Source organism: Amycolatopsis sp. w19, from assembly GCF_051373225.1.
Taxonomy (GTDB): domain Bacteria; phylum Actinomycetota; class Actinomycetes; order Mycobacteriales; family Pseudonocardiaceae; genus Amycolatopsis; species Amycolatopsis japonica.
In genome coordinates, this window is record NZ_JBPQFM010000017.1 from 113305 (window position 1) to 170975 (window position 57671).

Annotated in this window: 48 protein-coding genes and 1 riboswitch (2 of these 49 only partly in view); of the genes, 31 read left to right on the plus strand and 17 right to left on the minus strand. The window is 70.3% G+C overall.

Annotated elements, in window-relative coordinates; translation table 11 throughout:
- A protein-coding gene (locus tag ACSMFO_RS28765; protein WP_436461194.1) for an FAD-binding and (Fe-S)-binding domain-containing protein crosses the window boundary here: on the minus strand, positions 1–1888 show its 5' portion. 878 nt of this gene lie to the left of the window's left edge; the window shows 1888 of its 2766 coding nt (coding positions 1–1888); the start codon lies at positions 1886–1888; its stop codon lies beyond the left edge, outside the window.
- Between the two features lie 94 nt (positions 1889–1982).
- Here ACSMFO_RS28765 and ACSMFO_RS28770 point away from each other — a divergent pair, with 94 nt between their 5' ends.
- From ACSMFO_RS28770 to ACSMFO_RS28800, 7 genes are all read left to right on the plus strand, one after another.
- Positions 1983–3161: a GAF domain-containing protein gene (locus tag ACSMFO_RS28770; RefSeq protein WP_436461195.1), complete on the plus strand. Its 1179-nt coding sequence runs from the start codon at positions 1983–1985 to the stop codon at positions 3159–3161.
- Positions 3146–3772, plus strand: coding sequence for a response regulator (locus ACSMFO_RS28775; protein ID WP_436461196.1), 627 nt, complete (start codon positions 3146–3148; stop codon positions 3770–3772). The genes ACSMFO_RS28770 and ACSMFO_RS28775 overlap by 16 nt, the downstream gene beginning before the upstream one ends.
- A 664-nt stretch (positions 3773–4436) precedes the next feature.
- On the plus strand, positions 4437–5246 hold the full coding sequence (locus tag ACSMFO_RS28780) for an ABC transporter ATP-binding protein (RefSeq protein ID WP_038524164.1): 810 nt from the start codon (positions 4437–4439) through the stop codon (positions 5244–5246).
- A complete protein-coding gene (locus ACSMFO_RS28785) occupies positions 5243–6019 on the plus strand; it encodes an ABC transporter ATP-binding protein (RefSeq protein ID WP_360082229.1) in 777 nt (258 codons plus the stop codon). Before ACSMFO_RS28780 ends, ACSMFO_RS28785 begins: the two co-directional genes overlap by 4 nt.
- Entirely contained in the window at positions 6016–6894 is an 879-nt protein-coding gene (locus ACSMFO_RS28790) for a branched-chain amino acid ABC transporter permease (protein WP_125735477.1), read from the plus strand. Before ACSMFO_RS28785 ends, ACSMFO_RS28790 begins: the two co-directional genes overlap by 4 nt.
- Complete coding sequence (locus ACSMFO_RS28795) at positions 6887–8044, plus strand: branched-chain amino acid ABC transporter permease (protein WP_073847694.1); 1158 nt, start codon at positions 6887–6889, stop codon at positions 8042–8044. The genes ACSMFO_RS28790 and ACSMFO_RS28795 overlap by 8 nt, the downstream gene beginning before the upstream one ends.
- Complete coding sequence (locus ACSMFO_RS28800; protein WP_038517772.1) at positions 8041–9291, plus strand: ABC transporter substrate-binding protein; 1251 nt, start codon at positions 8041–8043, stop codon at positions 9289–9291. The genes ACSMFO_RS28795 and ACSMFO_RS28800 overlap by 4 nt, the downstream gene beginning before the upstream one ends.
- On the opposite strand, the gene ACSMFO_RS28805 is transcribed toward ACSMFO_RS28800, so the two are convergent.
- A complete protein-coding gene (locus tag ACSMFO_RS28805) occupies positions 9233–10291 on the minus strand; it encodes a Glu/Leu/Phe/Val dehydrogenase dimerization domain-containing protein (RefSeq protein ID WP_436461197.1) in 1059 nt (352 codons plus the stop codon). The two genes, ACSMFO_RS28800 and ACSMFO_RS28805, sit on opposite strands and share 59 nt — an antisense overlap.
- 112 nt (positions 10292–10403) lie before the next feature.
- On the opposite strand from ACSMFO_RS28805, the gene ACSMFO_RS28810 reads away from it, so the two are divergent.
- From ACSMFO_RS28810 to ACSMFO_RS28820, 3 genes are all read left to right on the plus strand, one after another.
- A complete protein-coding gene (locus ACSMFO_RS28810; RefSeq protein WP_016332097.1) occupies positions 10404–10883 on the plus strand; it encodes an Lrp/AsnC family transcriptional regulator in 480 nt (159 codons plus the stop codon).
- A gap of 132 nt (positions 10884–11015) precedes the next feature.
- Positions 11016–11282: a hypothetical protein gene (locus ACSMFO_RS28815; RefSeq protein ID WP_038517778.1), complete on the plus strand. Its 267-nt coding sequence runs from the start codon at positions 11016–11018 to the stop codon at positions 11280–11282.
- Between the two features lie 41 nt (positions 11283–11323).
- Complete coding sequence (locus ACSMFO_RS28820; protein WP_073847696.1) at positions 11324–11902, plus strand: GNAT family N-acetyltransferase; 579 nt, start codon at positions 11324–11326, stop codon at positions 11900–11902.
- Here the strand turns inward: ACSMFO_RS28820 and ACSMFO_RS28825 are convergent.
- Positions 11899–12534 carry a YigZ family protein gene (locus ACSMFO_RS28825; protein ID WP_378417289.1) on the minus strand — a complete coding sequence of 212 codons (636 nt, stop codon included), beginning with the start codon at positions 12532–12534 and terminating at the stop codon, positions 11899–11901. The genes ACSMFO_RS28820 and ACSMFO_RS28825 overlap by 4 nt on opposite strands.
- A 551-nt stretch (positions 12535–13085) precedes the next feature.
- Here ACSMFO_RS28825 and gltB point away from each other — a divergent pair.
- From gltB to ACSMFO_RS28845, 4 genes are all read left to right on the plus strand, one after another.
- Complete coding sequence (gene gltB / locus ACSMFO_RS28830) at positions 13086–17624, plus strand: glutamate synthase large subunit (RefSeq protein ID WP_436461198.1); 4539 nt, start codon at positions 13086–13088, stop codon at positions 17622–17624.
- Positions 17617–19068, plus strand: coding sequence for a glutamate synthase subunit beta (locus tag ACSMFO_RS28835; protein ID WP_436461199.1), 1452 nt, complete (start codon positions 17617–17619; stop codon positions 19066–19068). The genes gltB and ACSMFO_RS28835 overlap by 8 nt, the downstream gene beginning before the upstream one ends.
- Before the next feature lie 748 nt (positions 19069–19816).
- Complete coding sequence (locus ACSMFO_RS28840) at positions 19817–21229, plus strand: Dyp-type peroxidase (RefSeq protein WP_436461200.1); 1413 nt, start codon at positions 19817–19819, stop codon at positions 21227–21229.
- A 128-nt stretch (positions 21230–21357) separates the two neighbouring features.
- Positions 21358–22143 carry a DeoR/GlpR family DNA-binding transcription regulator gene (locus ACSMFO_RS28845; protein ID WP_037346676.1) on the plus strand — a complete coding sequence of 262 codons (786 nt, stop codon included), beginning with the start codon at positions 21358–21360 and terminating at the stop codon, positions 22141–22143.
- On the opposite strand, the gene ACSMFO_RS28850 is transcribed toward ACSMFO_RS28845, so the two are convergent.
- Positions 22133–23026, minus strand: coding sequence for an ROK family protein (locus tag ACSMFO_RS28850; protein ID WP_083650049.1), 894 nt, complete (start codon positions 23024–23026; stop codon positions 22133–22135). The genes ACSMFO_RS28845 and ACSMFO_RS28850 overlap by 11 nt on opposite strands.
- Positions 23027–23228: 202 nt before the next feature.
- On the opposite strand from ACSMFO_RS28850, the gene ACSMFO_RS28855 reads away from it, so the two are divergent.
- The gene (locus ACSMFO_RS28855; RefSeq protein WP_034312940.1) at positions 23229–23435 is read left to right on the plus strand and encodes a CbtB domain-containing protein; all 207 of its coding nucleotides are present in this window, start codon (positions 23229–23231) and stop codon (positions 23433–23435) included.
- A gap of 15 nt (positions 23436–23450) precedes the next feature.
- Positions 23451–24215: a CbtA family protein gene (locus ACSMFO_RS28860; RefSeq protein WP_436461201.1), complete on the plus strand. Its 765-nt coding sequence runs from the start codon at positions 23451–23453 to the stop codon at positions 24213–24215.
- 62 nt (positions 24216–24277) lie between these two features.
- Here the strand turns inward: ACSMFO_RS28860 and ACSMFO_RS28865 are convergent, their stop codons facing one another.
- Positions 24278–25738, minus strand: coding sequence for a cobyric acid synthase (locus ACSMFO_RS28865; RefSeq protein ID WP_436461202.1), 1461 nt, complete (start codon positions 25736–25738; stop codon positions 24278–24280).
- The gene (locus ACSMFO_RS28870) at positions 25735–26667 is read right to left on the minus strand and encodes a cobalamin biosynthesis protein (RefSeq protein ID WP_436461203.1); all 933 of its coding nucleotides are present in this window, start codon (positions 26665–26667) and stop codon (positions 25735–25737) included. Before ACSMFO_RS28870 ends, ACSMFO_RS28865 begins: the two co-directional genes overlap by 4 nt.
- A gap of 36 nt (positions 26668–26703) precedes the next feature.
- On the opposite strand from ACSMFO_RS28870, the gene ACSMFO_RS28875 reads away from it, so the two are divergent.
- From ACSMFO_RS28875 to ACSMFO_RS28885, 3 genes are read left to right on the plus strand one after another with little or no spacing between them, the layout of a single operon-like run.
- Positions 26704–27309, plus strand: coding sequence for a bifunctional adenosylcobinamide kinase/adenosylcobinamide-phosphate guanylyltransferase (locus tag ACSMFO_RS28875; protein WP_037346667.1), 606 nt, complete (start codon positions 26704–26706; stop codon positions 27307–27309).
- An 8-nt stretch (positions 27310–27317) separates the two neighbouring features.
- Positions 27318–28331, plus strand: a complete 1014-nt coding sequence (gene cobT, locus ACSMFO_RS28880) for a nicotinate-nucleotide--dimethylbenzimidazole phosphoribosyltransferase (protein ID WP_436461204.1) — start codon at positions 27318–27320, stop codon at positions 28329–28331.
- The gene (locus ACSMFO_RS28885; protein ID WP_436461205.1) at positions 28328–29074 is read left to right on the plus strand and encodes an adenosylcobinamide-GDP ribazoletransferase; all 747 of its coding nucleotides are present in this window, start codon (positions 28328–28330) and stop codon (positions 29072–29074) included. The genes cobT and ACSMFO_RS28885 overlap by 4 nt, the downstream gene beginning before the upstream one ends.
- Here ACSMFO_RS28885 and ACSMFO_RS28890 read toward each other — a convergent pair.
- The 5 genes from ACSMFO_RS28890 to ACSMFO_RS28910 all read right to left on the minus strand — a co-directional run bounded on the left by ACSMFO_RS28890 (position 28987) and on the right by ACSMFO_RS28910 (position 34665).
- A complete protein-coding gene (locus tag ACSMFO_RS28890) occupies positions 28987–29682 on the minus strand; it encodes a hypothetical protein (RefSeq protein ID WP_436461206.1) in 696 nt (231 codons plus the stop codon). The genes ACSMFO_RS28885 and ACSMFO_RS28890 overlap by 88 nt on opposite strands.
- Positions 29683–29764: 82 nt before the next feature.
- Positions 29765–30772, minus strand: a complete 1008-nt coding sequence (gene cobC / locus ACSMFO_RS28895; RefSeq protein ID WP_436461207.1) for an Rv2231c family pyridoxal phosphate-dependent protein CobC — start codon at positions 30770–30772, stop codon at positions 29765–29767.
- The gene (locus tag ACSMFO_RS28900; protein ID WP_436461208.1) at positions 30765–32099 is read right to left on the minus strand and encodes a cobyrinate a,c-diamide synthase; all 1335 of its coding nucleotides are present in this window, start codon (positions 32097–32099) and stop codon (positions 30765–30767) included. Before ACSMFO_RS28900 ends, cobC begins: the two co-directional genes overlap by 8 nt.
- Entirely contained in the window at positions 32093–32707 is a 615-nt protein-coding gene (cobO, locus tag ACSMFO_RS28905) for a cob(I)yrinic acid a,c-diamide adenosyltransferase (RefSeq protein ID WP_360122041.1), read from the minus strand. The genes ACSMFO_RS28900 and cobO overlap by 7 nt, the downstream gene beginning before the upstream one ends.
- The gene (locus tag ACSMFO_RS28910; RefSeq protein WP_436461209.1) at positions 32707–34665 is read right to left on the minus strand and encodes a putative cobaltochelatase; all 1959 of its coding nucleotides are present in this window, start codon (positions 34663–34665) and stop codon (positions 32707–32709) included. Before ACSMFO_RS28910 ends, cobO begins: the two co-directional genes overlap by 1 nt.
- Positions 34666–34726: 61 nt before the next feature.
- On the opposite strand from ACSMFO_RS28910, the gene cbiE reads away from it, so the two are divergent.
- From cbiE to ACSMFO_RS28935, 5 genes are read left to right on the plus strand one after another with little or no spacing between them, the layout of a single operon-like run.
- A complete protein-coding gene (gene cbiE / locus ACSMFO_RS28915; protein ID WP_436461210.1) occupies positions 34727–35875 on the plus strand; it encodes a precorrin-6y C5,15-methyltransferase (decarboxylating) subunit CbiE in 1149 nt (382 codons plus the stop codon).
- A complete protein-coding gene (gene cobM / locus ACSMFO_RS28920) occupies positions 35872–36633 on the plus strand; it encodes a precorrin-4 C(11)-methyltransferase (protein WP_436461211.1) in 762 nt (253 codons plus the stop codon). Before cbiE ends, cobM begins: the two co-directional genes overlap by 4 nt.
- Entirely contained in the window at positions 36630–37625 is a 996-nt protein-coding gene (locus ACSMFO_RS28925; protein ID WP_436461212.1) for a Gfo/Idh/MocA family protein, read from the plus strand. Before cobM ends, ACSMFO_RS28925 begins: the two co-directional genes overlap by 4 nt.
- Positions 37622–38365 (plus strand): cobalt-precorrin-6A reductase, encoded by a 744-nt coding sequence (locus ACSMFO_RS28930; RefSeq protein ID WP_436461213.1) that lies wholly within the window; start codon positions 37622–37624, stop codon positions 38363–38365. The genes ACSMFO_RS28925 and ACSMFO_RS28930 overlap by 4 nt, the downstream gene beginning before the upstream one ends.
- A gap of 33 nt (positions 38366–38398) precedes the next feature.
- The gene (locus ACSMFO_RS28935) at positions 38399–41503 is read left to right on the plus strand and encodes an arabinosyltransferase domain-containing protein (RefSeq protein WP_073847709.1); all 3105 of its coding nucleotides are present in this window, start codon (positions 38399–38401) and stop codon (positions 41501–41503) included.
- Between the two features lie 98 nt (positions 41504–41601).
- Here the strand turns inward: ACSMFO_RS28935 and helR are convergent, their stop codons facing one another.
- Together helR and ACSMFO_RS28945 are read right to left on the minus strand one after the other, a co-directional pair.
- Complete coding sequence (gene helR / locus ACSMFO_RS28940) at positions 41602–43776, minus strand: RNA polymerase recycling motor ATPase HelR (RefSeq protein WP_436461214.1); 2175 nt, start codon at positions 43774–43776, stop codon at positions 41602–41604.
- Between the two features lie 253 nt (positions 43777–44029).
- A complete protein-coding gene (locus ACSMFO_RS28945; protein WP_436461215.1) occupies positions 44030–47698 on the minus strand; it encodes an nSTAND1 domain-containing NTPase in 3669 nt (1222 codons plus the stop codon).
- Positions 47699–47791: 93 nt separating this feature from the next.
- Here ACSMFO_RS28945 and ACSMFO_RS28950 point away from each other — a divergent pair, with 93 nt between their 5' ends.
- On the plus strand, positions 47792–48421 hold the full coding sequence (locus tag ACSMFO_RS28950; protein ID WP_436461216.1) for a response regulator: 630 nt from the start codon (positions 47792–47794) through the stop codon (positions 48419–48421).
- Here ACSMFO_RS28950 and ACSMFO_RS28955 read toward each other — a convergent pair.
- The 3 genes from ACSMFO_RS28955 to ACSMFO_RS28965 are packed head-to-tail and all read right to left on the minus strand — an operon-like array spanning position 48412 to position 51613.
- A complete protein-coding gene (locus tag ACSMFO_RS28955; protein WP_436461217.1) occupies positions 48412–49917 on the minus strand; it encodes a precorrin-2 C(20)-methyltransferase in 1506 nt (501 codons plus the stop codon). The two genes, ACSMFO_RS28950 and ACSMFO_RS28955, sit on opposite strands and share 10 nt — an antisense overlap.
- Positions 49914–50537 carry a precorrin-8X methylmutase gene (locus ACSMFO_RS28960; RefSeq protein WP_016332061.1) on the minus strand — a complete coding sequence of 208 codons (624 nt, stop codon included), beginning with the start codon at positions 50535–50537 and terminating at the stop codon, positions 49914–49916. Before ACSMFO_RS28960 ends, ACSMFO_RS28955 begins: the two co-directional genes overlap by 4 nt.
- Positions 50534–51613, minus strand: coding sequence for a precorrin-3B synthase (locus ACSMFO_RS28965; RefSeq protein WP_436461218.1), 1080 nt, complete (start codon positions 51611–51613; stop codon positions 50534–50536). Before ACSMFO_RS28965 ends, ACSMFO_RS28960 begins: the two co-directional genes overlap by 4 nt.
- A gap of 98 nt (positions 51614–51711) precedes the next feature.
- Between ACSMFO_RS28965 and ACSMFO_RS28970 the strand changes: the two genes are divergently transcribed.
- Genes ACSMFO_RS28970 through ACSMFO_RS28985 form a run of 4 tightly spaced genes read left to right on the plus strand, consistent with a single transcriptional unit; the run spans position 51712 to position 54373 of the window.
- Positions 51712–52617 (plus strand): ABC transporter ATP-binding protein, encoded by a 906-nt coding sequence (locus tag ACSMFO_RS28970; RefSeq protein WP_436461219.1) that lies wholly within the window; start codon positions 51712–51714, stop codon positions 52615–52617.
- Entirely contained in the window at positions 52614–53465 is an 852-nt protein-coding gene (locus tag ACSMFO_RS28975) for an ABC transporter permease (RefSeq protein ID WP_436461220.1), read from the plus strand. The genes ACSMFO_RS28970 and ACSMFO_RS28975 overlap by 4 nt, the downstream gene beginning before the upstream one ends.
- A 3-nt stretch (positions 53466–53468) precedes the next feature.
- The gene (locus tag ACSMFO_RS28980; protein WP_005162705.1) at positions 53469–53714 is read left to right on the plus strand and encodes a helix-turn-helix transcriptional regulator; all 246 of its coding nucleotides are present in this window, start codon (positions 53469–53471) and stop codon (positions 53712–53714) included.
- Positions 53711–54373 carry a Clp protease N-terminal domain-containing protein gene (locus ACSMFO_RS28985; protein WP_436461221.1) on the plus strand — a complete coding sequence of 221 codons (663 nt, stop codon included), beginning with the start codon at positions 53711–53713 and terminating at the stop codon, positions 54371–54373. The genes ACSMFO_RS28980 and ACSMFO_RS28985 overlap by 4 nt, the downstream gene beginning before the upstream one ends.
- A gap of 100 nt (positions 54374–54473) precedes the next feature.
- On the opposite strand, the gene ACSMFO_RS28990 is transcribed toward ACSMFO_RS28985, so the two are convergent.
- Positions 54474–55040, minus strand: a complete 567-nt coding sequence (locus tag ACSMFO_RS28990) for a TetR/AcrR family transcriptional regulator (RefSeq protein WP_436461222.1) — start codon at positions 55038–55040, stop codon at positions 54474–54476.
- A 120-nt stretch (positions 55041–55160) separates the two neighbouring features.
- On the opposite strand from ACSMFO_RS28990, the gene ACSMFO_RS28995 reads away from it, so the two are divergent.
- Together ACSMFO_RS28995 and cobN are read left to right on the plus strand one after the other, a co-directional pair.
- Positions 55161–56540 (plus strand): MFS transporter, encoded by a 1380-nt coding sequence (locus ACSMFO_RS28995; protein WP_436461223.1) that lies wholly within the window; start codon positions 55161–55163, stop codon positions 56538–56540.
- Positions 56531–56683, plus strand: a riboswitch (cobalamin riboswitch). It overlaps the preceding gene by 10 nt.
- Positions 56684–56718: 35 nt before the next feature.
- Positions 56719–57671, plus strand: the 5' end (the start) of a protein-coding gene (gene cobN, locus ACSMFO_RS29000; RefSeq protein ID WP_436461224.1) for a cobaltochelatase subunit CobN. It continues 2629 nt past the right edge of the window; the window shows 953 of its 3582 coding nt (coding positions 1–953); its start codon is at positions 56719–56721; its stop codon lies beyond the right edge, outside the window.

Below are 57671 nucleotides of genomic sequence, written 5' to 3' on the forward strand. Positions count from 1 at the left end.
GCAGCCAGCCCATCGAGTAGTGCGACGCCGGGCGGATCCGTCCTTTGTGGTGCTGGTGCAGGAATTCCGCCTTGTAGGTCGCCATGTCGACGTCGACCGGGCAATCGGACAGGCAGCCTTTGCACGACAGGCAGAGATCCAGCGCCTCGGCGACTTCCTCGGAGCGCCAGCCGTCGGTGATCAGTTCACCGTTCACCATCTCGGCGAGCAGATGCGCGCGGCCCCGCGTCGAATGTTTCTCCTCGCGCGTGGCGCGGTAACTCGGGCACATCACGCCCGCCCCGGTGGTGTTGCGGCATTTCCCGACGCCGACGCAGCGCCGCATCGCCTGCCCGAAACTCCCGCGGTCCTCCGGGTACGCGAGCGCGGTGACGTCTTCGAGCTCCAGCGGCGCGCGCCGCACGCGGAGATCGGCGTCGACCGGCCTGGGGTTCACCAGGATGCCGGGGTTCATCATGCCCGCCGGATCGAAGATCCCCTTGAACCGCGCGAAAAGCGCGAGGATCTCGGGACTGTACATCCGGGACAGCAGCTCCGAACGCGCCTGGCCGTCGCCGTGCTCCCCCGACAGCGAGCCGCCGTGCGCGGCGACCAGGTCCGCCGCCTCTTCCAGGAACGACCGGAATCCCGCGATCCCTCGCGGCGAAAGAAGATCGAAGTCCAGCCGCAGATGCAGGCAGCCCTCGCCATAGTGGCCGTAGACGACGCTCTTGCGCCCGTGCTCGCGCATGAGCTGCTTGAACTCCCGCAAGTAGGCGCCCAACCGCTCGGGCGGAACGGCCGCGTCCTCCCAGCCGGGCCAGGCCTCCTCTCCCCTGGCCAACCGGGTCGCGAGACCGGCGCCCTCCTCCCGGATCCGCCACAGCCGCTTCTGCGCGGCCGCGTCGTCCAGCAGCGCGGATCCGGTCAGCGCGCCGCGGAGCCCGTCGATCAGCCCGCGGGCCTGGTCCGGGTCGGCCATTTCGACGAACAGCCAGGCGCCACCGGGCGGCAGGCCGTCGGCACGACCGGGCTCCAGCAGGGCGACCAGGTCCGCGTCGACGCCTTCGACGGTCAGCGGCGACCACGGCAGGATCGCCGGGACGGCGTCGGCCGCGGCGATGTCGGATTCGAAGCCGAGCACCGCGAGCACCTTGCGTTCCGGCAGCTGGGCGAGCGAGACCGTCGCCTCCAGCACGGTGACACAGGTGCCCTCGCTGCCGACCAGTGCCTTGGCGACGTCGAAACCGTTCTCCGGCAACAGGTGTTCCAGACCGTACCCGGAGACCCGCCTGCTGAAGGAGGACAGTTCGGTGCGCAGCAAAGCCAGGTTGTCCCGGACCAGCGCGCGCAACTCGGAGAAGACCCGCCCTTCGGTGCCGGGCTCGGCCGCTCGGGCGTCCACTTCGGACGGTGAGGTCGGCCCGACGGTAAGCCGCGTGCCGTCGTAGAGCAGCACGTCCAGTTCGCGGACGACGTCGACCGTGCGGCCCCAGGCCACCGAATGCGAACCGCAGGCGTTGTTGCCGATCATCCCGCCGATCGTGCAGCGAGAATGCGTCGACGGGTCGGGGCCGAACCGGAGCCCGTGCGGCGCGGCGAGCCGCTGGAGGTCGTCGAGGACGGTGCCCGGGGCGACCCTCGCCGTGCGCGCCGCCGGGTCGAGGTCGAGCACCCCGCCGAGATGACGCGAAGTGTCGATCACGACGCCCGGCCCGCACGAGTTGCCCGCGACGCTGGTGCCGCCGCCGCGGGCGATCACCGGCAGCCCGGCCCGGCGGCACGCGGCGACGGCCTCGATCACCTCGTCGACGCTCCGCGGCAGCACCACACCCTTCGGCACGTGCCGGTAGTTGGAGGCATCGGTCGTGTACAGCGCCAGTGTCGCGGCGTCGGCCAGGATCTCCACGGGTCCATTCAAGACAACCGCGGCCGGAAACGCATCGGTGAACCTCTCCGGCCGGGTGTGTCGGAAACCACGTCCGGTGTGCGATCGTGAGCGCGTGACGGCGAGACGGCACGCCGCTGAAGAGCTCGCCGCCGAGCACAGCGCGGTGCTCGGCGGGCTTCTTCGCGAGCGCGAAGAGCTGCTCGCGACCCTCGACCGGGTCGCGGCCCTCAACGGCACCGCGCGGCTGATCCGCGAGTCGATCGGCACGCATTCCGGCTTCGTCGCCGAGCTGGCCGGGCCCGAACAGGCGGTGATCCGCTGGATGTCGGGCACCCGCACCGACGCCCTGCAGGATCTCGCCGTGCCGATCGGCCAGGGCATCGGCGGGCGGGTTCTCGCGCTGGGCAGACCCGTCCGGGTCAACGACTACGTCAGTTCGCCGAGCATCACCCACCAGTTCGACGCGCAGGTCCGCGGCGAGGGGCTCGCCGCGATGATCGCCGTCCCGATTGTCAGCGGGACCGAGACCGTCGCCATCGCGTACGCCGCCATGCGCGAGCGCCGCGACTTCGGCGACGACGCGGTCCAGTCCCTCGAGGACATCGCCACCGAGGCCGGCCGGGCGCTGAAACTGGCGTCGGTCGCCGAGGCCGACCGCGAGACCGCGCTGTCCGCCGAGCGGCTCCGCATGCAGAGCGCGCTGCACGATTCGGTCGGCGCGCTGCTGTTCTCCATCGGCGTCCAGGTGCGGAACCTGCACGAGGACATCAGCGACAACCCGGCGCTCGAATCGCGGTTGCGGCGCCTGGAGGGCGACGTGTCGGCCGCGTCCAGGGCGCTGCGCGAGTCGCTGCTCGCGCTGTCGGAGTCGAGCCCGGAACGCGCGCTGCCGGTGGAACTGGCCGAGCACTGCCGTTCGTTCCAGGCGCGCTGCGGTGTCCCGGCACGGTTCGTGCAACTCGCCCCCGTGCCGCGGCTGGACGCCGAACGCACCGGCGTGCTGGTCGCGGCCGTCCGGGAAGGCCTGCTCAACGTGGAGAAACACGCCGAAGCGCTGTCCGTCGTGGTCAGTCTCCTGCCCAGCGAGGACGGCGTGCAGGTGGTCGTCGCCGACGACGGCACCGGACGCCGCGCCGAAGACGCCGACGGGCCCGAACCCGGCACCGGCATGGGGCTGCGCGCGCTGGCCGAACGCGCCGCGCGGGTCGGCGGCCGGGTCAGCCTGGTCCGGGACGAAGACGACGGTTGCACGCTGCGCGCCTGGGTGCCGGAACCGTGCCGTCGCCGGTGACGGTCCTCGTCGTGGACGACCATCCGGTGGTCCGCGACGGGGTGAGCCTGCTGCTGCGCTACGACCCGGCGATGACCGTGGTCGGCTCGGCCGAGACCGGCCGGTCCGCGATCCGGCGGGCGGTTGAGCTGAAACCGGTGCTGATCCTGCTGGACCTGCGGCTGCCGGACATGCTCGCGCCCGAGGTCATCGCCGAACTCCGGCGCGTGCACCCGGCCGGGCGGATCGTGGTGTTCACCGCGCACGGCGACCACCAGGGCGTGCGGGCCGCGCTGGACTCCGGGGCGCACGGCTGCCTGCTCAAGGACGTCGCGGGGACGGATCTGGTGGCGGCGTTGCGGCAGGTGCTCAAGGGTGAGCGCGTGGTCGATCCGCGGATCTTCCCCGACGACGGCCAGCGGTCCGACGCGCTGGCCCGCAGCGGGCTGACGCGGCGCGAGTACGAGGTCCTGCGACTCGCCGCGCAGGGCCAGACGAATCCGGAGATCGCGGAATCGACCGGGCTGGCGCGGAACACCGTCAAGACCTATCTGCAGTCCGCGCTGCACAAACTCGGCGCCCGGAACCGCGTCGAGGCCATCGGCAAAGCCTCCGAAGCCGGCCTCCTCTGACGCGGGGCTGAAGGCTCCCTTCGCCGCGTCTGATGCGGCGAAAGGCGCCCTCGCCCCGGCCTCGGATATGGGATCGTGAGTGGCGATTCGGGTTCTAACCCGAATCGCCACTCACGACCACCGGTTTGTGTCCCTGAAGTACATGAAGGCCCCCTTCCTTGCGCCTGGCGCAAGGAAGGGGGCCTTCATGTACTTGGGGCAGGTGTGAAGGTCGAGTTTCCTCGGCTGAGCCGAGTGATGGGGGCCTTCACGCGCCGCCCGTGGTGCTTGCTGTGGTTGCTGGTGCAGGTGGGCTGCGGGGGGGATCTCTGAAGGTAGTGAAGGCCTCCTTCACTACCTTCAGGGTAGGCAAGGAGGCCTTCACGGACCCGACCCGCGATCAGCCATGGCCAAGTCCAGTAGGTACTCAAGGAACCCTTCGCCCTAACCCGAAACGCCACTCACGACCACCTGGACCGATCGGCCGCACTCGCGTGATTGACGCCGGAACACGCGAGTGACGCCTCTGCTCACGCCGCACCTGGGTGCCCGGTCCAGTAGGTACAGCCCCCGTGTCCGTTTTGTGTCCGGGTGGGTCTCCAGGTGGGGGTAACGCGGCGGAGGGTGCCCACGCAGGATGACCGCCACCGATCGTGACTCGCGTCACACGAACGGAGGAGGCGGCTTGCTCAGTGTTCGTGATCTCCAGGTGCGGTACGGCCGGTCGGTGGCCGCGCTGCACGGGGTCGACCTCGACGTTTCACCTGATGGCGTGCTTGCCGTCCTCGGCAGCAACGGGGCCGGGAAGTCGACCCTGCTGCGCACCGTCTCCGGCACGCTGCGGATGCACCGCGGCTCGGTTTCCGCCGGCGAGGTGCGCTACGACGGCAAACCACTGACCAAATTGGACCCGGCCCGCATCGTCGGTCTCGGCGTGGTCGGCGTCCCCGAAGGCCGCCAGGTCTTCGCGCGGATGACGGTCGAGGAGAACCTGCGCGCCGGCGGGATCGGCGCCCGCTCCCCCGAGCAGCGCGCCGCCGCCCGCAAACGCGTCGACGAGCTCTTCCCGGTCCTGTCCGAACGCGCCAAACAGCGCGCGGGCCTGCTTTCCGGCGGCGAGCAGCAGATGCTCGCGATCGGCCGTGCGCTGATGTCCGGCCCGCGGCTCCTGCTGCTCGACGAACCTTCGCTCGGTCTCGCGCCGAAGATCGTCGAGCGGATCGGCGACATCATCCGCGAGATCCACGAACAGGGCACCGCCGTGGTGCTGGTCGAGCAGAACGCCGTGATGGCGTTGCGCGTCGCCGATCACGCGATCGTCCTGGAAGTCGGCCGGGTCGCGCTGGCCGGGACGACGGCCGAGCTCGTGGCGAGCGAGGAGGTCCAGCGGCTCTACCTGGGCGGTCACGCCGAATCGCAGGCCACCGCCGAAGCCGAGGCCGCCGACGCCCGGAAGCATCTCGCGGGCCGGAGCCTGTCGAGGTGGGCCGGATGACGCCGCCCGAGTTGCGCGTCGAGAACGTGACCCTGCGCTTCGGCGGGATCCGGGCGCTGGACGACGTCTCGTTCACCGTCGGCTCCGGTTCGCTGCACGCGCTCATCGGCCCGAACGGCGCCGGGAAGTCCAGCTGTTTCAACGTGATCAGCGGCCTCTACCGGGCGAACACCGGAAGCGTCCGGCTCGGCGACACCGTCCTTTCCGGACTCCCGCCGCATCGGCTCGCCCGGCTCGGGGTCGGCCGGTCGTTCCAGAACGCCGCCCTCTCCCCCGGCTCGACCGTGCTCGACAACGTCATGCTCGGCCGCCACGCGCTGACCAAGGGCGGTTTCCTCGCCTGCGGCCTCCGTCTGCCGTGGACGGTCCGGGCCGAACGCCGCCATGCCGAACGGGTCCGGGAGATCTGCGACTTCCTCGGCATCGGCGCGCTGGTGGACCTCCCGGTCGGCGCGCTGCCCTACGGCGCGGTGAAACGCGTCGACCTCGCCCGTGCGCTCGCCGTCGAACCGGTCCTGCTCCTGCTCGACGAACCCGCGGCGGGCATGAACGCGACCGAGACCGCCGAACTGGCCGGGACGATCCGCGACGTCCGTGACGAACTCGGCATCTCGATCCTGCTGGTGGAACACGACATGGGGCTGGTGATGGGCATCGCGGACCGGGTCACCGTCCTGGACTTCGGCAAGCGCATCGCCGACGGCACACCGGCCGAGGTCCAGTCGGATCCGGACGTGATCAGGGCATATCTCGGCACGGAGGCCACGGCGTGAACACATTCCTGCAACTCGTGGTGAACGGACTCGGCAAGGGCGCGGTGTTCGCGTTGCTGGCGCTGGGGTTCGTGATCATCTTCAAGGCGACCGAGGTGGTCAACTTCGCGCACGGCTCGCTCGTGCTCTTCGGCGGCTACCTGGTCGTCGTGACCCGCGAAACGCTCGGCTGGGTGGGTGCCTCGCTGGTCGGCATCGTCTCGGCGGGTCTGCTCGCCCTCCTGCTGGAACGGTTCCTGCTGTCCCGTTCGCGGCACGCGGACGCGAACAGCCTGGCGTTGCTGACCATCGGCGTCGACGTGATCATCACCGAAGAGATCGTGCGGCGGCTCGGCGTCACGTTGCCGTTCCTCGGCGACGCCTGGGACGCGAAACCGTTCCAGCTCGGCGGGATCACGCTGTTCCGCACGCACCTGGTGGCGCTGCTCGTCGCGGCCGTGCTGATCACCGCGTTCACCCTGGCGTTCAAGTACTCGAACTGGGGCGTCGCGATGCGGGCACAGGCCGAGAACCGCGAGGCCGCCGCGCTGATGGGCATCCGCAGTTCCCGGGTGACGGCGACCGCCTGGGTGGTCGCGGGTGTACTCGCCGGGGTGGCGGTGCTCTTCATCGCCACGCAGGACTTCTCCGGCGCGGGGCTGTCCCGCGGCACGCACTCCATCGCGCTCGCCGCGTTCCCCGCGGCCATCCTCGGCGGGCTGGACTCGACGGCGGGCGCGGTGGTGGGCGGCCTCGTCGTCGGGCTGGTCGAGGCGCTTTCCGCGCAGTACGTGTCGTTCGACTTCTCCAAGAGCGCGGTCTTCCTGGTGATGCTCGTGGTCCTGGTGGTGCGGCCGTCGGGGTTGTTCGGGACGAGGGAGAGCACCCGTGTCTGACACCGCCGTGAAAACCCCCGCCGCCGCCCCGACGGCACCGCCCCCGAAACGCGATCGGGGACGCTTGCTCAAAGCGCTGGCCTGGGTCGCGCTGCTGGTGGTCCTGCTCGCGATCCCGCTGTACCTCGACGCCGCCTGGCTGAAGGCCGGGCAGTACATGATGATCGGCGGGGTCGGCGCGATCGGGCTGACGCTGCTGGTCGGGCAGGCCGGGCAGTTGTCGCTGGCGCACGCGTTCTTCCTGCTGGCGGGCGCGACCGGGTACACCGTCCTTTCCGGACCGTCCGACGACGAGCGCGTGATCGGGCTCGGGCTCGATCCCGGGCTGTCGCTGATCGGCGCGGTGGTCATCGCCGCGCTGCTGGGGCTGGCGTTCGCGCCGGTCTCCGGACGGTTGCGCGGGATCTACCTCGGTGTCGCGTCCCTTTCGCTGGTGTTCCTCGGGCTCTACTTCGGGCAGTCGGCCGAGACGCTGACCGGCGGGACGTCGACCGGGCGCACCCCGGAACCGTTCTCGCTGTTCGGCTTCCCGTTCACCAACGGCGGTCCCGAGATCGAGCTGATGGGCGTGCCGATCCGGCAGGCGGAACGGCTCTGGTACCTGTTCCTGCTGCTGACCGTGCTCGCGTTCGTGGTCGCCAAGGCGGCGGTGCGCAGCCGGGTCGGCCGGTCGTGGCGGGCGGTGCGGGACAACGAGGCCGCCGCGTCCGTGATGGGCGTCAGCGTCACGCGGGCCAAGGCCGGCGCGTTCGCGGTCTCCTCGGCGTACGCGGGGCTCGCTGGCGCGATGACCGTGCTGTGGTTCGACATCCTCAAACCCGACGAGAGCGAATTCGGCACGTACGGCATCAACATCTCCATCGCCTTCCTGGCCATGGTGATCATCGGGGGACTCGGCTCGGTACCCGGCGCGCTGGTGGGCGCGCTGATCGTCAACGGGCTGCCGCAGGTGCTTTCGCTGTACTCCGCCGATCTCGGCTGGTTCTCCGGAACCGGGGACGGCGCCTTGACCCCGATCCTGGTCAGTTCGTTCGTCTACGGCGCCGCGATCATCCTCGTGGTGCTCTTCGAACCGGGCGGGCTCGCCGCGATCGGACGACGGATCACACCCGCCAAGAAACCTCATCTCCCGGAGGAGCAAGACAAATGAAGCGCACATATCCGGCCGTCGCGCTGGCGGCGGTCCTCGCCCTTTCGGCGTGCAGCACGAAAGCGGGCGACTCGGGGTCCTCGGGGGCGGACGGTTCGGGCGTCAAAACCGACAAAGGGGCGACGGCCTCCGAGATCACCCTCGGCGTGATGACCGACAAGACCGGGGTGTTCAAGAACCTCGGGCTCGGCATCACGCAGGGGAACGAGTTGTGGGCCAAGGACTTCAACGCCGCGGGCGGGGTGTGCGGCCGTCAGGTCAAACTCGAGACCGTCGACCACGGCTACAAGGCGGACACGGCGAAGACGCTGTATCCGCAGATCGAGCCGAAGGTCCTCGGCTTCGTGCAGCTGCTCGGCTCGCCGGTGGTGGCCGCGCTGAAGCAGAACATCGCCTCGGACAAGACCGTCGCCGCGCCCGCGTCGTGGTCTTCGGAACTGCTCGACAACCAGTACGTGATGATCGTCGGGACGACCTACGACCTGGAGATCATCGACGGGCTGTCGTACTTCCAGGAAAAGGGCCTGGTGAAGGACGGCGACACGATCGGGCACGTCTACATCGACGGCGAGTACGGCAAGAACGGCCTGCGCGGCTCGCAGTACTACGCGAAGAAGCACAACCTGACGGTGAAGGAGGTCAAGATCACCTCCACCGACAACGACCTCACCAACATCGTCACCGGGCTCAAGGGCGACGGCGTCAAGGCCATCGTCCTGACCACGTCCCCGGCGCAGACGGGTTCCGCGCTCGCGGCGAACAAGGCGCTCGGACTGAACGTGCCCGTGCTCGGCAACAACCCGGTGTTCGATCCCGTGCTGCTGAAGAGCCCCGCGGCGAACGCGCTGGACAAACTGACGATCGTCGCCAGCAGCGTCCCGTTCTCCGCCGACATCCCGAAGGCCAAGGAAGTCGCCACGAAGTACAAGGCGGCGTACAAGGAGACCCCGAACGGCGGGATCCCCTATGGCTACGCGGTCGGTGAGGTGTGGGGCGCGGTGCTCAAGAAGGCGTGTGAGAACAAGGACCTCACCCGTGACGGCGTCGCGGCGGCACTGAAGCAGACGACGTCGGCGAGCACGGAGGATCTCGTGGCGGCGCTGGACTTCTCGAAGCCGGGCACCCCGGCGACACGTCAGGTGTACGCGGCGACACCGGACGCGTCGGCCGAGGGCGGCGTCCGCTACGTCAAGCCACTGTTCGAGGCTCCCGAGGCGAAGGAGTACGTGGCCCCGCACCAGAAGTGAGTCTCGCTTCGGCGAGCGCGTCCGCTTCGGCCAACGGCGTGGTGCCGTTGGCCGAAGCGGCGTCGAGGATCCCTTGCGTGGTCTTCTCCAGCGCCTCGACGCGGTTGAGTGCTTCGGCGTGCGTCAGGCTCTCCTTCTCGCGGCCGAGGGTGTAGACGACTCCCCCGGCGCTCGCGACGAAATCCGGGATCCACAGGACTCCCCGGGCGGCGAGGGCTTCGGCAACGGTGTCGTCGGTGAGCTGGTTGTTGGCCGGGCCGACGACGAGCGGCGCGGCGACCTCGGTTCCCGGGCCGAAGACCCCGCCCACGGCCGCGGGGATCAGGACGTCGGCCTCGATGCCGGGCACCTTCTCCGGCTGGACCAGGGCCAGTCCTTGTTCGCGGGCCGCGGCGAGACGTCGTTCGTCCACATCGGACACGACGACCTCCGCGCCCTGCTCGACCAGGTTCGCGGCGAGGTGGGCGCCGACCGAGCCGTAGCCGCTGATGACCACCTTGCGGCCCTTCATCCCGTCGTCACCGAAGACCGCCCGCGCACCCGCTCGCAGCGCGGCGAGCACGCCGACGGCGGTCGGCCCGCTCGAAGAACCGGTACCGCCGTGCTCCTCGGGCAGGCAGAAGACATGCGGGGTCCGCTCGCGCAGCACGAGCATGTCGTCCGGGCCGGTTCCGACGTCGGGCCCGGCGAGATACGCACCGTCGAGTGACGCGATGAGGTCGGCGTGGTCGAGCAGGATCTCGCGCCGCTGTTCGGCGGACGGCACGCCGTCGAGCGCGACGACGCTCTTGCCGCCGCCGAAGTCCAGACCCGCGACCGCGCATTTGCGGGTCATCGCCGCGGACAACCGCAGGACGTCGCCGATCGCGTCGTGGACACGCGGATAGATCTTGAACCGGCAGCCCCCGACGGCCGGCCCGAGCGTGCTCGAATGCACGGCCACCATCGTCGTCACCCCGGACCGGCGCCCCCGCCGGACGACCAGCTCCTGTACGGACATCTGGCTCCCCTTCTTCGCATTTAGTCGACTGAATGCGCCGAAGTTAGGCTGATGCGCAGGGCTACAGAGGCTCCACCGAACGATATTCGGCAAGGCCGGTGAAGGAGTGGACGTGGACGAACTTGATTCGGCGATCATCCGGGAACTCCAGGCGGATGCGCGGCAGTCGAACCGCGACATCGCCCGCAAGGTCGGCGTCGCGCCGTCGACCTGCCTGGAACGGACGCGGCTGCTGCGGGAGCGCGGCGTCATCCGCGGCTATCACGCCGACATCGACCTGCGCAGCCTCAACCGCGGCGTGCAGGCGATGGTCTCGGCGCAGGTGCGGCCGCTGAGCCGCGAGGTGATCGATTCCTTCCAGCGTTCGGTCGCGGAATTGCCGGAGGTCCTCTCCGTTTTCGTCACCGCCGGCAGCGACGATTTCCTGATCCACGTCGCCGCCCAGGACGTCGATCAGCTCCACGCATTCCTGGTGGATCGCTTGGCGAAGCGCAAAGAGATCATCGGCTTCCGGAGTTCGATCATTTTCCGGCATCTGCGCAAGACCGAGCTGGAACCCCTTCCGCGCCGAATACCGGGTGACACCCCCTAGGTCCTTACCCCGGAATACCCGACACACCACCCCTAAGTACGCCCGAAATCCGAGACTTCGCATCTTGGAAGACGGAAACTGTCGGTGGTGTGGGTTTGACTGGCCATAGCGGAAACGGAAAGGAGGCGCGCCATGGACGTTCGGACAGGCCTGAACCATCGTGAGCGGGCCACCCTGAGAGCCGTGGCCGAGGGCCACGCCGAGATCAGCTGCAGCTGCGAGCCGGACCTGTTCGTCGACGGTCTCGCCTGCTGCGACCAGCACACCGCGCATCGCCTCGCCCACCTCGGCCTGGTGATGCCCGCGCGGAGCGGCCGATGGGGCGAGCGTGTTCCCGCCCTGCTCACCGAGGCCGGAGCGGTGGCGCTGGAAGGCGCGTTCCCGCCGCTGGCCGCCTAAAAGCGTTTGCGGGGGCGCACGGGGAGCGCCACGATCTCGTGATGCGTGTCTTTCTGGAGACCGAGCGGCTCGTCCTGCGGCAGTTCACCGGCGCCGACGTCGACGATCTGTTCGCGCTCTACGACGATCCCGAAGTCATGCGGTACCTCAATGGGGGCGAACCCGCCGACCGGGCGGAGATCGAAAAGCTGGACCTTCCCGCCTTTCTCGGTTACTACGAGCGTTTCCCCGGTTACGGGTTCTGGGCGGCGATCGAGAAAGCGAGCGGGGATTTCCTGGGGTGGTTCCATTTCCGCCCGTTGAAGGGGCACCACACGGACGACCCCGAGCTGGGTTACCGGCTGAACCGGTCGTCCTGGGGCAAGGGGTACGCGACCGAAGGTTCGCTCGCGCTCTTGGAGAAGGGTTTCACCGAACTGGGGGTCCAGCGGATCTGGGCGGCGACCATGGCGGTGAACCTGGGGTCCCGGCGGGTCATGGAAAAGATCGGGATGCGGTACGTCCGGACCTTTCACGAGCACTTCGACCACCCGATCCCCGGCACGGAGGAGGGCGAGGTCGAGTACGCCATCACCCTGGACGAGTGGCGGTCGGCGCCCAAACCGCATTCAGAGGACTAAACGCGGCCGGTGGGCAGCCAGGTTTCGCCGATCTCCTCGGCCAGGGCCTCCCCGCCGGTGAGGTCGGCGAGCCAGGCGTGGAACGTCTCACCCTGGTCCGGCGCGAGCCCGACGTCGAAGTGCGCGACGTCCTCGAAGCGCGTCGCGTGCAGCAGATACGGCGACGAGCGGATGTCGTTCTCGAGTCGGCCGGCCCGGTCGTAGTCGACGACGACCTCCACCAGCCGCAGCCGCCGGTACTCCCGCACCCCGATGACGTCGACGGCCTCCGAAACGGCCTGCCCGTACGCCCGGATCAGCCCGCCGGCGCCGAGCAGCACTCCGCCGAAGTAACGGGTCACCACGGCGACCGTGTCGGTCAGCTCGCGGCGGCGAAGCACTTCGAGCATCGGGGTGCCCGCCGTGCCCGCGGGCTCGCCGTCATCACTCGATCGCTGGGTGCGTCCGTCGGCGCCCAACACGAACGCGTGACAGTGGTGCCGGGCGGCCGGATCGGCCTTCTTCCTGGCGGCGATCACCTCACGGGCGGCCTCTTCCGAGGTGACCGGCGCGAGCGCGCAGAGGAAGCGCGACCGCCGGATTTCGATCTCGTGGACCCCGGTACCCGCCACGGTGAGATAACGATCCGCCATCGGCCAAGCCTCTCAAACCGGGCAGGTCGCTCTGCCGTTCGGGCGATTCGACGGTCACCCGAGGTCACCGCGACGTGGGCGAAACCCACTCTTCCGCGCGACCCAGGTCACACTTTCGGACGAGCGGTGCGGCGATAACCGCAGGTCAGCGCGCTGATGCTCCACTCAGTGGACACGTCATTCCAGCCAGTGGGCAGATGATGTTTGAAGTCAACGCCCGCGTGGCATTTCCCACCCCGACCAAGCGACGTATGTCGATAACAGCGATTTCACACTATCGTCATAAGACCGGCGAACCCGGGAGTAACACGTGTACCCGTCAGCCACCCACCACAGCGGCCAGGCGGCACCCACGTGCACAGCAGTACCGATATGCGCATCGGCCGCCCAGTGCAGTGCGGCTCTACGAGGCCTGCCCCCGTTTCCACGGGCGGGATCGTTCCCTCTCGACTGACCATCGCGGTCCCGGACCACTCCGTTAACTGGTTCACGTCCGAACCACCCGAACGGAGTGTTACCGGTCGCGCCGACGCCTTGGGAGGCGGCCAGCCGTGACCCACCATGCCAGCTACAAGGGCAGCAAGGCCCCCGAAGGCCTGTACGACCCGGAGTTCGAACACGACGCCTGCGGTGTCGCGTTCGTCGCCGATCTCTCCGGTAAACGCGATCACGGCATCGTCGCCAAAGCGCTGATCGCGCTGCGGAACCTGGAACATCGCGGGGCCCGCGGCGCCGACCCGGAGACCGGCGACGGCGCCGGGATCCTCATCCAGGTCCCCGACGAGTTCTATCGCGAGGTCGTCGGCTTCGACCTCCCCGCGCCCGGCGCCTACGCCGTCGGCACGGCTTTCCTTCCGCAGGACGAAAAGGCCCGCGGCCGGGCGATGACGACCATCGAGCGCGTCGCCGCCGAAGAGGGCATGCGCGTGCTCGGCTGGCGTGACCTTCCCGTCGACACGGACCACGTCGGCACCGGCGCGGCCGAGACCATGCCGCATTTCAGCCAGTTGTTCCTTGCCGGGAACGACGCGCTGGAGGGCCTGCCGCTGGAGCGCGCCGCCTTCGTCGTGCGCAAACGCGCCGAGCACGAGCTCGTCGAGGACGACGTCTACTTCCCCAGCCTGTCCTCGCGCACGATCGTCTACAAAGGAATGCTCACCGAGCCGCAGGTCGAGCGGTTCTTCGCCGACCTCACCGACGAGCGCGTCACCAGCGCCATCGGCCTGGTGCACTCCCGCTTCTCCACCAACACCTTCCCGTCGTGGCCGCTGGCGCACCCGTACCGGTACGTCGCCCACAACGGCGAGATCAACACGTTGCGCGGCAACCGGAACTGGATGGACGCGCGTGAGGCGCTGCTGGAATCCGACCTGATCCCCGGCGACCTCAAGCGGATCCACCCGATCATCACCCGCGGCGCGAGCGACTCGGCGTCCTTCGACGAGGTGCTGGAGCTGCTCCACCTCGGCGGCCGTTCGCTGCCCCACGCGGTGCTGATGATGATCCCGGAGGCCTGGGAGAACCATCAGGAGATGGACCCCGCGCGCCGCGCGTTCTACGAGTTCCACTCGACGCTGATGGAGCCGTGGGACGGCCCCGCGCTGGTCTCCTTCACCGACGGCACCCAGATCGGCGCGGTCCTCGACCGCAACGGCCTGCGCCCCGCCCGGTACTGGGTCACCGAAGACGGCCTCGTCGTCCTCGCCAGCGAGGTCGGCGTGCTGGAGCTGGAGCAGTCCACGATCGTCCGCAAAGGACGGTTGGAGCCGGGCCGCATGTTCCTCGTGGACACGGCCGCCGGCCGGATCGTCGAGGACGAGGAGATCAAGAACGAGCTCGCCACCGAGCACCCGTACGACGAATGGGTCGAGGACGGCCTGCTCCCGCTCGACGGGCTTCCCGAGCGTGAGCGCGAGATCCCGCCGCACGCCGCGCTCGTGCGCCGTCAGCAGGCGTTCGGCTACACCGAGGAGGAACTCGACGTCCTGCTCGAACCGATGGCCCGCACCGGCGCGGAGCCGATCGGCTCGATGGGCAACGACTCCCCCATCGCCTCGCTGTCCAGCCGCCCGCGGCTGCTCTTCGACTACTTCATCCAGCTCTTCGCCCAGGTGACCAACCCGCCGCTGGACGCGATCCGCGAGGAACTGGTCACGTCGCTGGGCACCCAGCTGGGCGCGGAGCCGAATCTCCTGCAGGCCGACGCCAAGTCGTGCCGCCGGATCGTGCTGCCGTTCCCGGTGCTGGACAACGACGAGTTCGCGAAGCTGGTGCACGTCAACGACGACGGCGACCTGCCGGAGTTCCAGGCGGTCACCGTGCAGGGCACCTACGACGTCCACGGCGGCGGCGAGGCGCTCGTGCGGCGGCTCGACGAGATCCGCGCCGAGGTGTCCGCGGCCATCGCCGAGGGCGCGCGGCTGATCGTGCTGTCCGACCGCGGGATCGACGAGGACCACGCGGCCATCCCGTCGCTGCTGCTCACCGGCGCGGTGCACCACCACCTGGTGCGCGAGAAGACCCGTACGCAGGTCGGCCTCATCGTCGAGGCGGGCGACGCGCGCGAGGTGCACCACATCGCGCTGCTGATCGGCTACGGCGTCGCGGCGGTGAACCCGTACCTGGCGATGGCGACCGTCGAGGAGATGGCCGAGCAGGGCCTGATCGCCGGTGCCACCGCCAAGCAGGCGACCGCGAACCTGATCAAGGCGCTGGGCAAGGGCGTCCGCAAGACGATGTCGAAGATGGGTGTGTCCACAGTGGCCTCCTACACCGGCGCGCAGATCTTCGAAGCGGTCGGGCTCGGCGACGAGGTCATCCAGAACTGCTTCACCGGCACCACTTCCCGGCTCGGCGGCGTCGGCTTCGACACGCTCGCGCTGGAGGTCGCCGAACGGCACCGCCGCGCGTTCCCGCGCGACGGGTTCCGCGCGAACCACCGCGAGCTGGAGACCGGCGCGGACTACCAGTGGCGCCGCGAGGGCGAACCGCATCTGTTCAACCCGCAGACGGTGTTCAAGCTGCAGCATTCCACGCGTGCCGGGAAGTACGAGGTCTTCAAGGAGTACACGAAGGCCGTCGACGACCAGGCGCAGAAGCTTTACACGCTGCGCGGGCTGTTCGACTTCAAGGTCGGCCAGCGGCCCGCGGTGCCGATCGACGAGGTCGAGCCGATCTCCGAGATCGTCAAGCGGTTCGCCACCGGCGCGATCTCCTACGGGTCGATCTCGGCGGAGATGCACGAAACCCTGGCCATCGCGATGAACCGGCTCGGCGGCAAGTCGAACACCGGTGAGGGCGGCGAGGATCCCGATCGGCTCTACGACCCCGAGCGCCGCAGCGCGGTCAAGCAGGTCGCCAGCGGCCGGTTCGGCGTCACGAGCGAATACCTCGTCAACGCCGACGACATCCAGATCAAGATGGCGCAGGGCGCGAAGCCCGGCGAGGGCGGCCAGCTGCCCGGCGCGAAGGTGTACCCGTGGATCGCGAAGACGCGGCACTCCACGCCGGGGGTCGGGCTGATCTCCCCGCCGCCGCACCACGACATCTACTCGATCGAGGATCTGGCGCAGCTGATCCACGACCTCAAGAACGCCAACCCGGCCGCGCGCATCCACGTGAAGCTCGTGTCCGAGGTCGGCGTCGGCACGGTCGCGGCCGGTGTGTCCAAGGCGCACGCGGACGTCGTGCTCATCTCCGGGCACGACGGCGGCACGGGCGCTTCACCGCTGTCGTCGATCAAGCACGCGGGCGGTCCGTGGGAACTCGGGCTCGCCGAGACACAGCAGACGTTGCTGGCCAACCGGTTGCGCGACCGGATCGTCGTGCAGACCGACGGCCAGCTCAAGACCGGCCGCGACGTCGTCATCGCCGCGCTGCTCGGGGCCGAGGAGTTCGGTTTCGCGACCGCCCCGCTGGTGGTGTCCGGCTGCATCATGATGCGGGTGTGCCACCTCGACACCTGCCCGGTCGGCGTCGCGACGCAGAACCCGAAGCTGCGCGAGAAGTTCAGCGGCAAGGCCGAGTATGTGGTGAACTTCTTCGAGTTCATCGCCCAGGAGGTCCGGGAGTACCTGGCGGAGCTGGGTTTCCGGTCCATCGCCGAGGCCGTCGGCCACGCGGAGATGCTGGACAAGCGCAAGGCGATCGACCACTGGAAGGCCGCCGGTCTCGACCTGACGCCGATCTTCCACGTGCCCGACACTGCCCCGGCCGGCCTGCGTCACCAGCAGACCGTGCAGGACCACGGGCTGGAGAAGGCGCTCGACAACACGCTGATCCAGCTGGCCGAGGGCGCGCTGTCGTCCGGGGACAAGGTGCGGCTGGAACTGCCGGTGCGCAACGTGAACCGGACCGTCGGCACCATGCTCGGCCACGAGCTCACCAAGCGGTGGGGCGGCGAGGGCCTGCCGGACAACACGATCGACGTGACCTTCACCGGTACCGCCGGTCAGTCGTTCGGCGCGTTCGTGCCCAAGGGCATCACGCTACGGCTCTACGGCGACGGCAACGACTACGTCGGCAAGGGCCTGTCCGGCGGACGGCTCATCGTGCGGCCGCCGAAGGTGGCGCGGTACAACGCCGAAGAGCACATCATCGCGGGCAACGTGATCGGCTACGGCGCGACCAGCGGCGAGATCTTCATCCGCGGCAAGGTCGGCGAACGGTTCTGCGTGCGCAACTCGGGCGCGCTGGCCGTCGTCGAAGGCGTCGGCGACCACGGTTGCGAGTACATGACCGGTGGCCGTGTCGTCGTGCTCGGCGGTGTGGGCCGCAACTTCGCGGCCGGGATGTCGGGCGGCACCGCCTACGTGCTGGACCTGCCCGCGCACCGGATCAACCCGGAGATGGTCGACATCGACCCGCTGGATTCGTCCGATGTGGACTTCCTGCGTGAGGCGCTCGAAAAGCATTACGACGAAACGGAGTCCGCTGTCGCGCGTGCGCTGCTCGCCGACTGGGACGCCGCCGTCGACCGGTTCGGCAAGGTCATGCCGAAGGACTACAAGCGCGTGCTCGCGGCGCAGGCGAAGGCCGAGCGCGACGGGCGTGACGTGAACGAGGCGATCATGGAGGCCGCACATGGCTGACCCCAAGGGCTTTCTGACCACCACTCGCGAGACGCCCAAGAGCCGTCCCGTCGACCTGCGCCTGATGGACTGGCGCGAGGTGTACGAGGACTTCGCGACGTCGAAACTGCAGAAGCAGGCCGGGCGCTGCATGGACTGCGGTATCCCGTTCTGTCACCAGGGCTGCCCGCTCGGGAACCTCATCCCCGAGTGGAACACGCTGACCTGGCGCGACGATTGGCGCGACGCGGCCGAGCGGCTGCACGCGACCAACAATTTCCCGGAGTTCACCGGGACCCTTTGCCCGGCGCCGTGCGAGACGGCGTGTGTGCTCGGGATCAACGACGATCCCGTCACCATCAAGCGGGTCGAGATCTCGATCATCGACCGGGCCTTCGAAGAAGGCTGGGTCACGCCGCAGAAACCGGTGGCGCTCACCGGCAAGAAGGTGGCGGTGGTCGGATCCGGCCCGTCGGGACTCGCCGCGGCGCAGCAGCTCACGCGCGCGGGCCACAGTGTCGTGGTCTTCGAGCGGGCCGACAAGATCGGCGGGCTGCTGCGCTACGGCATCCCCGAATTCAAGATGGAGAAGCACCGGCTCGACCGCCGTCTGGACCAGATGCGCGCCGAGGGCACGGAATTCCGGACCTCGGTGAACGTCGGTGTCGACCTCACCGTCGAGGAACTGAAGTCGTCCTACGACGCCGTGGTCCTCGCCGGCGGCGCGACCGCGTGGCGGGATCTGCCGATCACCGGCCGCGAGCACGCCGGTATCCACCAGGCGATGGAGTTCCTGCCGCACGCCAACCGCGTCGCCGCCGGTGAGCTGGACGTCTCGCCGATCAGCGCCGAGGGCCTCGACGTCGTGGTCATCGGCGGCGGTGACACCGGCGCGGACTGCGTCGGGACCTCGCACCGCCAGGGCGCGAAATCGGTGACGCAGCTGGAGATCATGCCGAAGCCGCCGCTTTCGCGGTCCGACGCGCACCCGTGGCCGACGTACCCGATGATCTACCGCGTCTCGTCCGCGCACGAGGAGGGCGGCGAGCGGCTGTACTCGGTCAACACGCAGGAGTTCGCCGCCGACGCCGACGGCCGGGTGCGGGCGCTGAAGCTGGTCGAGGTGCGCAACGAGGGCGGCAAGTTCGTCCCGGTGCCCGGCACCGAACGCGAACTGCCCGCGCAGCTGGTGCTGCTCGCGATGGGCTTCGTCGGCCCGGAGCGGGAAGGCCTGCTGGAGTCGCTCGACGTCGAACTGGACCAGCGCGGCAACGTCGCCCGCGACAAGGCGTTCAAGACCAGCGTCGACAACGTGTTCGTGGCGGGTGACATGGGCCGCGGCCAGTCGCTCATCGTGTGGGCGATCGCCGAAGGCCGGTCCGCCGCGGCCGGCGTCGACGCGTTCCTCACCGGACGGGACGTGCTGCCCGCGCCGATCGCTCCGACCGACCGGCCGCTCACCTAGGCCGTTTAGCGCGTGAAGGCCCCCTTCCCTCAGCTCAGCCGAGGGAAGGGGGCCTTCACGCGTGTTGGGGGTGGGTTGGACGTCGTGAGTGGCGATTCGGCTCGGAGCCAACGGTGTCTTGGATACCTACCGGCGGTCTTGCGTGACTGGTTGGACGACACACGTGAGCGGAGGGACGACACGCGTGTCTGGATGGACGGCTCGCGGCGGGGAGGCGGCCGCGGGGTGTCGTCCATCTGGTCACGTGTGTCGTCCGCCGGATCACACGTGCCGTCCGATCGATCACGCGAAGCCACCGCTCGGTCCAGGTGATCGTGAGTGGCGATTCGGGTTATTGAGCGGTAAGGCATAGGTGTCGAGGGCGCGGGCGGGTCGATGGTGGGGTGAAGGCTCCCTTCGCCGCGTCTGATGCGGCGAGGGGAGCCTTCACCCCGCTCGCTCATCCGCGCCGACCACCGCGACCCACCGCGTTGCGGCGCGCGCTCGGCGTCTGGCGACCACCCTCCGCGTTTAGTCCTCTGAATGCGGTAGTTGCGCGGGCAACCACCGCAAGCAGAGGACTAAACGCGGGGCGTAATCGGTGCATTGGTTCTTTCGAGTGAAAGAACCGCCGGAAGAGTGTACTTGCGGGTGATGACAGCGAGGTTTCGGTATCGGTTGTATCAAGGGGTGAGTCCCGTGCGGCGGCGGGGACCGGCAAGACCTGCCGGGGCCGCCGGACGGGATCCCAAGGAGGGGGTTCCTTGATATGTCCGTCGATCTGACCGTGCCCTTGGAATGGAAGACCGCCACCGGCGATGCCGCGAAGATGCTCGAAGAACTACAGCCGAACATCCTGAAAGCGCACGCCCGAGACCATTTTTCCGCACTTTTCCTCCGTTTTTCGGAGCCCGCGAGCGCGATGAAGTTCCTCGCGTCGCTCGTCCCGCTGATGAAGTCCGCGAAGACCCACCTGACCGAGGTCGAGCGCTTCAAAACCGAAGGGGTGAAGGGGACGCCCTACGTCGGCACCGGACTGACCTCGGCAGGCTACCGGTTCCTGAAAATCGAGGCGCCACAAGACGAATCCTTCCGTCTGGGCATGCGAACGCAGGAGACCCGGGAGAAGCTGAACGACCCGCCTCGCTCCACCTTCGACAGCGGATACCACGACGAGATCCACGCCGTCGTCATCATCGGCGACGGCGCCGACGCTCCGATGACCGCGCGCCGGAACGCGGTTCTAGCGCTGATTCCGTCGACCGTTTCCGTCGTCGCCGAGGAAACCGGATTCGGCAGGGTGAACGCCAACGGCGAGGGTATCGAGCATTTCGGCTACGTCGACGGCCGGAGCCAGCCGCTCTTCCTGGTCGAGGACATCCACGCGGAAAAGACGGGAACGGACGGGATCAGTGTCTGGGATCCGAGCGCCCCGCTGAACCAGGTGCTCGTTCCGGATCACGCGGCTCCCGATCCCGAGGTGCATTTCGGCAGCTACTTCGTTTTCCGCAAATTGGAACAGAACGTGCGGCGGTTCAAGCAGTCGGAAGAGGCACTGGCGGATCAATTGGGTCTCGTCGGCGAAGACCGGGAACGGGCGGGCGCGATGATCGTCGGCCGGTTCGAGGACGGCACGCCGGTGACCGCGCAACGGGAAGAGGGCGCGGAAAGCCCGGTACCGAACAACTTCGACTACGGAAGCGACATCGCCGGCGCCAAATGCCCGTTCCAGGCGCATATCCGGAAGACGAATCCGCGCGGCAGCGGCGGCGCGGAACAACCGCCGCAGGAACGTCTGCACCTCATGGCGCGGCGGGGCGTGCCGTACGGCGAACGGGCCGACGATCCGAACGCCGATCTGCCGCCCTCCGCGCGGCCCAGCGGCGGGGTCGGTCTGCTGTTCATGGCGTTCAATTCGCTGCTGGGCAACCAGTTCGAGTTCACGCAGGCGACCTGGTCGAACAACCCCGGGTTCCCGATTCCCCCGGTCGGGGTCAAACCGCCGGGCCTCGATCCGGTCATCGGCCAGGGCCCGCGCCCGGAATCCGTCTACACCGCGGAATGGGCGGGCACGCGGACGGTGACCGCGGATCCGATCCCGCAGGCGGTGACACTGAAGGGTGGCGACTACTTCTTCATGCCGTCACTCGCCTTCCTGCGCGGGCTCGGCGGGAAGAACTGATCCGGCGGGCGCCGGTCACACTGGGGGTGGCCGGCGCCCGCTTTCTCCCTTCTCTCCGTCCGTATCGCGACGCGTAGTACTTTGTCCGGTGCGGTAAGCGACATCGCGCTTCGGGGAGGGAGCTGGTGATGAATCGGCATGAACGGCTGACGGCCTTATTGGACATGGTGGGAGAGCGGGAAAAAGTCGACGTCGAGGTTTCGGCGGGCGAACTCGGTGTCTCCCCCGCGACCATTCGCCGGGACCTCGATCATCTGGCGGGCCGCAATCTCGTGGTCCGCACCCGCGGCGGCGCCGTCGCGAGCAACGTCGCCTACGACCTTCCGTTGCGGCACAAGGCCGCGCGCAACGCGCCGGAACAGCAACGGATTTCCGCCGCCGCGGCCAGGATGGTCGACCCGGGCATGGTGGTCGGCCTCAACGGCGGCACCACGAGCACCGAGGTCGGCCGCGCGCTCGCGACGCGGCCGGACATGGGCGAGCCGAGCGGCGGGCCGTCGCTCACCGTGGTGACGAACGCGCTCAACATCGCCCACGAACTCGCCGTGCGGCCCAATATCAAGATCGTGGTGACCGGCGGGGTCGCGCGGCAGCAGTCGTTCGACCTGTCCGGGCCGCTGTCGCAGCTGTTCCTCGACCAGATCTCGCTCGATCTGGTGTTCCTCGGCGTGGACGCCTTCGACCCGGTGCACGGCGCGCAGGCGCACCACGAGGGCGACGCGAGCACGAACCGGCTCATGGCGGCCCGCGCCCGGCAGGTCGTCGTCCTCGCCGACAGCGGGAAGCTCGGCGGTCACGCCTTCGCGAAGATCTGCGCGACCGCCGACGTCGACGTGCTCGTCACCGACGGCCGCGCCGATCCCGAGCGGGTGCACGCCTTCGAGGAGGAAGGCGTGCGGGTGGTCAAGGCTTGAGCAGGTCCAGCCCCAGCAGCGCCGCGCCGAGCCTGCCTGCCTCGTCGCCGAGCCGCGCGATCCGCAGTTCCGGCATCCGCTGGAACTGCAGGTTCGCCGCCAGCCAGGCCCGCACCGGCTCGAGGACGTAGTCGCCCGCGGTGAACAGGCCGCCACCTAGGACGACGACTTCGGGCGCGAGCAGGGTGACCAGGGTCTTGATGCCGTGGCCGAGCCCCTCGAGCGCGTCGTTGACCACGGAGATCGCGGCCTCGTCACCGTGGCGGGCGGCGTCGACCACCTGCTCGGCGCCTTCGGCAGGCCGCCCGGTGTGCTCGCTGTAGCGGCGGGCGATGGCCGACGCGGAGGAGATCGCTTCGAGACATCCCGTGGCGCCGCAACCGCACGGCAGCCGGTGACCGACGTCGATGTGCCCGATTTCGCCACCTTGCCCGCCCGCGGCGTACAGCCTCCCGTCGAGCTGGAGCGCGGCCGCGATCCCGGTGCCGACCGGGATGAAGGCGGCGTCGGTGCAGCCCTTGCCCGCGCCGACGCGGAATTCCGCGAGCCCGCCGGCGCGGACGTCGTGCCCGAACGCGAACGGGAGGCCGAGCCTGCTGTCGAGCATCTCGCCGAACGGGACGTCGCGGAAGTCGAGGTTCGCCGAGAACCGGGCCACCCGCTCGACCTCGTCGACGATGCCGGGGATGACCACGCCGACGGCGTCCGGCGTACCGGTCCCCGCCTGCTTGCCCAGTGTTTCCACGATCCGCGCGACCTGATCGGCGAGCGCTTCGCCGTCCGCGCCGCGCGCCGTCGGCTCGCGCAGGCTGGCGAGGTCTTTCAGGTCCGCGTCGTAGAGGGCCGCCTTGATGGACGTGCCGCCGACATCGAGTGCCGCCACCGCAGGTGTCATACCCACGATTGTCACATTGACCGGAGGCTTCACCGCGACCTACGCTCGACCGGCCAGACGACGGTTCCCGGAACGCGGTGAGAATCCGCGCGGTCGCGCCACTGTGACCCCGAGCGATCGGGGAAGCCAGACCCGGAGCCGTCGTGACACCCCTGAAGAGGCCGCGCTAGCCCGAGGAGGTCCCACCGCCATGTCCGAAGCGGTAGCCGCAGTACCCGTCCCCGTCCGGATCCCCGTCCGCGAGATCCTGCCCTGGGCGGTGCTCGTCATCCTCCTTTCGCTGATCACGCTGTACTTCGTCAGCGCCGAGCAGGGTGCGGTGTCGGTGTTCGCGAACTCGTACGTCCACGAGTTCGTCCACGACGGCCGGCACCTGCTGGCCTTCCCCTGTCACTAGGGCGGCAAGCGCCCCATGATGAGGACCTTGCTGGTCCGCGGCATGCTCGCGGGCCTGGTCGCCGGTGTCCTGGCGACCCTTTTCGCGTACTTCTTCGGTGAGCCTTCGGTCGACACCGCCATCGGTCTCGAGGGCACCGCCGCCCATTCGCACAGCGCGCCCGGTGCCCACGAACACGCCCCGGCCGACGCCGAGGCGGCGGAGGAGGAGCTCGTCACCCGCGGTGTGCAGAGCACCGTCGGGCTGCTGACCGGCGTCGGCCTGTACGGCGTCGCCGTCGGTGGGCTGTTCTCGCTCGCGTTCGCCTTCACCTACGGGCGCCTCGGCACGCTGCGACCGCGGGTGACCGCGGCCCTGCTCGCCGGCGGCGCCTTCGTGGTCGTGTTCCTGGTGCCGTTCTTGAAGTACCCGGGGAATCCGCCCGCGGTGGGTCAGGCGGGCACGATCGGGAGCCGGACTTCGCTGTACTTCGGTTTCGTCGCGCTTTCGCTGCTGGTCGGCATCCTCGCCGCGGCGTTCGGGCGGAAGCTGGCCGACAAACTCGGCGCCTGGCGCGGCGGTCTGCTCGCCGCGGGCGGGTACGTCGTGCTGATCTCGGTGGCGGCGGCGCTGCTGCCGTCGATCGACGAGGTCCCCGACGGGTTCCCCGGTTCCACGCTGTGGTCCTTCCGGCTGGCGTCGGTCGGTACGCAGGTGGTGCTGTGGACCGCGCTCGGCCTGGCCTTCGGCGCCTTGGCCGAGAAGGCCTTGGGGCGTAAGGACACCGTGCGGACAAGCTAGCGTTTCGTCCTCTGAATGCGGTAGTTGCGTGTGCAAGGACCGCATTCAGAGGACGAAATGCGTCAGGGGACGCCGGGCGGCACGAAAGGCAGAGAGCCGTCGGCACCGTTCTCGATCAGGCGCAGCAGAGCCTCGGTGTCGACGTGCTCCTCGACGGCGTCCGCGAGCCTGTCGAGCATGGACTCCCGCAGCGCGCCGAAGCCCGGTGCCCCGGCGGCCGGTGACCAGTCCGCCACCTCGCCCAGCCAGGCGCGCCGGAAACCGTCGTTCTCGAAGGCGCCGTGCCACATCGTGCCCCACACCGCGCCCCGCCGGTATCCGTCCAAAAAGGACTCGGCGGGGCCGGTGGCGGTCACGGTGCCGTGGTGGATCTCGTACGCCTCCACGGATTGACCGCGCCACGAACCCGTCGGCCTGGCCAGCGCCTTGTCGGCGCTGAACGAGACCCGCGTCGGCAACAGACCGAGACCCGGGACCGTTCCCGCCCCGGATTCGACGTCGTCCTCGATCTCGGCGGCCAGCATCTGATAGCCGCCGCAGATCCCCAGCACCGGACGCCCCGCCTCGGCCCGCGCGCGCACGGCGTCCGCCAGGCCACGCGCCCGCAGCCACGCCAGATCGTCCACGGTCGCGCGGGAACCCGGCAGGATCACCACGTCGGCGGACCGGACCGTGTCCGGGTCGGCGGTCAGCGCGACCGAGACGCCGGGTTCGGCGGCGAGCGCGTCGACGTCGGTCGCGTTGGAGGCCCGCGGGAAACGCACGACGGCGACGCGCAGGGACCCGCCGGAGGCGCCCCAGCCCGCGGCGGCGAGCGCGTCCTCCGAGTCGATCCACACCTGGTCGAGCCACGGCAGCACACCGAAGACCTCGCGGCCGGTGAGCTTCTCCAGCGTCTCCAGTCCCGGCCGTAGCAGACCCACGTCACCGCGGAACTTGTTGACCAGCCATCCGGAAACCAGCGCCTGGTCCTCGGCGGACAGCAGCGCGAGGGTGCCGAACATCGCGGCCATGACCCCGCCGCGGTCGATGTCGCCGACGACGACCACGGGCAGCCCGAAGCGCCGCGCCAGCCCCATGTTGACGTAGTCGCCTTCGCGCAGGTTGATCTCGGCCGGGCTGCCCGCGCCTTCGCACAGCACGACGTCGAAACGCTTTCGCAGCGAAGAGAAGGTGTCGAAGGCGATCTCGGCGAGCCCGGCCCGGCCGGTCGCGTACTCTCCCGCTTCCAGCGTGCCGAACGGTTTCCCGAGCGCGACGACGTGGCTGCGCCGATCGCTCCCGGGTTTCAGCAGCACCGGGTTCATCGCGGCTTCGGGTTCGACGCGGGCCGCCCGCGCCTGAAGCCATTGCGCACGGCCGATCTCGGCGCCGTCGGAGCACACCATCGAGTTGTTCGACATGTTCTGGGACTTGAACGGCGTGACCCGCACGCCCCGGCGCGCGAGCCAGCGGCACAACGCGGCGGTGACCAGGCTCTTGCCCGCGTCCGACGTCGTCCCCGCGACGAGCAGGCCGCTCATCGCGCGACCGCCACCGCGACGGCGAGCGCGGCGAGACCGACCGCCCTCGACAGCCGGACCGCGCGGCGCACGTCCACCGGCTCCGGTTCGCGGCCGTCGCCGAGGACGCCGCGGCGTTCGGTGCGGCCGCCGTAGCTGTTCGTCCCGCCCAGTTTGATCCCGAGCGCGCCGGCGAAGGCGGCCTCGACCTGGCCCGCGTTGGGACTCGGATGGTGCTTCCCGTCGCGGCGCCAGATCCGGAACGCGGGCCTGGCGAAGCCGCCCGCCAGCGGCGCCGACGCCACGGTGAGCGCCGCGCCGACCCGGGACGGCACCAGATTCGCCAGATCGTCCGTCCGCGCCGACGCCCAGCCGAAGTTGGCGTACTTCGGCGATCGGTAGCCGACCATCGCGTCGAGCGTGTTGAGCGCGCGGTAACCCAGCAGACCGGGGATCCCGGCGACCGCGCCCCACAGCAGCGGCGCGACGACCGCGTCGGAGGTGTTCTCGGCGATGGACTCGGTGGTCGCGCGCGCGAGCTGTTCGGTGTCGAGGCCGGTGGCGTCGCGGGCGCACAGATGCGAAAGCCGCTGCCGGGCGCCGGGCAGGTCGCCGTCGTCGAGCAGGTGAGCCATGCGCGTGCCCTCGGCCGCGAGCCCCTTACCGCCGAGAACCACCCAAGTGGACGCCGCGGTGAGCGCGAATCTCGCGAAGGGACGCTTCCGCGTCAAGAACTGGGCCGCGACCCCCAATCCGGCGACGGTGCCCGCGCAGAGCGCGGTGTACGCGGCGCCCCGTACCTTCGAATCGGCGTAAACCCGCTGTTCGAGGGCTTGCGCGGCGCGGCCGAAGCCCGCGACGGGATGCCTCGTCCGTGGATCTCCGAACACGGCGTCGGCGACGTAACCGGTCACGAGTCCGGCTGCGGTGGCGGCTTGTCGGAGTGGCACGTGGCGAACGGTAGCGCGTGCACGAGAATGCGGGGTATGACCAAGCTGACGCATCGCCTCGCGAGGGTCCTGGAGACTCTCGCGCGGGCACTTCGCCGCTATTCGCGCGACGACGGCAAGGTGCTGATACTGGGCGGCGTCCGCTCTGGGAAGTCACACCACGCCGAGCGGCTCGCGTCCCGCCACCCGCACCTCACCTATGTCGCGCCCGGGCTGCCGCCGAGCGCCGAAGATCCCGAATGGGCCGCCCGGGTGGCCGCGCACCGCGCGCGGCGGCCGAGCCACTGGAAGACCGTCGAGACCACCGACCTGGCCACGGTGCTGCGCACGGCGACGCATCCGCTGCTCATCGACTGCCTCGGCACGTGGATCAGCCGGGTGCTCGACGAGGTCGGCGCCTGGGACCAGCGCAAGGGCTGGGAGCGGCGGCTCGACGACCGGCTGGAGGATTTCCTGGCGGCGTGGGCTCAGGCCGACGTGCCGGTGATCGCGGTCAGCAACGAGGTCGGCAGCGGTGTGGTGCCCGCGACGGTGTCCGGACGCGTGTTCCGTGATGTGCTGGGCGCGTTGAACAACCGGGTGTCCGCCGTGTCCGACCGGACCGTGCTGGTCGTCGCCGGACGGATGCTCGACCTGCCTTAGGGAGTCCCATGCGTATCGCCACCCCGGACGCCGCCGCCGCAACCGCCGCGCGCGCCAGACTGGACGGACTGGTCAAACCGCTCGGTTCACTCGGACGGCTCGAAGACCTGGCCGCGTGGCTCAGCGCGGCGCACGGTGTGGTCCCGCCGCGGCCGCTCGACGACGTCCGGGTGGTCGTCTTCGCCGGGGACCACGGGGTTTCCGGGATGTCGGCGTATCCGCGCGAGGTCACCGCGGCGATGGTCCGGGTGTTCCTCGCCGGGAAGAGCGGCGTCAGCGTGCTGGCCGGGCTCGCCGGGGCGAAGGTGCGGGTGCTGGACATCGCCGTGGACTGGGACGGCGCGGACGTGCCCGCCGAGGTCACCGCGCACAAGGTCCGGCGGGGTTCCGGCGCGATCGACGTCGAGGACGCGCTCGCCGAGGGCGAGGCGCGGACGGCGTTCGAGCACGGGCTGGCGATCGCGGACGAGGAGATCGACGGCGGCGCGGATCTGCTCATCCCCGGTGACATGGGGATCGGCAACACGACGGTCTGCGCGGCCGTGGTCGCCTCGCTGCTCGGTCTTCTCCCGGAAGACGTCGTCGGCACGGGCACCGGGATCGACGAGGCCGGGCGCGCGCGGAAACTCGCGGTCGTCGAGGCCGCGTTGATCAGGGCCGGCGCGACGAAAGACCCCTTCACACTGCTGACCGCGCTCGGCAGCGCTTGTCTCGCCGCGACGGCGGGCTTTCTCGTGCAGGCGGCGGTTCGCGGGGTGCCGGTGCTCCTCGACGGCGTGTTCTCCGGGGCCGCGGCGCTCGTCGCCCGCGAGATCGCGCCGGGTGCCGAGCAGTGGTGGCTGGCCGGGCATCGCTCGACCGAGCCGTCGCAGGCGTACGCGTTGAAGGCGCTCGACCTGGAGCCGATCCTCGACCTCGGGCTGCGGCTCGGCGAGGGCAGCGGCGCCGTGCAGGCGGTACCGGTGCTGAGGGCGGCGCGGGCGATCCTCGCGGACATGGGTCTGCTGGCGGATCTGGCTTGATCCCCGACGCGCTGAAAATGGCCGTCGGCACCCTGACCACCGTCCGGGTGCCGGCGCCGGGAGTGATCGACCGGCGGGTGGCGGGCGGGGCGATGGTGCTCGGCCCGCTTGCCGTCGTGCCGCTCGCGGCCGTCGCTTCGCTGATCGTCTTCCTGGGTGAGCTGATCGGTCTGCCCGCGTTCGCGTCGGCGGCGCTCGCGCTGGGCGCGGTGGCGCTCGGCAGCCGCGGGCTCCATCTGGACGGGCTCGCCGACACGGCCGACGGTCTCGGCGCTTCGTACGACCGTGCTCGGGCGCTGGAGGTCATGCGGCGCGGGGATTCCGGGCCGACCGGGATCGCGACCCTGGTGCTGGCGCTGCTCGTCCAGGTCGGCGCGCTGGCCGGGGCGATCTCGGCCGGGCACGGGATCGCGGCGGCCGCCGTCGCGGTCGTCGCCGGACGCGGCGTGCTCTCGCTGTGCTGCGCGCGCGGTGTCCCGTCGGCCCGGCCGGAAGGGCTGGGCGCGACCGTCGCCGGTTCGGTGCCGGTGTGGGCGGCGGCCGTGGTCTTCGCCGTACTGGCGGGCGCGGCGGCGCTTGTTCTGCCGTGGTGGCAAGGGCTGAGCGCGGTGGCGTTGGGGTATCTGGCCGCGTCCGCGCTGCTGGCGCGGTGCGTTCAGCGGCTGGGCGGGGTCACCGGGGACGTGCTCGGGGGTTGCCTCGAGGTCTCCGTCGCGGGGATCTTGCTGGCTTCGTCGTTCTGAGGAACCGCCAGCTTCTCGTCGATCTCCGGCAGCCAGAAGCACAACTCGAAGGTCTTCATCCCGGCCCAGAGGCCGAGCTTGCGGCCCTGGGAGACCAAAGTGACCGACGCGAACAGCAGTAGCGCGGCGATCACGGCGGCGATGAACGGATGCTTGCCGGCGAAGATGTCGACGATCGCGGCGACGGCGCCGAACAGCATCGGCGGCGCGCAGTTGCGCACCATCAGCCCGGACGCGCGCAGCCGCGTGACGTCGGCCGCGACCTCCTTGTCGTGCAGCTGCAGCGCACACAGCAGGAGATGCGGGCTCTCCTTCAGGAACGCGCGGTCCTTGGCCGCGGGCATCCGGCGCACGAACTCCACGGCGGCGTCCCGGTCCCGCCTGCGCGGCACGATCCGCTCCAGCGCATCCCCGAGCGGATAGGCCAGATAGCCCAGCAGGAAACTCAGGACCACGATCACGACGACGAGCACCACGGTCGGCACGCCGCCGACGCTCGCCGCCGTCAGGATGTGGACCTTCGCCCCGAGGTAACCGAAAAACGCGACGTACAGCGCGCCGGGGATGGTATAGGCGAAGAGATCGAAGACGCCGATCACGAAGTTCACACGCCTATCCAACCAGAAGTCGCCGTGCGCTTTGGCCAAGTTGGTCGTGAGTGGTAAGTCGCGTTCTAACGACACTTACCACTCACGAGATCTTTCGCCACGCCGCCAGGAAGCGGTCCACCGTCTCCCGGTCCCGCACCGCGATCCGCAGGTACCGCCCGTCCAGCCCCGGGAAGGTGTCCCCGCGGCGGACGGCGAAGCCGTTCTCCCGCAATCGTTCCCGCACGCCGTCGGCACCAGGGAGCCGCACGAGCACGAAAGGCCCCCGGGGTTCCCCCAGCACCTCGACCCCCAAAGCGGTCAAGCCCGAAACCAGGTACTCCCGGTCCGCTTCCGCCGCCACGGCCAGTTTCTCGGCTTCCTCCAACGCCGCCGGGCGGCAGCACGCCACCACGGCGACGGCGGCCAGTGACGAGACCGACCACGGCGGCTGGACCGCGCGCAGACTGTCCACAACGGACTCGTCCGCCAGGACGTACCCGGCGCGCAGCCCGGCGATCCCCCACGTCTTCGTCAGGCTGCGGAGGACGACGAAACCCGGTTGCCCCGCAACGCTTTCGGTCTCGCCGGGGACGGCGTCGAGAAAGGCCTCGTCGACGACGACCAAGCGATCCGGGCGGCCCAGCGCGAGCAGATCCGCGGCCGGATGCAGGACGGAAGTCGGATTCGTGGGGTTCCCGACGAAGACCAGATCGGCTTCCTCCGGGACGTCGCCCAGCCGGAAGCCGTCGCCGGGCGACAACACCACCCGCCGCACGGCATGGCCTGTCGCGCGCAGGGCGGCTTCGGGTTCGGTGAACTGCGGGTGCACGACCACCGCACACGACGGCCGCAACGCCGTCGCCAGCAACGTGAACGCCTCGGCCGCGCCGGAGGTCACCAAGACCTGGGACTCGGGCAGCGAGTGCCGGGCGGCGACCGCGGCCGTGGCGGCGGTGACGTCCGGATAGGCGGCCAGATCGTCCAGCGCCGCCGCCAGTTCGGCGCGCAGCCAGGCGGGCGGCACCGGCAGGCGGACGTTGACCGCCAGATCGACGAGACCCTCGCCGACTTCGCGATCGCCGTGATGCCAGAGGTCGTAGTCAGCCATGGGCGTGCACCGCGGCGGCGAACCGCTCGGCGAGTTCGGGGTAGCCCGCCCAGTGGACGTGCAGATATGACGCGTGCAGAGACGCCGACGCGAAACCGTCCGGAGTGCGGTCCCAGCCCCAGGCCGGGGTCGGGCCGCTGCCGGGTTCGATGATCGTGCGGTGGAATTCGTGCCCGGTGACGCGTTGCCCGGCGACCGCGAGCACACTGTCCGCGGGCGAGAAAGCCTTGCGGTACCCCAGCTTTCCGCGTTTCGTCATGGTGGCCGACGCGTCGAGGGCGCCGGTCATCGGCGTCCCGTCGATGTCCTGGCACAGGTACAACAGCCCCGCGCATTCCGCCACGACGGGCATTCCGTCGCCGACGGCTCGCGCGATCGCCGTCCGCAGCGGGAGATTCGCCGAAAGCTCTTCGGCGTGCACCTCGGGGAAGCCGCCGCCGAAGTACAACCCGGCGCAGCCTTCGGGAAGTTCCTTGTCCTGCAAGGGATCCACATCGACGACGTCGACACCCGCGGCGGCGAGCAGTTCGACGGCCTCGGTGTAGCGGAAGGTGAACGCCGGACCGGCCGCCGCGGCGACCACCGAACGCCGCCCCTCGGCCGAAAAAGGCGGCCGCCAGGGCTCTCCCGAAAGCCGGGAGGCCGAGCGCGCGACCTGCACGATCGCGCCGAGGTCCACCCCCTCGCTGATCCACGCGGCCAGCTCCGGCAGCAGGCGTTCGGACTCGCTCGCCCGTTCCGCCGCCGGGACAAGGCCGAGGTGACGGCTGGGCGCGTGGATCTCTTCGTTGCGGTACAACGTTCCCAGCAGCGGGACGCCGGTCGCCTCCAGCGCGGTGACGATCTCGTCCGCGTGCCGCTGCGAGCCCAGCTTGTTGAGGATGACGCCGGCGAGCCGGACGCGGGTGTCGTACTGCGCGAACCCCAGCACGGTCGCGGCGACACTGCGCGACGCGGCCGACGCGTCCACGACGAGCACCACAGGCGCGTCCAGCAACCGGGCGACGTGCGCGGTCGAGGCGTACCCCTCGGTGCCGAGCGCGCCGTCGAACAGGCCCATCACGCCTTCGATGACCGCGATGTCGGCACCGGCGGAACCGTGCCGCAGCAACGGGATCAGCCGGTCCTCGCCCTGGAGGAACGGGTCTAGGTTGCGCGGCGGCCGTCCGGTCGCCAGCGCGTGGTAGCTCGGGTCGATGAAGTCGGGCCCGACCTTGTGCCCGGACACCTTCAACCCCCGCGCGCGCAACGCCGCCATCAGGCCCGCGGCGATCGTGGTCTTGCCGTGCCCGGACCCGGGCGCGGCGATGACCACGCGGTTCACCATTCGATGCCTCGCTGGCCCTTTTGCCCGGCGTCCATCGGATGCTTCACCTTCGTCATCTCGGTGACGAGGTCCGCCGCCTCGATCAGCTCCGGCGGCGCGTACCGGCCGGTGATCACCACGTGCTGATGGCCGGGGCGCTCGCTCAGCGTCGAGACGACGTCGTCCACTTCGAGCCAGCCCCATTTGAGCAGGTAGCTGAACTCGTCGAGGACGTAGAAGTCGTGAGTTTCGGCGGCGAGACGGCGTTTGATCTCGGCCCAGCCCTCACGCGCGTTCTCGGCGTGGTCTTCTTCGGAACCGGACTTGCGTGCCCAGCTCCAGCCTTCGCCCATCTTGTGCCACTCGACGGCGCCGCCCTGGCCGGTGTCCTCGTGCAGCTTGCCCAGCGCGCGGAACGCGGCTTCCTCGCCGACGCGCCATTTCGCCGACTTGACGAACTGGAACACGCCGATCGACCAGCCCTGGTTCCACGCGCGCAGCGCCATCCCGAACGCGGCCGTGGACTTGCCCTTCATCTCGCCGGTGTGCACGGCGAGCAGCGGGCGGTTGCGTCGCTGGCGGGTGGTGAGACCGTCGTTCGGCACCGTTTCCGGTTTGCCCTGTGGCATTACGCCGCCTTTCCGGAGATGCGGGTGCGGACCGCGCCCGCGAGGGTGTCGGCGGCGACCTCGGCGACCGGAACGTGTTCCGCGCCAAGGTGTTCCGCCAGCTCGGCGGCGAGGCCGAGACGCATCTTCCCGCTCTCGCAGTCCATCACGATCGAGGTCACGTTCCCAGCCAGCAACCCGGCCGCCTGACGGGCACGCTGGACGGCGTCGGCGCCGCTGGTCGCACGGCCGTCGGTGACGACGACCAGCAGCGGACGCCGCACCGGATCACGGACCGCTTCGATCCGCAGAACCCTTGCCGCTTCGAGAAGTCCCTCGGCCAGCGGCGTCCGGCCGCCGGTGGCGAGACCGTCCAAACGGGACGCCGCGGCGTCGACGCTGATCGTGGGCGGGAGCGCGAGTTCGGCGCCGGAGGCGCGGAAGGTCACCAGGCCCACCTTGTCGCGGCGCTGGTACGCGTCGAGCAGCAGCGACAGCACGGCGGTCTTGACCTCGCGCATCCGTTGCCGCGCGCCCATCGAGCCGGACGCGTCGACACAGAACAGCACCAGGTTGCCCTCGCGACCTTCCCGCCGCGCGAACCGCAGATCCTGGGGCCGCACCACGAGACCCGCACCGCTTCGTCCACGGGAACGCTGATGCGGCGCGGCCGCGCGCACGGTCGCGAGCAGATGCGGATGCCCGTCCTTGGTGCCGGTGGGCTGGACGCCGATGGTCCTCCCGTTGTCGGTGATCGCCCTCGACCGCCGTCCCGCGGCACCCTCACCGGTGCCCTTCACCTCGAAACGCCTGGCACGGAAGGCTTCCCCTGCGCCGACCGGCTTCTGGTCGCCGCCGCTCTTGCCACCGCCCGACGGCTCCTGGCCACCGCCTTCCGACGGCGGAGCCTCACCGCCCTCGGGAGGGGCACCGGAACCGGGACCGTCGTCGTCGGGACCGGGGCCCTCGGGTTCGGCGTCCTGCAACGCCTGCTCAAGCTGCTCCTCGGAGATCCCGGGCGCGTCGAAGGGATTGCGGCGACGGCGGTGCGGCAGCGCGAGCCTGGCCGCGACCCGGACGTCGTCGGTGGTCACCTCGGTGCGCCCGGCCCAGGCGGCGTGCGCGACCGCGGTCCGGGCGGTGACGATGTCCGCGCGCATCCCGTCGACCTCGAACGACGCGCAGACCTCCGCGATCTGCCGCAGCGCGTCGTCCGGCAGTTTGACCGACGGCAGAAGTCGTTGCGCCGCCTCGATGTCCGCGGCGAGTTCGGCGTCGGCAGCGGCGTACTGGCCGGCGAAGCCGTCGGGGTCCGCCTCGTAGGCGAGCCGCCGCCGGACGACCTCGACCCGCAGTTCGGGGTCCCGGCTGGACGCGACCTCGACGGTGAGCCCGAAGCGGTCCAGCAGCTGCGGCCGCAGCTCGCCTTCCTCGGGGTTCATCGTGCCGATCAGGACGAACCGGGCCGCGTGCGACACCGAGACACCCTCGCGTTCGACGGTCGCGCGGCCCATGGCGGCGGCGTCGAGCAGCGTGTCGACCAGGTGGTCGTGCAGGAGGTTGACCTCGTCCACGTACAGCAGCCCGCGATGCGCGGCGGCGAGCAGGCCGGGCTGGAAATCGGTGACGCCGTCGGCGAGCGCGCGTTCCAGGTTCAGCGAACCGATCACGCGGTCTTCGGCCGCGCCGACCGGCAGCTCCACCAGCCGCGCGGGACGACGGTGGGCGGGCGAACCTTCCGCGTGCGGGCCGTCGGGGCAGGCCGGATCGGGCTCGACGGGATCGCAGGAGAACCGGCACGCGTCCACGACGTCGACGCCGGGCAGGAGACCGGCCAGCGCGCGCACCATCGTGGACTTCGCCGTGCCCTTCTCGCCGCGCACGAGAACCCCGCCGACGGCGGGCGAGATGGAGGAAAGCACCAGCGCCAGGCGCAGATCCGGCATCCCCACAACGGCGGTGAACGGGTACGGCTTCACAGCTCTCCCTCATCCTCGACGACCTCCGGCCGATCATCGCACAGGAAATCCGTCGTCTAGCGTGACCGAGGTGCGCGAAAAATCACCCCTGACGGTCGTCGGGATCGGGGCCGACGGCTGGCCCGGCCTGTCCTCGCAGGCCAGGGAAGCGGTCCTGAACGCCGACGTGGTCGTAGGCGCTCCGCGTCAGCTCGCGTACCTGCCCGCCGGGATGAAATCCGAGCCCTGGCCCAGTCCGCTCCTGCCGGGACTGGACGGCTTCCTCGCCGAGCGCGAAGGCCGCGTCTGCGTGCTCGCCAGCGGCGATCCGCTGCTGTCCGGCATCGGCACGACGCTGATCCAGCGCGGCTACGACGTCGAGGTCCTGCCCGCGCTCTCCTCGGTGACGCTCGCCCGCGCGCGGCTCGGCTGGGCGGCGGAGGAGACCGAGGTGGTGACCGTCGTCGGCCGCGCGATCGCCCGGGTGAGCCGCGCGCTCGCGCCCGGGCGGAAGATCCTCGTCCTCGGCGCGAACGCCGAAGACCTGCTCGACCTGCTCAAAACCCGCGGTTACGGCAAGAGCCGCGTCACCGCGCTGTCCGACCTAGGTGGCCCCGGCGAACGCGTCGGCCCCGGCTCGCTGACCGTGTTCGCCATCGAGGCCGACGGTCCCGCGCTGCCGCTGACCGGGCTGCCGGACGACGCCTTCGAGCACGACGGCCAGCTCACCAAACGCGACCTGCGCGCGTCCGCGCTGGCCAGGCTCGCGCCGTCGCCCGGCGAACTGCTGTGGGACGTCGGCGGGGGCGCCGGCAGCGTCGGGATCGAGTGGTCCCGGGTGCATCCGCTGAACCGGGCGATCGCGATCGAGCGGTCGCCGGAACGGGCCGCCCGGATCACCCGGAACGCGGACGCGCTCGGCGTCCCGGAACTCGACGTGGTGACCGGCGCGGCACCGGAAGCCCTCGAAGGGCTGGCCACCCCGCAAGCGATCTTCATCGGCGGCGGACTGACCGTGCCGGGTGTCCTGGACGCCTGCCTGGCGACCGGCGCGCGGATCGTCGCGCACGGCGTGACCCTCGAATCCGAACAGGCCCTGGCCCGCGCGTACGGCGAACACGGCGGGGAACTGATCCGCGTCGCCGTCGAACAGGCCGCGCCGCTCGGCGGATTCACCGGCTGGACCCCGGCGCGAGCCGTGACACAGTGGAACTATCGGAGCAAACCTTGACAGTGCACTTCATCGGCGCCGGCCCGGGTGCGGCCGACCTCATCACCGTACGAGGCCGTGACCTGCTCGGCCGCTGCCGAACCTGCCTGTACCCCGGCAGCATGACGCCGACAGCGCTCTTGGAGTACTGCCCTCCGGAGGCGGTGCTCGTCGACACCGCGAACCTCGACCTGCCCGCGATCGTCGAGCGCATGGTCGAAGCACACGGGAAGGGCCACGAGATCGCGCGGTTGTGCTCGGGCGACCCGTCGATCTACAGCGCCGTCGCCGAACAGATGCGCCGCCTCGACACGGCAGGCGTTCCGTACGACGTCACGCCGGGCGTACCCGCGTTCGCCGCCGCGGCCGCGCTGCTCAACCGCGAACTGACCGTGCCCGAAGTCGGGCAGAGCCTGGTCATCACGCGGGCCCAGGCCCGGTCCACGGCCATGCCGCCGGGGGAAACGCTGGCGAACTTCGCGCGCACCGGCACCACGCTCGCGCTGCATCTCGCGATCAACCGCATCGAGCAGGTAGTCGACGAACTGCGGCCGTTCTACCGCGAAGACTGCCCGGCGGCGGTGGTGGCGCTGGCGAGCCAGCCCGGTGAGCAGGTGCTGCGCGGGACACTCGGCACCATCGCCGCGCAGTCCCGCGAGGCCGGGATCAGCCGCGCCGCGATGATCTTCGTCGGGGAAGTCCTTGCCGCGGAAGGGTTTCCCGATAGTTTCCTGTATTCGGCCACCCGTGATCGAGCGAGCCAACCGGAGTCGTTGTGAAGAGTCTTCGCTGGGGCCTGCTGGCCGCCGGGACCATCGCCGCCGAGTTCGCGGCGGGCGTCGAAGAGAGCAAGCACGGCGTGCTCGAAGCCGTCGCCGCGCGATCCGGTGACCGGGCGGCCGAGTTCGCGAGCCGTTTCGAGATCCCGAAATGCTACGGCGCCTACGAGGATCTGCTCGCCGATCCGGACGTCGACGCGATCTACATCTCGACGCCGCATCCGCTGCACGGCGAATGGGCGATCCGCGCGGCCGAAGCGGGCAAGCACATCCTGTGCGAGAAACCGCTGACGATGTCCGTCGCCGAAGCCGAGAAGGTCATCGAAGCCGCCCGGGCGAACGACGTCTTCCTCATGGAGGCGTTCATGTACCGGCTGCATCCGCAGATCCGGCGGCTGGCCGAGCTGATCTCCTGCGGCGCCATCGGCGAGGTCCGCGCCGTGGACGTCGCCTTCAGTTACAACTTCGCCGTGCCCCGGCTCACCGATCCCGCGCTGGGCGGCGGCGGGATCTTCGACGTCGGTTGCTACTGCACGTCACTCGCGCGGCTGGTCTCGCAGGCGGCGACCGGGCAGGACGTCGTGGAGCCCGAGGAGGTGCTCGGAATGGCGAGGCTCGACGAGAACGGCGTCGACGAGGTCGCGTTCGGGCTGCTGCGGCTGCCGGGCGGGATCCTCGCGCAGCTGGCCTGCGGTTTCCAGCTGACGCAGGACGATCACATCCGCGTGTACGGCTCCGAAGGTCAGCTGTACGTGCCGAAACCGGCGTGGATCCACGAAATGCGCAAGCCGAAGACGTCGCAGATCGTGCTCACGCCGGAGGGCGGCGAGCCCGAGGTGATCGAAGTCGAGGCGACACAAGGCCTTTTCGCCCGCGAAGCCGACCACGTCGCCGCGCATATCGCCGACCGGCAGGCCCCCGAACTCACCTGGGCGGAGACGCTCGCGAACCTGCGCACGCTGGAACGATGGCGCGAGGCCGTGGCCCGATGACACTGCTGATCCTGGGTGGCACCGGCGAAGCACGCGAGCTCGCGAAGGAACTGGTGGCGCGCGGCGAGCACGTCGTGTCCTCACTCGCGGGCCGCGTCGCACGACCGAAGCTGCCTCACGGCGAGACCCGAGTCGGCGGCTTCGGCGGTCCGGAAGGGCTCGCGCGCTGGCTGACCGAGAACGACGTCGAGGCGGTGATCGACGCCACGCATCCCTTCGCCGAACGCATCGGCGCCAACGCGGCCATCGCGGCGCGGGAAACGGGCACACCGCTGCTCAGGCTCGCCAGGCCCGGCTGGACCGAACAGCCCGGCGACACCTGGCACTGGGCCGACGACCTCGGCCACGCCGCGCGGCTGCTCCCGGCGCTCGGCGAACGCGTGTTCCTCACCAGCGGACGGCAAGGCCTCGCCGCGTTCGCCGCGCTGGATCTCTGGTTCCTGATCCGCTGCGTCGACCCGCCCGAAGTGCCCCTCCCCCGGCGGCACGAAATCCTGCTGGACCGCGGGCCGTACACGGTGGAGAAGGAACGCGCCCTCATGGAGCGGCACGGTGTCGAGGTCCTCGTCACCAAGGACAGCGGTGGCGCGATGACCGCGGCGAAGCTCACCGCGGCCCGCGGGCTCGGCCTCCCGGTGGTCGTCGTACGGCGGCCGGCGCGGCCGGAAACGGCCAGCGTAACGACAGTTCAGGGCGCTATAACCTGGCTCGGCACCGAGACGAAGGGCAGCCCTGCGTAAGCCGTTCGGACCAGACCCGTTAGCGTTGCGCCGATGCGTTTGATCGCTGTCACGCTGGGGTTGCTGTCCGCCTTGTGCGCATTGGCTTTCCCCTTCCTGCCGGTGGTGCAGGACACAGCGGAGGTCGTCTGGCCAACGGGCGGCGACACCCGCTCCGTCAACGCGCCCTTGACCGGGTACTGGGCGCAGGACCTGCGCGTCGACCTGCCGTGCACGACCGTCCGTTCGCTGGACGCGCGTTCGCAGGGGCAGGCGCTGTTGTTCTCCACCGTGCCCGACGGCCGCACCGACCCGCGCGCGGGCAAGGGCGTCGGCCTGCAGCTGCGCATCGACAACGGGGTGCTGCTCGCCTCCAGCCAGGGACAGCAGATCGTGCAGCAGCCGCTTCCCGAGAACAAATGTGACGTAAAGCTGTCGGCGGACGCGAACCAGATGACGCTGACCGTCGCCGAGACCGTGGTGTTCCACGCCGAGGGCGACGTCCGGCCGCGGCTGGTCGGGATCTACTCGTCGATCAACGCGGGCAAGGACCCGATCGACGGCCTGCACGTCTCGGTCGTCCCGGACACGCGCTACCAGACGTCGCCGACGGTGTGGAAGTGGATCGTCGGCGTCATCGCGGCGCTGTCGTTCATCGGCTGCCTGATCGCGGTGTGGCGGATGGACTCCGGATTCGCCCGCCGCGCGCCGCGCTGGGCGCCGGTCGGCTGGTGGCGGCTGACCGCCCGCGACGCGACGGTGATCATCGCGCTCGGCGCTTGGGTGTTCATCGGCCCGGTCACCTCGGACGACGGCTACATCCTCACGATGTCGAGAGTGGCCGAAGAGACCGGCTACCTCACGAACTACCACCGCTGGTTCGGTGTCGCCGAAGCGCCGTTCGGCTGGTTCTACCACGTGTATCAGCTGATGGCGCACGTCAGCACGGTGCCGCCGTGGATCCGGCTCCCGTCGTTCCTGCTGGGCGTGCTGAGCTGGCTGCTGATCAGCCGCGAGGTCATGCCGCGCCTGGGCACCCAGGTCCGCACGAGCCGCGCCGCCGGCTGGGCCGCCGCCGCGGTGTTCCTGGTCTGGTGGATGCCGTTCAACAACGGGGTCCGGCCGGAACCGGTCGCCGCGCTGGGCTCGCTGCTGGCGATCTGCGCCGTCGAGCGCGCGCTGGTGACCCGCCGTCTGCTGCCGTTGTGCCTCGGGCTGACCGCGGCCGGGTTCACCCTGGCCGCGACGCCGACCGGGCTGATCGCGGTCGCGCCGTTCCTGGTCGCCGCGCGCCCGCTGTACAAACTGGTCCGCCAGCGCGCCGAGAACGGCTGGCTGCCGGTGCTCGCGCCGGTGCTGGCCGCCGGGCTGCTCGTGCTGGTCGTGGTGTTCGCCGACCAGACCTTCGCCACCGTGCAGGAGGCGACCCGGATCCGCACCCTGGTCGGCCCGAACCTGTCGTGGTTCCAGGAACTCGCGCGCTACCAGCTGCTGTTCGAAAGCCTGCCGGACGGCTCCGTGCCACGCCGGTTCCCCGTGCTGCTGGTGCTGCTGTGCACCGGGACCTGCCTGGTGGTGCTGCTGCGCCGCGGCCGGATCCCCGGCGCCGCGCTCGGCCCCAGCCGCCGCCTGATCGGCACGGTCGCGCTGTTCTTCCTGCTGCTGGCGCTGACCCCGACCAAGTGGACGCACCACTTCGGCGCGTTCGCCGCGGTCGGCGCGGCCATGGCGGCGTTGACCGCGCTGGCGACCAGTTCGACGGTGCTGCGCTCACGGCGTAACCGGGCGGCGTTCCTCGCCGGGCTGCTCGTGGTCGGCGCGCTGGCCGCGACCGGGCCCAACTCGTACTGGTTCGTCTCGAAACTCGGCGTGCAGTGGACGGCGGTGGCGCCGTCGATCGGCGGGATCCCGCTGTCGACCATCCTGCTGATCGCGGCGGCGATCTCCGGGGTGTACGCGTTCGTGGAGAACGTCCGCGCGCACCGGCCCGGCCTGCAGGCGGGACCGCAGGAAGGGCGGAGCCGGTCACTGCGGCTCGGTTCGCTCTCGCTGGTGGTCGTCTGCGGCCTGATGGCCACGGGCGAGTTCGTCAGCATGGCGTGGGCGATCCACAACCAGCAGGGTTCCTACAGCCTCGGCGCCGCGAACTTCGGGCATCTGTTCGGCAAGAGCTGCAACCTCTCCGACCACGTCATGGTGGAACGGGACGCCGCGACCAGCATCCTGCGGGCCCAGCCCGAACAGCGGACGGTGCCGGTGAAGAAGGAGGAACCGCCCGCCGGGCAGACCCCGCCGCCGCTGCCCGATCCCGAGCAGGACAACGGCCGGGTGCAGACCGGGTTCCACACCCGCGCGATCGACGACAAGGATCCGCTGGCCGAACCGCCGCACGGCTTCAAACCCGACGAAGTCCCGATGTGGAGCAGCTTCCTCGACCCCGAAACGCGGGCCGGACGGCTGCGCAGCGACTGGTACGCCCTCGCCGAAAAGCCCGCCGACGGACAGATCGTGGTCGCCACCGCGGGCGCGGCCCGGCGGCCGACGTCGGTCAGCCTCGACTACGGCGTGAACACCAGCGAAGGCGTGAAGGTCGTGCGCAGCCAGTTCGTGCTGCCGCCCGGCGCCGGGACCAACGGCTGGAACGACACCCGGATCAACCTGCGCGACCTCCCCGCCGAGACGACGTCCGTGCGGATCAACATCGTCGACAACGACCTCACCGAGGACGGCTGGATCGCCGCGTCGGCGCCGCGTGTGCCGACGTTCACCACGCTGACCGAGAAGATCGCGGGCAAGCCGGTGTACGTCGACTGGCCCGCGTCGTTCGTCTACCCGTGCGTGCAGCCGGTGACCTCGCACGACGGCATCTCGAAGATGCCCGAGTACCGGATCACCGCCGGCGCCGTCGCCGACGAGGCGAACTGGGCGTCCAGCACCAACGGCGGCCCGATCGGCTGGCTCGAAGAGGTCGCGGCCGAACCCGAGGTGCCCAGCTACCTGATCGGCCAGCCGAGCCAGTCCTGGGGCCAGCTGCTGCAGGTCGAACCGTTCACCGAGGGGATCGCGCCGACGATCGTCCACGGCGAGAAGGTCGTCCCCGGCTGGTGGTCGCCCGGCCCGGGACCGCGGCAGCCGAACGGCAAGGACCCGACCCGCTAGCCGTCACTCGCGTGACTGAGCCCGTAACTCGCGTGATTGGGGCCGGAACTCACGAGTTCCGGCCCCAATCACGCGAGTGCGCTGTCTGATCACGCGAGTTACGCGTTCAGGCCCGCCAGTGCGGGCGGCAGCGGAGCCTCGTGAAGGACGCCGAGGCGCTGCGTAGCGCGCGTAAGCGCCACATAGAGCTCAGCGGCACCTCGCGGTCCGTCGGCCAGGATCCGTTCCGGGTCCACGACGAGGACGGCGTCGAACTCGAGCCCCTTCGTCTCCGACGCGGGCAAAGTGCCCGGCACCCCGGGCGGCCCGATCACGACGCTCGTGCCCTCACGCCCGGCTTCGTCCTTGACGAACTCCTCGATGGCACCGGCCAGGGAATCCGCGTCGACCTGCCGCGCCCACGGCCGGACCCCGTTGGAGCGCACCGATTCCGGCGCCCGGACCTCGGGCGCGAACTCGGCGAGCACCGACGCCGCGACGGCCATGATCTCCGCCGGGGTGCGGTAGTTCACCGTCAGCGAGCGGTACACCCAGCGCCCCGGCACGTACGGCTTCAGCATCGCGTCCCACGAGCGCGCCCCGGCCTCGGACCGGCGCTGCGCCAGATCGCCGACGACGGTGAACGACCGGTTGGGACAGCGCCGCATCAGCACTCGCCAGTCCATTTCGGACAGTTCCTGCGCCTCGTCGACCACGACGTGCCGGTACGTCCAGTCCCGGTCCGCGGAGGCACGTTCGACGAGGCTTCGCGTGTCATGCTCGACGAATCGGTCGGCGAGTTCGTCGGCGAAGAGCAGGTTCTCCGCCGACAGCATGACATCCTCGTCCATCTCCTCGCGGTCGAGCTTCATCGTGTCGAGCACACCTTCGGCGTACTCGGCCTCCGCCTTCTTCTCCCGCGCGAGCGCCATCTCGGCGGCCTTGTCCTCCGCCTTGTCGCGGCCGAGCAGGTCGACGAGTTCGTCGAGCAACGGCGTGTCCGACACCGTCCAGGCCTCGCCGTCTGCGCGCAGCAACGCCTGGTCGGCCCCCGCCGCGCGAAGCCGCTCTGACGACGAAAGCAGCGTCCCCAGCAGGCTTTCGGGCGTCAGGATCGGCCAGAGCGCGTCGAGCGCGGCGGTGAACGTCTCGCTCTCCGCCAGTTCCTTCAGCAGGTCCTTCCGCAGCCGCTCCCATTCGTCACGGTCGTCCCGGCTGAGCCAACCGCGGCCGATCCGCGCGATCGCCCGCTCGGTCAGCACGTAGGTGACGATGTCGGTGAACGTCCCGCGCGCCTCGTTGTGCGGCAGGCCGCTCTTGCGTGCCTCGTCGCGGGCCCATTCCGCGGTCTCGGCGTCGATCCGCACGGTGACGTCGGCGAGGTCGATCAGCACCGGCTCCTCGGGCAGCCGCTGCCGGTCGGCGACGGCCGCCTTGAGGACGTCCAGCATCTTCAGCGATCCCTTGAGCCGCGTGGCCTCCGGGCCGTCCTCGGCGGTGATGTGCTGGCCGGGCACGAAATCGCCGGTGGTCATGAACACCACGTCGGTCTCGCCCAGCGACGGCAGGACACGGCCGATGTGGTGCAGGAACGCCGGATTCGGCCCGACCACGAGCACGCCGTGGCGCTCCATCCGCTCGCGCTGCGTGTAGAGCAGGTACGCGACGCGGTGCAGCGCGACCACGGTCTTCCCGGTACCCGGCCCGCCCTCGATCACGAGCACCCCGGGGTGCTCGTGCCGGATGATCTCGTCCTGTTCGGACTGGATCGTCGCGACGATGTCGCGCATCCCCTCGCCACGCGGCGCGTTGACGGCCGCGAGCAGCGCCGCGTCACCCTCCGCGTCGCCGCCGGGGCGGCCGAACACCTCGTCGGTGAACCCGAGCAGCTCACGCCCGTGCGTGTGGAACTGGCGGCGGCGGCGCATCTTCTCCGGCGTCGCGGCGGTCGCGGTGTAGAACGGGCGGGCGGCGGGTGCCCGCCAGTCGAGCAGCACCGGTTCGTAGTCGTTCTCCTCGTCGAAGAGCCCGATGCGGCCGATGTGGGAGGTCTCCCCCGCCAGGCTGTCCAGCCTGCCGAAGCACAGCCCGTTGTCGACGACGTCCAGCCGCCGCGACTCCCTGGCCAGCGCGCGCACCTCGACATCACGTTCCATGGCCGTCCCGCCGGTTCCGCCCAGCGCGGCCTGGTACTCCCCCTTCACGCGCGCGCGTTCGGCGTCCAGGCGCGTGTAGAGCCCGGCGACGTACTCGCGTTCGGACCGGAGCTCTTCTTCATGACCCTGAGTTGACACAGACTCCCATTTCGCCAGGTTTCGGCTACGGCGAGTGAGTCTGAGGCATCACCGGGGTCTTGTGGCAAGTCCCCCCATGCGCTATATGTTTATTACGGAGGGAGTTGCTCCGTCTACTTCTCGGCCCCGTCGGGCCCTGTATCCACGCAGATCGGCAGGTTGCGAAAGCCACTTTCGCAACGTTGAAGGTTGCGAAAGTGGCTTTCGCAACGCCGCCGACTCACCGTCCTTCGAGGACAGTTCCGGGAGTCGCTCATCCGCACGGTGGCGCGTATTCGAGCCCCGGAAAGTACTTCTCCCACTCTTCCCGCGTGATCCTCGGCGTCGCCAGCCTGCAGATCTCCTCGCCCACTTTCGCGGTGTCCGTCTGCCACAGCTGGACGCCGCTGCTCCCGATCGCGAGCGTATGCCCGTCGTCCCGGTACGCCAGCGAGTTGACCGTCGCCGCGAAGCCGGTGAGCTGCGCCGTCTCCACCGGTTTCCGCGGATCGGCCACGTCCCAGACGCGCACCGTCCGGAACGCCGACGCCGCCAGTTCCCGGCCGTCCGGGCCGAACGCGAGCGGCCCGACGCCTTCGGAGTGCCCGCCCAGTTTGACCGGCCGCGCGACGTGCGCGCGATCGGTGATGTCCCACAGGTAGACGTTCCGGTCGCTGCTGCCCGCGGCGACCGTGCGGCCGTCGGGGCTGAGCGCCATCTTGAACACCGTGCCGCCGTCGGGCCGCAGGGTCGACACCAGGCCGGGCCGCCGGGGATCGGCGACATCCCACAAGGTCACCGCGGACGAGTCCGGCCCCTGGCTCGCCACGAGCGTCCGTCCGTCGGGGGTGAACGCGAGCGACCACACCGTGCCGTCGCCGACCGGCAGATCCCGCGGCCCGGTGAACCGCCGCGGGTCGCTGACGTCCCAGAGCGTGATCGGTCCGTCGTCGCGGCCGGAGGCGAAGGTCTTCCCGTCCGGGCTGAAGGCGAGCGAGTAGGTCGGCAGGACCTCGGTCGACGCCAGCAGTTTCGGCGCCGCCGGATCGCCGATGTCCCAGCGCTGGAGCACGAAGGTCCCGGCCACCCCGGCGCCGGCGTGCGCCGCCAGCGCGAGACTCCGCCGATCCGGGCTCACCGCGACCGCGGTGACGGTCGCGGGCCCGGGCAGCTTCGAAAGCTGCCTCGGCGCACGGAGATCGTCCATCGCCCAGAGCCGCACGTCGTCCCCCGCGGTGACGAGGATGCGCCCCTGTTCGAGGAAGGTGCCGACGTTCCAGCCCGCGCTCGACGCCAGCGCGAGTTCGCCGACGTCCTGCAGCCGGACGGTGCGGTCGGCGCTGGTGGACACGATGGTCTTGCCGTCCGGGGAGAACGCGGTCCACCAGATGGCGTTCGTGTGCCCGGACAGCGGCGGCAGTTCCTTCGCCGGCCCCGTGACGTCCCAGATACGCACGGACTGATCGTCCCCCGCGGTCACCACCAGCCTGCCGCTAGGGCTGAACCCGGCCGCCCAGACCACGGCCGGGGTGGTCAACGTCGACAAAGGCCGCGGCGCCGCCGGATCGGCGACGTCCCACAGTCTCGCGGTGCGATCCCAGCTGGTGGTGAGGAGCCGCCTGCCGTCCGGGCTCCACGACGGCGTGAGCTGAAGGTCTTTGTGTCCGGAAAGGACGGAGCGCCGCCGTGGCGCGGACGGGGTGGTGACGTCCCAGAGTTCCGCCGTCCAGTTCGTGTTCGTGACCGCGAGCAGCTTGCCGTCGGGGCTGAACGCGGCGCGCGCGAGTTGCGCGGCCGGGGTCCCGCCGAGCACCACGAGCGGTTTCGGCGCGCCGAGGTCGGTGACGTCGGTGAGCCGCACGGTGCGGTCGTCGGACCCGGTGACGAGCGTCCGGCCGTCGGAGCCGAAGTCGGCGGAGATCACGACCTCCCGATGCCCGGTGACGTCCGCCTTCCGCACCGGACGCCGCGGATCGGTCAGATCCCAGAGCCGGACCCGATGATCCCGGGTGACCGTCGCCAGCGCGTGCCCGTCGCGGCTGAACGCCAGCGGCCCGCGGACCTCCTCCGATCCGGGCAGCGTCGCCAGGAGTTCTGGATGCCGCGAATCGGCGATGGACCACACCTGCGTCGCCCGGTAGGAGTCGGAAGTGATCATGAGCTGCCCGCTCAGCGCGACGGTGACGTCGCCGGGGTCGAAGGTCATCCGCGTGGCGAACGGCGCCGCCATGGCGGTGAGCAGGCCGTCGTGGGTCTCCTGGATCGGCGCGAGCCGGTACGCGGCGAGACTGAGCTGGGTCGACAGCGCCGGATTGGACTCCCGCAACGTCTTCGCCTCGACGACGGCCTTGCGCGCGAGCGCCTCGTTCCGCTGTTCGGTGGCGGTCCGCCCGGCGTCGACGGCATACCCGACGGCGACACCCGCCAGGAGCAGCAGGACGCCGAGGAGCGCGACGAGTCTTCGCAGCCTCCGCGTCCGTTTGCGGCCGACGGCGGTCTCCTCGGCTTCGGCGTCGAGCCCGGCCTGGAGGAACGTCCGCTCGCGCGCGCTCAGCGCGTCCGGCTCCCGGTCCGCCCATTCGGCCGCGAGCCCCAGCCGCGTGCCGCGATAGAGACTGCCCTTGTCGCGATCCAGCGACTCCCACAGCTCCGTCGCCTCGGCCAGTTGCCGATGCAGGCGATGCCCTTCGCGGTCCTCCGCGAGCCAGTCGCGCAGCCGCGGCCAGCTACGGATCAAGGCCTCGTGGGCGATCTCGACGCCGTCGCGGTCGAGGACGAGCAGGCGCGCGTCGGCGAGGCGTTCGAGAACCTCCGTCGTCGCTGGGTCGTCGTCGAGTTCGCGCCGGTTGAGACGGCGCTTCGTGTCTTCGGTGCCTTCGCCGAGCGCGGTCAAGCGCAGGAAGATCTGCCGTACGACGCGCTGCCGGTCCGGCTCCAGATCCGTGTAGACCGCCTCCGCGGTCCGCGCGATCGCGTTGAGGATCCCGCCGGCCGCCTCGTACGCCGCACTGGTCAGCGTGATCCCCTGACGCCGCCGCCACGTCTCCAGCAAGGCGTGCGACACCAGCGGCAGCATCGCCGGCTGGCCGGTCGCGTCGGCGACGAGCGTCGTGACCAGCGCCGCCTCGACCCGGCACCCCGCGCGGACGGCGGGTTCGACGATCGCGGTCCGGAGTTCGTCGGCGGTCATCGGGCCCACCATCACCTGCGCGTCGGTGAGCGCCTCGACCAGACCGGCGTGACGGCAGAGGTGACCGTAGAAATCCGCGCGGACACCGAGGACGACCCGCGTGCCGTGCTCGTCGCGGGCGAGTGCGACCAGCGCGTCGATGAACTTCTCGCGTTCGATCCGGTCGCCGCAGAGCGTGTAGACCTCCTCGAACTGGTCGACGATCAGCAGCCGCCCCTCGGCGTCGAGGTCCTCGTCGAGTGGATGCGCTCCGGGCGTGCGAAGGACGACGGGGCGTTCGCTCACCGCCGCCAGCCCGGCCCGCAGGACGGACGACTTTCCCGAGCCCGACGCACCGAAGACGCCGACGAGCCGTCGTTCCGCGAGCTTGCCGGTCAACTCGGCGACCAGCCGCTCGCGGCCGAAGAAGCGGTCGGCGTCGGCCGTCTGGAACGCGGCCAGGCCGAGGTACGGGAGTTCGGTATCGTCGCGTTCGCCGGAGGTCGCGGCGAGCCCGGCGGCGACCGCGCGCCAACGTTCCTCCCACGCCGCGACGTCACCGCCGCACGCGGTGACGTACGCCGTCGTGACCGCGAGCCCGGGCAGCTTCCGGCCGCCCGCGGCTTCGGAAAGCGCGGCGGCCGAATAGCCGGCGCGGGTCGAAAGCTCGCGGTACGTCGGCCCGCCGGCCTTCTCGCGAAGCAGGCGAAGATCCGCCGCGAAGCTCACGACGACGTCGTCGCCCGGCCCCAGCGGGCGCTCGCGTCTCGGCACCAGGCCCCCTGATCATCGAAGCGTTATCGAATGGACATTGTTCACCGAAAACGGCCCGACACTGTACAAAAGTTCTGCGCTACAACCGATGGCGTGCCGATTCGAACCCATGCGGTGACCGTGGTCTTCGCGGGCGTCCCCGAACCGCCCGCGTCCTCGGAGCTGGAGGTGGTCGCCCACACCCCCGACGAACGTGAAGCGGTTTGGCACGCCAGCGTGCTACGACCGGACGTCCTCGTCCTGCCCGTCCACCCGCCCTCGCTCGACGGGCTCGCCGTGACACGCGAGGTGTCCTCACGCGTTCCGGACACCGCCGTGCTGGTGCTGACCCCGCCCGGCGACGGCGAACTCGTGGTCGCCGCGATGCTCGCGGGCGCGCGCGGCGTCCTGTCCCGCAGCGCGGGCCCCGACGATCTGATCCGCTTCATCCGCGGGGTCGCGGCGGGCGCGGTCGTGTTCGGCGAGCGCGCCGCGGACCGGCTTTACGGCCTGCTCGCCGCTTCGCAGCCGATGCGGGCGTTCCCACGGCTGACCCCGCGCGAACACGAGGTGCTCGACCACTTGGCGGGCGGGCTGGCGATCCCGGACGTCGCGCGCCGGCTGGGGCTCGCGCCCAAGACGGTGCGCAACGTCGTCACGGCGATCCAGGCCAAGGCCGGCACGGACGACCGGGAGGTGCTGCTCGCCCAAGCCCGGAACGCCGGGCTCGGGCGTCACTCGTAAGTGCGAGGTGTCCAGACGATGCCGTTCTCGGCGCGGGTCTTCGACGAGCCGATGATCAGCAGGCAGCGCATGTCCACACTGGCCGGATCGAGGGTGCCGAGGGTGATCACGCGGATGTCCTCCTCGGGGCCGCCGACGTCACGGGCGACGACCACCGGCGTCTCCGGCGCGCGGTGCCGGAGCAGCACGTCGCGGGCCTGAGCGAGCTGCGTGGTCCGCGTGCGGGACGCCGGGTTGTACAGCGCGAGCACGAGATCCGCCGCACCCGCCGCGTCGAGCCGGCGTTCGATGATCTCCCACGGCTTGAGCCGGTCGGACAGGGAAAGCACGCAATAGTCGTGCCCCAGCGGCGCGCCGACCCGGGAAGCGGCCGCCTGCGCGGCGGTCACGCCCGGCACGATCCGCACCCGGGCACCCGCGCCGTGTCCGGCCGCGACCTGCTCCAGCACCGCCGACGCCATCGCGAACACGCCGGGATCGCCCGACGAGACCACCGCGACCTTGGCACCGTTCGCGGCCAATTCGAGCGCTTCGACGGCGCGCTCGGCCTCGACGCGGTTGCCCGACGCGTGCCGCTGCTGGCCCGCGCGCTGCGGCACCCGCGCGACGTAGGGGCCGTAGCCGACGATGTGCTCCGCCGCCGCCAGTTCCGCGGTCGCTTCCGGGGTCAGCCAGTCCGGACCCGCCGGGCCCAGGCCGACGACCACGACTTCCCCGCCGTTGTGCGTTTCCACCTCGCGGGTGACTTCGGGTTCGTCGGCGAGCCGGGACGCGTAGGCCGGGCTGGGCAGCAGCGCCAGCGAGAAGTACGGCACCGACTCCGGGGCGACGTCGGCGAACGGCTCGACGCGCTGAGCCTGCCAGGTCGCCCGTTCGACGTAGAAGGCGTCGTCCAGTTTCCCGGCTTCGGCCAGCGCCTCGCGGACGTTGCCGAACGTACGGCCGAGTTTGAGCACCGCCGCGGCCTGCGTGTCGGCAAGGCGGCGCGCGAGCTCCGGGGCGGGCAGCGTGCCGGGCAGGATCGTGAGGACCTCGTCGCGCTGCACCAGCGGGCGGCCGAGCACCGACGACGCCGCGCTGACCGACGTCACGCCCGGCACCACGGTCGCCTCGTAGCGGTCGGCGAGCCGTTCGTGCATGTACATGTAGGAGCCGTAGAAGAACGGGTCGCCTTCGCAGAGCACGACCACGTCGCGTCCGGCGTCGAGATGCTCGGCAAGCCGTTTCGCGCTCAGCTCGTAGAAATCGGCGATGGCGCCTTCGTAGCCGCCGGGATGGTCGGTGGTCTCCGTGGTGACCGGGTAGACCAGCTTCTCCTCGATCTGGCCGTCCCGCAGGTACGGCTCGGCGACCGAACGCGCGATGCTCCGGCCGTGCCGCGCGCTGTGATACGCGATGACGTCGGCCTCGCCGATCAGGCGCGCGGCCTTGACCGTCATCAGCTCGGGGTCACCCGGTCCGAGCCCGACACCCCAGAGTTTTCCGAGCCCGCTCATTCGACCTCACTCGCCATCGCGTTGATCGCGGCGACGGCCATCGCGCTGCCGCCACGTCGTCCGTGCACCACCAGGTACGGGGCCGGTGCCCGCTTCGCGAGCTCCACTTTGGACTCGGCGGCGCCGATGAAGCCCACCGGGACACCGATGATCGCCGCCGGGGCACCGACGCCCTCTTCCAGCAGTTCCAGCAGGCGGAACAGCGCGGTGGGCGCGTTGCCGATCGCCACCACGGAACCGGGCAGCTTGTCGCGCCACAGCTCCAGCGCTGCCGCGGAGCGGGTGGTGCCCATCCGCTCGGCCAGCCCGGGCACCTTCGGATCGGACAGCGTGCACAGCACCTCGTTGGCGGCAGGCAAACGTTTGCGGGTCACCCCGGAGGCGATCATGTTCGCGTCGCACAGGATCGGCGCGCCCGCTTCGAGCGCGGCACGGCCGGATTCCACCACGTCCAGGCTGTAGCGGAGGTCGTCGACCAGGTCGACCATCCCGCAGGCGTGGATCATCCGCACGGCCAGCACCGCGACGTCGTCGGGCAGGATCGCGAGATCCGCCTCCTCACGGATGGTGGCGAACGAATGCCGGTAGATCTCGGCCCCGTCCCGGATGTAGTCGATCACTGTGTCCCTTTCTCCGCCAACGTTCTCGCCAGCTCGCCGACCGGGACGAACGCCCCGTCGACCAGATAACCGTCCTCCGTCGCGAGCACGTCGACGTGCTCGCGCGCGGGTTTGCCGCAGCGCCGTTCACAACCGGCGAAATGGGCTCTCGGCGTCCGCCCGACTCTCGCCGCGTCGGCTCGCACGTCGGCCAGCGACTTGGCACAGCCCGGATGCCCGATGCAGGCGCTGACCCCGAGCGAAGGCGCGTCCGAATCGGTGATCAGCCCCGTGTCCGCCGCCAAAGGGCCGAGCACCAGGATCGATCGCCACGGCGTGACAACGGCGTTCCCCGCGTTCGCGATCGCGCGCGCCTGAGCCGAGGTGAGCCTGCCGAAGACCGCGGCGACCCCGATCGCGTCACCGATCGGCCCGATCGGGAGGCCCGGGTTCACCTCGAACTTCCGCGGCTCCGTCATTTCGCCTGGGATGCCCCTGAGCAACGGCTCGATGTCGGCGAGTTCGCTGATCCGCCAGGCCGTTCCCCTCGTGCGCAGGAACGCGCGCGCGACCGCGAGCAGCGTCTCGACGGCGTGTTCGGCTGGGACGCGCAGGCCGGTGTCCTCGCCTGCGAGCAGTACGGCACCGTCGCGCCAGCAGACGTCGGCGCCCTCGCCGGCGACGTCGCCCTGGCCGCCGTCGAGGGCGAAAAGGAAGCGTCCGGGGAGCTCGGCCAGCTCCGGGACGGCACACAAGGCCTCGTCGAGTTCCTGAGCGAGCTTTTGCGCGGTCTCGTTCAGCGGCGAAGCGAGGATATTGCGGACGCGTTCGTGTGACGGCGAAGGCAGGAGCCCGGCCGCGGCGAGCCTGCCCGCGAGGCCCGGCCGCGTGACGCCGCGCAGCTGCACGTTGCCGCGGGAGGTCAGGTGGAGGGCGCCGTCACCGAGGTCGTCGGCGGCGTCGGCGAGCGCCCTGAACCGGGCCGCGGTGATGGCGCCGCCGGGCAGCCGGATCCGGGCGAGCGGACCGTCGGCCGCGTCGTGCGTGGCGAAAACACCAGGGCACGCGTCGGCTCGGACACGTGCGCTCGTGGACATGCGCTCACTGTAGATGGCCCGTTTCCCCGAGAGTATCTCTCAGACCATATGTAGTAGGTGTGCTACATTCGGTCGCAGCACTGAGATGGGGGTGACCAATGAGAGATCCACACGACGTGATGATCTCCGTCAAAGATCTCCGGATGCGGTACGGCACGAACGACGTACTCCACGGCGTCGACTTCACCGCGCACCGCGGCGAGGTGATCTGCCTGCTCGGCCCGAACGGGGCGGGCAAGACCACGACGATCGAGATCCTCGAAGGCTTCCGGATGCGGTCGGAGGGCGAGGTCAGCGTGCTGGGCGTCGACCCGGCGCACGCCGACGAGAACTGGAGGGCGCGGCTGGGGGTCGTCCTCCAGGCCTGGCGTGACCACGCGAAATGGCGCGTGCGCGAACTACTGGAGCACCTGGGCGACTATTACGCGCCGTACTCCACGGACCGCATCAAGCGGCCGTGGGATCCGGACGAACTGGTCGCCGCGGTCGGCCTGACCGAGCACGCGGACAAGAAGGTCCGGATGCTCTCGGGCGGGCAGCGGCGACGGCTCGACGTCGCGATCGGCATCGTCGGCCGCCCGGAACTGCTGTTCCTCGACGAGCCGACCGCCGGGCTGGACCCGGAGGCGCGGCGCGAGTTCCACGAACTCGTGCACCGGCTGACCGATGACGACGACACGACGATCCTGCTGACCACGCACGACCTCGACGAGGCCGAGAAACTGGCCGACCGGATCCTGATCCTGAACCACGGGCGCATCGTGGCCGACGGTTCGGCCGACGCGCTGAGCAGGCAGATCGCCGGCGAGGCCGAGGTGCGCTGGACGCTGGACGGTCAGCGGTTCGTGCACTCCACGACCGAATCGACGAAGTACGTGCACGAGTTGTTCAAGCAGCACGGGGACGCCATCGGCGATCTGGAGGTCCGGCGGGCGTCGCTCGAAGACACGTACATGACCCTGGTCCGCAAGGCCGAATCCCTGGAGGCGGTGGGCGCGCGATGAACACGATTCAGCACAGTGTCCGGCTGGGCGTCCGGCGCGGCTGGCTCGAGGCCCGCCAGATGATGACCAACCGGGAAGACCTCTTCAACACCTTCCTCTTCCCGGCGATCTTCGTGATCGTCATGTTCTTCATGCGCGGCGCGAAACTGCCGGGCACGGAGTTCTCGCTCGGCGCCGCCACCGTGCCGAGCGTGCTGGGCGCGTCGATCGTGTTCAGCGGCATGCTCGGGATGGCGGGAGTCCTAGCCGTCGAACGTGAAGACGGCACGCTCCTGCGCGCCAAGGCCACGCCGAACGGCATGATCGGCTATCTCGTCGGCAAGGTCGTCACGGTGTCGATGAGCACCGTCATCGGAATGCTGCTGGTCCTGATCCCCAGCCTGATCCTGTTCGACGGCATCGCGCCCGGCGGGCTGACGTCGTGGCTGGGCCTGCTGTGGGTGCTGGTGCTCGGCCTGCTCGCCACGATGCCGATCGGCGCGATCTTCGGCTCGCTGACCTCGAACGCGCGCAGCATCGGGCTGATCATGCTGCCGACACTGGGAATCGGCGCGATCTCGGGGATCTTCTACCCGATCACCGCGCTGCCGGAATGGCTGCAGTACCTCGGCCAGGTGTTCCCGATGTACTGGCTCGGCCTCGGCATGCGGTCGGCGCTGCTGCCGGACTCGACGGTGATCATCGAGATCGGCCAGTCGTGGCGGCCTTGGGAGACCCTCGGCGTGCTGTCGGTGTGGGCCGTGATCGGATTGAAGCTGGCCCCGGTCGTCCTGCGGCGCATGGCGCGGCGCGAGTCCGGGTCCTCGGTGGCGGCACGACGGGAAAAGGCGATGCAGCGAATTGGCTAGCTCATGAGCGAGGTCGTTTACAACCGGATCGCGATGTTGCGGGCGGAACGGGGCATTTCCCGCCGCGAACTCGCCGATGCGCTCGGCGTGCATTACCAGACCATCGGCTACCTCGAACGCGGCGAGTACAGCCCGAGCCTCTACCTCGCCCTGCGGATCGCGGAGTTCTTCGAGGTGGCGGTGGAGATCATCTTCTCCACCGCTCCTTTCCCGCGGATCGGGGACTCCTCGTCGGAGCGGTCGGCGTGAGCCTGCTGGAGCGGGCGCACGCGCACGCGGTCCGGCTGGGGCACGACCGTATCGGGGGCGAGGAGCTTCTGCTCGCCGTTCTCGACGACGGAGTCGGGTACGCGCTCCCCGACGCTTGGGGAATCTCTCGCGATGTCCTCGTGTGGCAACTGGAGAAAGCGGCTTCGTCGCCTGCCGCCGGCACCGTCGACGGCTATCCGGTCACAGCCGAAGTCCTTGGCGTGCCCCGATCCTCCGGTCTGGTGGAACTCGTCGTCGGCCTGTTGGCGGCCGGGGGCGGCGCGGCTCGCGTCCTGGATGAACACGGCGTGACCGAGGAGCGGGTGCGGGAGGCCTATGCCCGTATTTGGGCTCCCTTTCGCGACGAGAACGCCGTCTGGGGAGGTTCTGGACCCGGCGATCCGGTGCGCGGCCCCGCCGACCCGCCTGTCGAGATCGAGTCGCTGACTTCCCAGATCGCCGAATATCGGCGACGCAAGGAAGCGGCCGTCGACGCGCAGGAGTACACCCAGGCAGCCCTCATCCGCGACAAGGAGAAAGAGGTCCTGCGGCGGCGGTCCGAGCTCATCCGGGAATGGGCCGCGACGGTCGACCCGGTGGATCTCGCCGAAGCGGTCGTTTCGTTGCGAGAGCAGGTCGCCACCCTTCGCCGCACTTAGGGGTCCTAACAGGTCGGCGACGGTCCCCGGCATGATCGTCCGCACAGGCTTGGTGACCTGCCGCACGGGCCGCCGGAGTGAACAACGAACCCCGCCGAGGTCACAGCAGGCGGTCGACCAGCCCGTCGATGTACTCCGGGGTGAGCGGGCCCATGCCGAACAAGACGCGGATGTACATCGGGGCCAGGATGTGGTCCAGCACGCCGAACGCGTCGGGCGGGTCTTCGCCACGATCGCGGGCACGATCGAGCATGGCCTGCAGTTGCCGGGTTCGTTCGGTGCGGATTCCTTCACGAGCTCGCAGACCCTGCTGCCCCGTACCGGACAGGGCGACGGCCAGGTGCAGCAACGCCGGACCGTCGGGTCCGGTGATCTCGCGAGCCACGGCGGCCGCGTAAGTGCGCAGGTCACCCTCCAGGCTTCCGGTGTCGGGCATCGGTGACTGCGCGTTGAGACGGGTCAACACCACGTCGGCGAGCAGGTCGTCCAAGCTGCCCCAGCGGCGGTAGATGCTGCTGTCGGCGACGCCCGCGCGGGCCGCCACGTCGCCGACGGTGAAGTGGCCGTAGCCGCGCTCGCCGATCAGGTCGGTGACGGCCTGGTGCACCTGTGCGCCGACGCGGGCACTGCGCCCGCCAGGCCGCGCGGCTCGCTGTCGCTCGTTCACATCCCCACCTTAACGCAGTCAGCTATTGCGTTTACGAGACACTCGCTCTACAGTCCCTAACGCAGTCACTGACTGCTTTAGTATCTGGGAGGAATCTGGATGGTTGTGTCCCCTGCGGCGGTGGACCGTCGATCGAACCGGGCCGTGCTGCTCGCGGTGACCTGTCTGGGTCAGTTCATGGTCCTGCTCGACAACACGATCGTCGGAGCGGCGCTGCCCGATATGCAGCATCGGCTGAACACTCAGCTGACCGGCTTGCAATGGATCGTCGACGCGTATGTGCTGCTTGTCGCCATGTTGCTGCTGTCCGGCGGCATCTTCGCCGACCGCTTCGGTCGCAAGCGGGTGTTTCTGTCCGGCGTGGTCGTGTTCACGGTCGCGTCGGTGCTGTGCAGCCTCGCCCCTTCGGTCGGCTGGCTGGTCGCGGGCCGGGTGCTGCAGGGCATCGGGGCCGCGGCGCTGAGCCCTGCCTCGCTGGCCCTCCTCGCCGCCGCCTATCCCGTGCCGCGAGAACGAGTCAAGGCGATCGGGCTGTGGGCCGGATTCAGCGGGATCGGCCTGGCCGCGGGCCCCGTGGCCGGCGGCGTGCTGACGGAGGTCTTCGGCTGGCCCGCGATCTTCCTGGTCAATCTCCCCATCGGCGTTGTCCTGCTGCTGGTCGGCCTGCGCACCCTCGAAGAGGCCCGCAATCCCGGCGCCCCCGCGATCGACGTCCCGGGCACGCTGCTGTCCGTTCTGGGGGTGGGCGCGCTGACCTACGGCCTGATCGAGGGTGGTGCCCGCGGCTGGACGTCGCCGGTCATCCTGGGCAGCTTCGCCGCCGCGGTGGTCCTCCTGGCCGCCTTCATCGCCGTCGAAGCGCGTCGTGCCGCACCGATGCTGCCGTTGCGGCTGTTTCGGGAGCGGCTGTTCACCGTGTCCAACACCGCCATGGTCGTGGTCGGGTTCGCGCTCATGGGCTCGTCGTTCTTCTTCTCCCAGTTCTTCGTGTACGTCCAGGGCAGCTCGATCCTGCGCGCCGGCCTGCAGACCCTGCCGGCGACCGTCGCCATGGTGATCGTCAGCCCGTACGCGGGACGGCTCGCCGCCCGGTACGGCTTCCGGATAGTGGTCACCGTCGGTCTGGCCCTGGCGGGCCTGGGGCTGCTCGCACTCGGCGTGGTGCACGCCGGCACCGGCTACGGGAACGTGTGGTGGCGGCTGGGTGTCGTCGGCATCGGCTTCGCCCTCACCATGTCCCCGCTGACGGGGGCCGCCATCCAAGCGGTCAGCCCGCAAGAAGGCGGCCTCGCCTCGGGTATCAGCAGCACCACGCGGCAGATCGGCGCGGTGCTCGGCGTGGCGTTACTCGGAGCCATCGTCCGCACCCGGCAATCCGGCGGAGCCTCCTTCGAGGCAGGCCTCAACAGCGCGTTCGTCGCGGCCGGCGTCATCACCTTGGCCACCGCCGTGTTCACCGGCCTGTGGCTGCACGTCCGGCCCGGCCACACATCACCTTGACTCCCGCCGGACCGCACCGGAGAGTGAACTCAAGACCCACGCGACGGCGGAGGAGGAACCCGGTGAGAGTCCGGGGCGGTCCCGCCACTGTCATCCTCCCGGCCAGGGAGGGAAGCCAGGAACTCCGGCCGTCGCGACCACACGACCCGGGGCGCGGACACCCCGAGTGAGGACTGCCGTGATCCTGCTTCTGTCCACTTCGGACACCGACCTGCTCAGCGCCCGCTCCAGCGAGGCCGAATACCGGCTGGCCAACCCGGCCCGCCTCGACCTCGCGGAGCTGCCCGCCCTGCTCGACGGCGCCAAGATCGTCGTCGTCCGGATCCTCGGCTCCGAACGCAGCTGGCAGGAAGGCCTCGACACGGTCCGCGCGAGCGGCGCGCACGTGGTGGTCCTCGGCGGCGAGCAGACGCCGGACGCGCAGCTCATGAAGCTGTCCACCGTCCCGGCCGGCACCGCGGCGGAGGCGCACGCGTATCTCGCGCAGGGCGGCCCGGCCAACCTCACCCAGCTGCACCGGTTCCTGAGCGACACCCTCCTGCTCACCGGTGACGGCTTCGAGCCGCCCGCCGTGCAGCCGCTGTGGGGCGTCCTGGAGCGCGAGCCGAAGAGCACCGAGGGTCCGGTCGTCGCGATCCTCTACTACCGGGCGCATCACCTGTCCGGGAACACCGAGTTCGTCCACGCCCTCTCCGACGCCGTCGAGGACGCCGGGGGCCGCGCGCTCCCGATCCACTGCGCCTCCCTGCGCACCCGAGAGCCGGAGATGATGGCCGAGCTGGCCAAGGCCGACGCGCTCCTGGTCACCGTGCTGGCCGCCGGCGGCACCCGGCCGTCCGAGGTCGGCGCCGGTGGCGACGACGAGGCGTGGGACGTCGCCGAGATGGCCGCGCTCGACATCCCGATCCTGCAGGCGCTGTGCCTCACCAGCGATCGCGACACCTGGTCCGCCAACGACGACGGCCTCTCGCCGCTCGACGCGGGCAACCAGATGGCCGTCCCCGAGTTCGACGGCCGCCTCATCACCGTCCCGTTCTCGTTCAAGGAGATCGACGACGACGGGCTCCCCAAGTACGTGCCGGACGCCGAGCGCGCTTCGCGGGTCGCCAAGATCGCGCTCGCGCACGCCCG

Coding starts and splice junctions, on each gene's coding strand:
- ACSMFO_RS28975 (WP_436461220.1), top strand. CDS start 52,614: ATGAACACGATTCAGCACAGTGTCCGGCTGGGCGTCCGGCGCGGCTGG.
- ACSMFO_RS28900 (WP_436461208.1), bottom strand. CDS start 32,099: ATGGTGAACCGCGTGGTCATCGCCGCGCCCGGGTCCGGGCACGGCAAG.
- ACSMFO_RS28825 (WP_378417289.1), bottom strand. CDS start 12,534: ATGGCGGATCGTTATCTCACCGTGGCGGGTACCGGGGTCCACGAGATC.
- ACSMFO_RS28865 (WP_436461202.1), bottom strand. CDS start 25,738: ATGAGCGGCCTGCTCGTCGCGGGGACGACGTCGGACGCGGGCAAGAGC.
- ACSMFO_RS28820 (WP_073847696.1), top strand. CDS start 11,324: ATGCGTGTCTTTCTGGAGACCGAGCGGCTCGTCCTGCGGCAGTTCACC.
- ACSMFO_RS28980 (WP_005162705.1), top strand. CDS start 53,469: ATGAGCGAGGTCGTTTACAACCGGATCGCGATGTTGCGGGCGGAACGG.
- ACSMFO_RS28800 (WP_038517772.1), top strand. CDS start 8,041: ATGAAGCGCACATATCCGGCCGTCGCGCTGGCGGCGGTCCTCGCCCTT.
- cobC (WP_436461207.1), bottom strand. CDS start 30,772: ATGGCTGACTACGACCTCTGGCATCACGGCGATCGCGAAGTCGGCGAG.
- ACSMFO_RS28955 (WP_436461217.1), bottom strand. CDS start 49,917: ATGAGCGGGCTCGGAAAACTCTGGGGTGTCGGGCTCGGACCGGGTGAC.
- ACSMFO_RS28970 (WP_436461219.1), top strand. CDS start 51,712: ATGAGAGATCCACACGACGTGATGATCTCCGTCAAAGATCTCCGGATG.
- ACSMFO_RS28785 (WP_360082229.1), top strand. CDS start 5,243: ATGACGCCGCCCGAGTTGCGCGTCGAGAACGTGACCCTGCGCTTCGGC.
- ACSMFO_RS28860 (WP_436461201.1), top strand. CDS start 23,451: ATGATGAGGACCTTGCTGGTCCGCGGCATGCTCGCGGGCCTGGTCGCC.
- ACSMFO_RS28965 (WP_436461218.1), bottom strand. CDS start 51,613: ATGTCCACGAGCGCACGTGTCCGAGCCGACGCGTGCCCTGGTGTTTTC.
- ACSMFO_RS28855 (WP_034312940.1), top strand. CDS start 23,229: ATGTCCGAAGCGGTAGCCGCAGTACCCGTCCCCGTCCGGATCCCCGTC.
- ACSMFO_RS28815 (WP_038517778.1), top strand. CDS start 11,016: ATGGACGTTCGGACAGGCCTGAACCATCGTGAGCGGGCCACCCTGAGA.
- ACSMFO_RS28930 (WP_436461213.1), top strand. CDS start 37,622: ATGACACTGCTGATCCTGGGTGGCACCGGCGAAGCACGCGAGCTCGCG.
- ACSMFO_RS28805 (WP_436461197.1), bottom strand. CDS start 10,291: ATGTCCGTACAGGAGCTGGTCGTCCGGCGGGGGCGCCGGTCCGGGGTG.
- ACSMFO_RS28875 (WP_037346667.1), top strand. CDS start 26,704: ATGACCAAGCTGACGCATCGCCTCGCGAGGGTCCTGGAGACTCTCGCG.
- cobT (WP_436461204.1), top strand. CDS start 27,318: ATGCGTATCGCCACCCCGGACGCCGCCGCCGCAACCGCCGCGCGCGCC.
- ACSMFO_RS28835 (WP_436461199.1), top strand. CDS start 17,617: ATGGCTGACCCCAAGGGCTTTCTGACCACCACTCGCGAGACGCCCAAG.
- cobO (WP_360122041.1), bottom strand. CDS start 32,707: ATGCCACAGGGCAAACCGGAAACGGTGCCGAACGACGGTCTCACCACC.
- ACSMFO_RS28845 (WP_037346676.1), top strand. CDS start 21,358: ATGAATCGGCATGAACGGCTGACGGCCTTATTGGACATGGTGGGAGAG.
- ACSMFO_RS28840 (WP_436461200.1), top strand. CDS start 19,817: ATGTCCGTCGATCTGACCGTGCCCTTGGAATGGAAGACCGCCACCGGC.
- ACSMFO_RS28935 (WP_073847709.1), top strand. CDS start 38,399: ATGCGTTTGATCGCTGTCACGCTGGGGTTGCTGTCCGCCTTGTGCGCA.